The organism is Polynucleobacter sp. MG-Unter2-18 (genome assembly GCF_018687675.1).
In the GTDB taxonomy this organism is placed as follows: domain Bacteria; phylum Pseudomonadota; class Gammaproteobacteria; order Burkholderiales; family Burkholderiaceae; genus Polynucleobacter.
Map to the genome: position 1 here is coordinate 687,227 of NZ_CP061302.1, position 56,296 is coordinate 743,522.

Genomic DNA, 56,296 nt, shown 5'->3' on the forward strand with positions numbered 1-56,296 from the left:
CTCGGCGGTGGCAGTATTACAGGCAACCATAATGGCATCACAACCTTGCGCTGCTAAGTATTGGCACAGCTCCATACTGCGCGTAGCAATCCACTCGCTAGATCTCTCTCCATAAGGAGCATTGATGGAGTCGGCAAGATAGATATAGTTATGTTCAGGAAGTTGGCGTAAAGCCTCATCCAGAATGGATAAGCCTCCAACGCCAGAATCAAAAACTCCGATGAGTGCCAAGTAAGGTCGCTTAACTAGAAGTGGCTGAGTTAATAGTAGACTTAGGCAATCGTGACTGGAATGCCGGCAATCTTTGCTTGCCATTCTTTAGGGCCTGTCTCATGCATAGAGATACCGGCAGAACTGACCGCTACCGTTACTGGCATGTCTTTGACATCAAACTCATAAATCGCTTCCATGCCAAGGTCAGCAAAGCCCACTACCTTGGCCGTCTGAATGGCTTTAGAAACTAAGTAAGCAGCGCCACCAACAGCCATCAAGTAAGCAGACTTGTGCTTTTTGATCGCTTCAATTGCAGTAGGGCCTCGTTCCGCTTTACCAATCATGGAGATTAATCCAGTTTGAGCCAGCATCATCTCAGTGAACTTATCCATGCGGGTAGATGTAGTGGGTCCTGCCGGACCAACTGCTTCGCTTCCCACTGGATCTACTGGGCCAACGTAATAGATCACGCGGTTTTTAAAGCTTACCGGCAATTCTTCACCTTTAGCGAGCATATCGGCAATGCGCTTATGTGCCGCATCGCGACCAGTCAAAATCTTACCGTTGAGGAGCAGTGTTTCGCCTTCTTTCCAGCCGGCCACTTCTTCAGCGGTCAAAGCATCCAAGTTCACTCGCTTCGATTTTTTGGTGTCTGGAGTCCAAGTGACATCTGGCCAATCAGATAAGGATGGTTTTTCTAATATCGCTGGGCCATCACCATGCAAGTGGAAATGTACGTGGCGGGTTGCAGCGCAGTTTGGAATCATTGCTACTGGCAATGAAGCCGCATGCGTTGGGTACTCCATGATTTTGATATCGAGCACAGTGGCTAGACCACCGAGGCCTTGTGCCCCAATACCGAGCTTATTTACCTTATCGTAGATCTCTAGGCGAAGCTCTTCAGCACGAGTCTTTGCACCACGTGCGATTAATTCTTGAATATCTACCGGACCCATTAAAGATTCTTTAGCCATCAACATGGCTTTCTCTGGGGTTCCACCAATACCGATGCCTAAGATGCCGGGAGGGCACCAGCCCGCACCCATCGTCGGGACGGTTTTGACTACCCAATCTACGATCGAATCAGAAGGGTTGAGCATGACCATCTTGGCTTTGTTCTCAGAGCCGCCACCTTTGGCTGCGCAAATGACTTCGACATCATCGCCTGGGACGATTTCGTAATGAATAACCGCCGGAGTGTTGTCACCTGTATTTTTGCGCTTGCCCGCTGGATCAGTCAAAACAGATGCTCGTAGTGGGTTATCTGGGTTCATGTAAGCCCGACGAACCCCTTCGTTCACCATCTCGGTGACGCTCATGGTGGCATCGCCCCACTGCACATTCATACCAATTTTGAGGAAAACGACTGCGATACCGGTGTCCTGGCACATGGGGCGGTGACCTTCTGCGCACATCCGGCTATTGGTCAAAATCTGGGCAATTGCATCCTTCGCCGCTGCACCTTGCTCAAGCTCATAAGCCTTGCCCATAGCGGAGATGAAGTCCTTGGGATGATAGTAAGAGATGAATTGGAATGCATCTGCCACGCTTTGAATGAGGTCGTTTTGTTTGATATTTGTCATGGTTTTGAGCTTAATTATGTAAGGTTTAATCTATTTTAAGGGTTTGCCATAGAGCAAATCTAGCGTGTTTTCACTTATCTTATTAGCTCTTGGGGATGCGTTTCCCTAACTCTGCTCTATTTTTGCAGAAAAAAACGACTGATTATTGATTAGAAGGGCTGTGAAGCATGGAACCATTGATGCAAGAAAACCGCGTATTTAACCCACCAGCAGACTTCATTAAGTCCGCCGCTATTCCTGGAATGGATGCTTACAACAAGCTCTGTGCTGAAGCTAACAATGATTATGACGGTTTCTGGAGTCGCCTTGCTAAAGAGAATCTCTTTTGGAAAAAGCCCTTTACTAAAGTTCTAGATGAATCTAAGGCGCCTTTCTACAAGTGGTTTGAAGATGGCACCACTAATGCTTCCCATAACTGTTTAGATCGCCAGGTTGAAAATGGCCTTGGTAATAAGACCGCGATTATTTTTGAAGCAGATGATGGATCCGTTACCAACGTAACTTATCAAGAGTTGCTTGAGCGTGTTTGCAAAATGGCAAATGCACTTCGCAAAATGGGTATCAAGTCTGGTGATCGCGTCATCATTTATATGGCGATGACTATCGAAGGCGTTGTTGCGATGCAAGCTTGTGCTCGTATCGGCGCAATTCACTCTGTTGTGTTTGGTGGATTTTCTGCTCAAGCACTTCGTGATCGAATTATTGACGTTGGTGCCGTGGCAGTGATTACGGCAGACGGACAGTTCCGTGGCGGCAAATCATTACCTTTAAAGGCCATTTGTGACGAGGCTCTGTCCACTGGCGAATGCCCTAATGTGAAGCATGTAATTGTTAATAAGCGTACTGGCAGTGATGTCACCATGACGGCTGGCCGTGATGTTTGGATGCAAGAAATCGTAGCCAATGAAGCCACTACTTGCGAGCCAGAGTGGGTCAGTGCTGAACACCCACTATTTATTCTTTATACATCGGGTTCAACCGGCAAGCCTAAGGGTGTGCAACACTCTACAGGTGGTTACCTCTTGTGGGCGATTCTCACAATGAAGTGGACCTTTGACATTAAGCCAACTGACGTCTTCTGGTGCACCGCAGATATCGGCTGGGTAACAGGTCACTCCTATATTACCTATGGCCCACTCGCAGTGGGCGCGACGGAGATTGTGTTTGAGGGTGTTCCAACTTATCCCAATGCGGGCCGTTTTTGGGACATGATTCAAAAACATAAGGCCACGATTTTCTACACCGCTCCAACAGCGATTCGCTCATTGATCAAGGCATCTAGTAATGATCAAGCAGTGCATCCAAAGAGCTATAACTTATCTTCCTTGCGTCTCTTGGGTTCAGTCGGTGAGCCGATTAATCCGGAAGCGTGGATCTGGTACTACGAAAATGTGGGAGGCTCACGTTGCCCAATCGCAGATACCTTCTGGCAAACCGAAACTGGTGGTCATATGATTTCACCATTGCCAGGTGCAACTCCAATGATTCCAGGTTCTTGCACATTGCCATTGCCGGGTATTCAGGCGGCGATTGTGGATGAGGCCGGTGCAGATGTTCCCAATGGCCAAGGTGGAATTTTGGTTGTGAAGCGTCCATGGCCTTCAATGATTCGTACGATCTGGGGCGATCCCGATCGCTTCGTGAAGTCTTACTTCCCAGAAGAGTTGGGTGGTACTTTGTATCTGGCAGGTGATGGTGCAATCCGCAATAAAGATACTGGCTATTTCACGATTACAGGTCGTATCGATGACGTCTTGAATGTCTCTGGTCACCGCATGGGTACGATGGAAATCGAATCTTGCTTGGTTGCCAATCCCTTGGTTGCTGAAGCAGCAGTTGTGGGTCGTCCTGATGAATTGACTGGTGAAGCAATTTGCGTATTCGTAGTCCTGAAGGGCGGACGCCCAACAGGTGATGAAGCGAAGAGGATTGCTACTGAGTTGCGGAACTGGGTGGGCAAAGAGATCGGTCCGATCGCTAAACCGAAGGATGTCCGTTTTGGTGATAACTTGCCTAAGACTCGCTCTGGCAAGATTATGCGTCGCTTGCTACGCGTGATTGCAAAAGGCGAGGAAGTAACTCAAGACACCTCAACACTGGAAAATCCAGCGATCTTGGATCAACTCAAAGAGTCTGTTTAAGTAGCTCATTGCGCTTTTAGAGGCAAACCCTTCCGGCAAACGTATAATCAACGGCTGTACGGAAGGGTGGATGAGCGGTTTAAGTCACACGCCTGGAAAGCGTGCGTAGGTTAATAGCCTACCGCGGGTTCGAATCCCGCCTCTTCCGCCACGTTGTCAAGTAAAAAGAGCCCTCGCGGCTCTTTTTCCTTTTGTTACCTCAAATATTCCCTCTTTAAAGCCTTTTACTACAGGTTTGGGTTGTCCGTTCCCGATAATTTTTACTCCACCTTACGATGTAAATATCCCCCCATACCCCCCAGTTCTAGGTATCAATTTGATTAAGATTTTATATTTCAGGAGATTGCCTCTAAAAACTTAACTTTTTGGCTATTGCCGTGATTTTGTCTTGAAGTCAATAAGCTCTCGCCTCTTTTTTTCGTAGTCCAATTCCATTTGCATTTTGCGTTTAGTCTCATCAATTAACTGTTGTTTCTTTATGTCCTCATTTATGCGATCTGAAAAGTTGGAATTGCGATTTTGGGGTGACCTATAGGACTCATCTACTGAGCCAGACGAAAGGCGGCTATTCCCCGTTGTCGAATCACCATAAAGGGAATTAGCGGCTGATGTATTACTAATTCTGGAGCGCTCATCGATAATTGCCTGAGTCTGATCTAATCGATATTTATTCAAAGCAATATTAAATGCACTACTTTCTGCCTTTTGTAGGTGATGAAGTAGGAGATTGCCATCGCCAATCGTAATTTCACGGCCAATTAGGGCGCCATAGACTCGATCTATTGCTAAGTTACTTTTTTGTTGTTCAGCAAGTATTGGAGTAGCACTCAGGCCTGTAAGCAATATTTCTCTACAAGCTATATTTTGATTTAGATATTTAATGAGCGTATTTTTTTGCTCAGCGCTCAACTTGAGCTTAGATTTTACCAAGTCGAAACGATTACTTTGGGCATCACCTAGGACTAAGGTTTGCTTGGCTACATCTTTGCCTAACTGGGACTCGTTTAGATCACTTACACATTTTTTTTGATTTTGGTACGCCTTGTCAATTTTCTCATTTTGACGACTTCTTGATGCCTCCATTTGACTTAGGTTGGAAGGTCGTTCGGTCTGAGTATATGTGACTGGCGGGCTAGGCTTAGCGCAGCCGTACAAAATTAATGGACTCGATGCAATCCCGACTAAAAGCAGAAGGAGGCGGTTCATTACGACCTTTAATTATGATTCTTAAAGAGATTCTAACTCTTTAGACCCCAGGGTATTGGCTCTAATATTCCAGTTATGTCAACTTTTGAGCCCTTCAAAATTCTAGGCAAATTTTTTATTTAAGCTCGTTTTCAACCAGAATCATTAATTCTGATGGCTTTATATTTAGGGCTGTAGCTAATTTAAAGATGGTGGTTATGGTCGGTTGGTTTTGGCCGAGTTCCATAAGGCTGATGTAATTGCGCTGAAGATCTGCGGCAAAGCCGAGACTTTCCTGGGATAAACCAGATTTGAGCCTCAGACCTCTTAAAACTATCCCAAAAGCAATATTTGGAGGATTTTTGCGCTTTCCCAACATATTGGGAATTTCGCCTTAATGTGAGATTATGTCTTCACAATATATGGTGAATATTAACTTTGATAACTAAAGATATTTTTCAAAAGATTTGGCGAGGTGAGGTAGTAGGGCCTTTTGTTGTCATTGGCCTAATTGCCTATTTCTTCATCTCTAGGTACGGCCTCATACAGGCCTACTTAAAGGCTAGCGGCATTATTGGAGTTCTATTGACCCTTGTTTTTACTATTTTTGCATCCAGGCAGATTTCACGATGGCTGAAGTTGACGAGTGCTCTGGGTCAGCTAATTCAAATACCACTCTTTTTTGCTATTGGCTATAGCTATATTGTCGGATCTCATATCCTATTAATTGCCCTTTCTGGCTATCCAGACTATGTGTTGTTTCCATGTAGCTATCCGCCGCAACCCGGTATAGAAGAGCAAGAAGCTAAAACATTCTGGATGTTGAGGCCTATCGATCGCTTTGATTGCGATTCTTAATTTCTAACATGAATAAATTAATTACAGTAATTTTTTGTATTTCTCTTTTATTTGGGTGCGCTAATCGCGATACATCCGCCAATCAATATTCAGCAAGACTCAACACTTTATTGAGCGACTCTATGTCAAAGGGACAAGCTTGCTTTAAAGTTGTGGAGGATACTCAGGAGGCTAAATATGTGAGAGCCAATATTATCTTTAACGATCCTGATGCCCAGAATAAATTTGAGTTGCTAGGTTCTACCAAAAAAGTTAGCGTAGAAGATAAAAAGATGTTGGCGGCATTTTTAGTCAATAGGCAACCTTGTTTTAATGAATCAATTAAATCCTTGAAGGCAATTTACCCCCCATTTGCAAATATACAAGCGGCCTCCCTTCAGAGGTCTGACGCAATTTACGCAAAACTTATGAGTGGATCTATTGCTATTGGTGATGCAAATCAGGCTATACAAGAAAACTTATCTGCTTTTAGAAAGGAGTGGTCTGCTGAGACGACTGCCCTTAATGCTAGGATACAGAATGACCATAATGTTGAGGTTCAGGATAGATATTCGAGGACAATGATTATTCAAAATATGTTGAACAGTTATGGTAGTCCTTATAAGTCACCATCAATGACAAATTGTCAGCAAATAGGAAACTCATTTAATTGCTTGACGCAGTAAGACTCCTTTTCTGATGGTATTTTTTCATCTCCCCTAATTAAAATTTGATATCGGTTGCCTCTGCGAAATGCAAATGGCAATTTTTTGCCTTTCGGCATTAGATGCTTGATATAGCCAAATTTTGTGAGCCTTTTAATGGCACGACTTATGTTTGGTCTCGCAACGCCTATGTTTTTATATAGGGTCTCCTGATTTGGGTAGCAGATACCTTTTGGGCTTGTGTAGCAACAAAGGGCGCCTAAAACTCTCAAGTCATTTCTTGAAAGTCTTTTATCCGATATTGCTCTAGAAGGCAGTAAGCTGAATGCCAATGGGAAGGGTGTGAAATTCCAAGAAAAATTTGAGTCAGGGTACCCAACTGGAAACACCCAGGGGGGAGGGGGAGGAGCACCCTCTGCTTTTCTAGCATCTATTTTTTTTATTTTAGGTCGATTAGGTATATGAAATTCAACACACTTCATTTAGGGCCTTTCGGAATGTTGCATGTTGCATTGGTATAGGCATACAACATGCAACACAATTAGAATTAAAGTTCACCAGCATGCTTTGCATCTTGTGCATGGCGGAAAACAGTCGTCCTATCTACACCTATTTCTTTTGCAATTTCTGAATTATTTGTGCATCCCCGTTTATAGGCCTCAATCACTCTGTCGCGAGTCGAGCTCTCCGAGGGGCTGGTGACCCATTGGTATTCACCAGATTCAAGCTGGGTGAGTTGTGCCACGAAAGGTTTAGCCTCTTTACCAGCCCACTCCCGATTTTTCTCATAATGAACCTCAAATCTAGCCCCCATGGTTGGACAGTAATTTTCTGGCCTCCTGAGATTGATGACCACATCTAGGGAGTCCTCCTTTCTAGATGTTCCTCTTTGTTGCCCGCTTTTTCCAGAGTGGTGAATAAAAATAACCGCACGGCGTTCACGCTTCATTTTTAACGACCACTCAAGTACTGTATTCCAGGATTCTGCTGAGTTTTCATCGGCTGATGAGCGGACTAGACAAGAGAGGTTATCAACGATAATTACATCGGCAAGATCAGTATGTTTTGAAATATCTAATTGGCCTTTCGCGCTGGCAAGATCAGGCATTAGACGCTCCTGTAAATCGGGTGTAATTATTGAAAGATTTGTTAGGGTTGACTGGAGCAATACCGCGTCATTTAATTTTTTGTTGAAACGATCTTGCATTGCTGATGCAGTCATCTCCCCGTCTATATAGAGTACTTTCTTTGGTGAGGGCACCTTCCAGCAGAGAAATTCACCCCCAGTTGCGAGCGCATAGGCGATGCCTATTGCGACATGTGTCTTACCAATACCTCTTGGAGCATGAATCATATTTAGGCTGGATGAATCTAGCCAGGGACTCATTATTTTGTCTTTTTTGGGCAGACTGAGCTTCAGAAATGTATCAAGTCCCACCGCCTTGATCTCAGGTTGACTATACATTCTTGATCTCCCGTAGTTGGGATTTGCTACGAGACTTCTCAAGTATCCAGTTGGTAATATCTTGCTTAAGCCATACCCTCATCGTTGCAGAGAGTCGGGTAGCCTCGGGAAACTTTCCTCCAGCCTCCCAAGCGAGAATCGTACTTTTTCCTAGTCCTGTGAGTAACGATACCTCTGACAGTCTTATAAATTTGATGCCAATTTCATTTTGTTGCTGATTCATTTTCATTCCTTTCTTTTAAGTGCTTGTTAGCATTTAAAAGTAGGTAATGGCCTGATGGAAGGGTGTGTACTATGCGGTCACCCCCTCCAGCTTTTGACCCATCCTTTAAGCGTATCTAATTTCCAGTCATGGTCTGGGTAAGATTCTATTAGGGCATTCATCAGCTTTAAATGCCCACATGATCTGCTATTTTTCTCAGATATTTCTACCCATTTATTTTTTGCCATTATTTTCCAGCTTGTCTCATGTCGCTGATTTGCTTTTTTTGCGCCTTGTCTTCTATTGGCGCTTACTTTGCTCTTATATTGTTCCTCTTTAAGCGCTAGTTCGTTTGCCGATTTCCTGTTGAAATCAAGTTTCTTTTCTTGAATTTTTGCAATGTCGAATAGAAATTCACAACCCCAAGTCAGCTTAGCAATCTCATCAAGCAACTCCTCTCTGGATAGAGGGCTGAGATCGCTATCTAATCTTTTTCTGATCTTATCAATTTGCTTATCTCTAATATTCTCATCCGCTATTGCTGAGAAGATCACATTTTTAATTTTCAGGGATGAGGCGGCTGATTTGACATGGAGAATTAATTCTTTATGCCTATGCTCCAACAAATCTTTTTCAGTTTTTTTATTCATATTTATGCCACTTTTAGTGTCAATATATTTGATATTGCACCTTGATTGCAGTAATCCTCCCAGTCAGCCATTAAGTTGAGCCTTTTAGCCATCAAGTCTCCTCTACGATATGCCGCCTCTGATTGATTAGATATCTGGTGTGCCAAGGCTTTTTCTGCAACCTCTGAGGGGTGATCCGTGGTCTCAGCAACCCAATCCCTAAAAGTAGATCTAAACCCGTGCACAGTAGCATTTAACCCCATCCTCTTAAGAACCGAATACATTGCCATGTTGCTAAGTTTTTTTCCATCTATTGAAAAAAGATAGTTGCTATTGGGATCAAGATATCTTGCGATTTCAATTAGCTCTTTAGCCCTATTGGACAAGGGAACCCTATGTTCTTTACCAGCCTTCATGCGTTCTCCTGGGATAACCCAAATTCCCTCGGCAACTTCATCTCTCGTAGCCCCAATCACCTCTCCCGTTCTAGCGCAATTGAGGATGGTGAATTCAAGCGCAATTGAGGCAACTCCATCTCGATCTCTTAACTTTTGAATGAAGTTTGGCACTTGACTAAAGTGGAGCGCCTTGAAATGCTTGGTTTGCCCAGATTTATTGACTTTTGGAAGGATGGTGTCAAGATGGGATCTCCATTGGGCTGGATTAACGCCTTCCCTCAGTTTTCTCGTGGTAGCAGATGCCAGTATCCACTCTATCCGCCCCCTAAGTCTCGATGCGGTGTGATGTTTAGTTAGCCAAATAGGTTGCAAGACCTTGAGAATATCTTCAGTAGTAATTTGATTAAGAGGTCTATCTCCAATGATTGGGTTTGCATATTCTTCTATCGTATAGCTCCATTGGTCACCATGCTTTGAATTTCTCCATTCATGTGACTTCAATTCAATACAGTTCTTTGCAAAGTCCCGAAACTTAATCTGATCCTCGCTCGCCTTGATAGCGGCGGCTTTAAGCTTTTTTCTGGCTTCAATTGGATTTATTCCTCTGGCGAGATCAAAGCTGGCCTCCATAGCTTTTTTTCTGGCCTCTGCAAGGGTTACCCAGGGAAAGACGCCGAGAGACATGTCTTGCCGCCTTCCGGATCGCATATACCTGTAAATCCAATATTTTTTTGTTGTCTTCTTGATTAATAGGTGGAGTCCGGTACGGCCATCAAAATATCGGCCTGGTTTATCGGTCTTCTGAACAAAGTTAGCGTTGAGTGAGGTTTTCATAGTCATTCCGTTCCATCAGTTGTTACCTCAAAACATCTATGTAAGACGCGAGAGGGTGTTGGTGAGAAATGTATTGCCCGAGAAACTCTTTTGGTAGGGTGAGCGCTATGTAAACACCATACTTTTGCTCTAAAAGTGCAGCTAATATGGTTCTAGAGGATTTTCGGGTTATCCAAGACTTTCTGGGGCTATACATGCCCTCTACTAGACGCCTCTTCCGCCAGTAGTTCGAAACCACCTTCGGGTGGTTTTTTCTTTGCTTTTCTATGATTTTTACCCTAAATCATCACTTCAGTCAGAATATTTTAGATACTCAACCCTCTGTTTTTAATCAAAAAATGGGGTTTTTGGTGTTTTTGTTGCATTGCCGCAAATAAATCTTGCACTGCAATAAAAAACTTTTTAGAATGGTGCATTGCAATACATTTATTAATTTTATAAAAGTTAGGAAAACACCATGTTCCAGAATCAATTAAACGACCAAATGACACAAGCTCAAACTAAAGCTGTTGAAAACGCCAAGTTCTTGGCTCAAGTAGCTGTTGAAAGCGCAAAAGAATTAGCTGAAATCAACCAAGCTGCCGTTAAAGATGCTTTAGTAGTTGCTCAAGATGCAAGCGCTCAGTTGTTGGCAATTAAAGATGCACAACAGTTGGCAAAATTGGCTCAGCCAGAAACTGCACAAGAAGCTGCTAAGTACGCTGCTGCTTACCAAGCTAAAGTAAACAAGGTAGTGCGTAACAGCAACAAAGAAGTTGCTCAAGTAGTTGACGCATCTATTGATGACGCACGTGCTGATATGGTGAAGTTTGTTAAAGAAGCCACTAAGACAGCCCCTGCTGGTTCTGAGGCATTTGTATCTGCATTCAAAACTGCATTCGAAACTTCACTCCAACAGTTTGACCAAGTTCGCGCTTCAGCAACTGATGCTTTCGCAAACTTTGAGAAAAGTGTTGATGCTGCAATGGCTAACTTTCAAGGCCAATACGCAGTAGCTAAGCCAGCTGCAAAAAGCCGTAAAGCTGCTTAATTCGTTTTAAAAGCTTTGCACAAGAAACCGCCTTCGGGCGGTTTTTCTTTTTTCACTTGCCGTAAGATGGATGCTTTAGAGCTAACGAGGAGTACACATGGTCTTTGCAATCCTTTTAATGGATCGTCCTGGCACCGCAGAATTACGTATTCAGGTACGACCAGAGCATCGCGCTTACTTGGGTAAGCTCGCCGACAAGATGGCTTTTGCCGGCCCACTGACCTCAGAAGATGGCAAGACGACAGTAGGCAGTTTGTTAGTCATGGATTTTCCTAGCAAGGCGGACGTTGAAGCTTGGCTAGCAGATGAGCCGTTTACCAAAGCAGGGGTCTATGAAAAGCCGGTCATTCACGTGTTTAACAATAGCTGGCAACAACAGGTTGGGTTTCCACCAGTTAAGTAATCAAGTAGACTTGAGCTATGAATTCAACTACATTGCGCCCTTTAGCTATCCTTGTTTCTATTGTCGCCATTGCCCTAACGGGATGCGGCTCTATTGAGTCAGCAGCCCAAGAGGATTGCACTTCTATTGGCTGGCAAATCGGCAGCAAAGGTTACAACGATTGCTTTAAGGCTCGTGTTTACGAACGCAAGCTTGATTACGCTCCGCCACCCGGCAGCAAACCATCCCCATCAGTTATTTAATTTAGGGTTTACCCTAATTAAATTCACTTGAGCGCCGTCAAGGACTTGAGTGCAGAAATAACCCAAAATCATCCTTGATCTTGGGAATTTCCTATATAGAGCGAGCTCAGTTATTTCTTGCCTATTCGGACCTTCTTAAGCCCGGTTTTAGACATAAAAAATAGCATCATTATTGCGACTAGAAATTAGAGATTAAAACTATGAATCACCCAAAACCCTCGGATGAAGTCAAGGCTGTTGCCGTAGCAACAGCAGATGATTTAAGGGAAACCATTCGTCGCAAGAGCAAACTCAAAGGGCGTCAAGCAGACGATGTGTCCTTGGCAGAAGTTCGCCAGTTAATTGGTGCTGCAGCTGACCGTCGCGATTTGCTGATTGAGAATTTACACAAGCTCAATGATGAATACCGCGCTTTGCATGATCGTCATTTGGTTGCCCTCGCAAAAGAAATGAATTTGCCGATGGCGGAAGTTTATGAGGTTGCCACTTTTTATCACCACTTTGAAGTGGTGCGTGGCAATGATCCCGTTGCAGATATTACTCTGCGTGTTTGTGATGGTATCGCCTGTGAGCTTGCTGGCGCACAAAATCTATTAGCAAAGTTACCAGTAATTTTGGGTAACCCAAAAATTAAGGTGGAGGCCGCTCCCTGTGTGGGCCGTTGTGAACAGGCTCCAATAGCAGTTGTGCATCAGTACCCAGTATTGTTCGCAACTACTGATAAGGTTGCCGCAGCCGTCAAAAATAATTTGACGACTCATCCGATGGCTAAGGACAGTGCGATTTTTGATCCCGCAGCTTTAGCTGAACAGGGCGTATCTCCACAGGGTGACAATCAAGCAGTTTCACCGGACTATGTAGGCTATGAGTCCTATCGCGCGCAGGGTGGTTACTCCCTAGCAAAAGAAATTGTTGAAGGTAAAAAAGATGGCGAGAGCATCGTCAAGATCATGGAAAGCTCGGGACTCCGCGGCCTAGGTGGCGCGGGCTTCCCAGCGGGACGTAAGTGGCGCATTGTGAGAGATCAAGTCGCTCCAAAGTTGATGGCAGTGAACATTGACGAAGGTGAGCCAGGGACATTTAAGGACCGCACCTATTTGGAGCGCGACCCACATCGTTTTTTAGAGGGTTTGTTAATTGCCGCTAATGTAGTCGGTATAGATGCTTGCTATATTTATTTACGCGATGAGTATCATGGTTGCCGTGAATTACTCGAATTGGAGCTAGCAAAGCTCATAGCAAATCCGCCATTTAAATTGCCATTGATTGAGTTGCGACGTGGCGCGGGCGCGTATATCTGCGGCGAAGAATCCGCCATGATTGAAAGTATCGAAGGTAAACGGGGCGAGCCTCGTATGCGTCCTCCGTACATAGCTCAAGTTGGATTGTTTGGTCGTCCAACGTTAGAGCACAACTTTGAAACTCTCTACTGGGTGCGCGATATTGTTCAGCGTGGTCCTGAGTGGTTTAGCTCCTTCGGTCGCCATGATCGCAAAGGCTTGCGCAGCTATAGCGTTAGTGGCCGAGTTAAAAACCCAGGTGTGAAACTGGCTCCAGCCGGTATTACGATTCAGGAGTTGATTGATGAATATTGTGGCGGCATGCAAGATGGCCATAAGTTCTACGGTTATCTACCGGGTGGCGCATCTGGTGGCATCTTGCCAGCAACCATGAATGACATTCCATTGGACTTTGATACCTTGCAGCCTTATGGTTGTTTCATTGGTTCAGCTGCGGTGATGGTGTTTGGCGATCAAGACAAGGCGCGCGATATGGCGCTCAACGTAATGCATTTCTTTGAACATGAGAGCTGCGGTCAATGTACGCCATGTCGTGTAGGCACCAGCAAAGCTGCCAAGTTAATGCAGTCATCAACTTGGGATCAAGATACTTTAGAAGACTTGGCAACTGTGATGGTTGATGCTTCTATCTGCGGTCTAGGTCAAGCTGCACCCAATCCAATTCGCTGTATTGCAAAATATTTCCCAGAAGAAGTTGCTTAATCAGCAATCAAAAAACTAAGGGAAAAACGAGACAAATATGAACGCACCAGTAAATCCTAAAGAACTTGAATTGCAAACCGTTGAGTTCAAACTTGACGGCAAAACCATCGTTTCTTACGAAGGCGAGACTATTCTCAAGGCCGCTAAGCGCCACGGGATCGATATTCCTCATTTGTGTTTTAAAGATGGTTACCGCGCTGATGGTAATTGCCGTGCTTGCGTAGTAGAAATTAATGGTGAGCGTACTTTGGCACCTAGTTGCTGTCGTAGCGCAACTCCAGGCATGGATGTCAAAGCCAATAGCGAGCGTGCACTAAAGAGTCAAAAGCTAGTGCTCGAGATGTTGTTATCAGACATGCCTGATGAAGGATTTAAGTGGGTTGGTGATAGCAAAGAAGAAGAGCAAAAAAAACAACATGGTGAATTGAGTACTTGGGCTGCTCGCTTAGATGTCACGGTTCGACCTGAGCTTAAAGCCTTACGTCGTGAAAAAGTCACTCATGATATATCTCACCCAGCCATGGCAGTGAATCTAGATGCCTGCATTCAATGTAATCGTTGTGTGCGCGCTTGTCGTGAAGAGCAGGTCAATGATGTGATCGGCTATGCAATGCGCGGTTCTCATAGCGAGATCGTATTCGATCTAAATGACCCCATGGGCGATAGCACTTGCGTTGCTTGTGGTGAGTGCGTACAAGCTTGCCCAACAGGCGCATTAATGCCTAAGGGTTTAATTGGCTCGCAAACGGTTGACCGTAAGGTGGATTCAGTTTGTCCATTCTGCGGCGTAGGCTGCCAAATTACTTACAACGTAAAAGATGAAAAGATTGTTAGCGTAGAAGGTCGTGATGGCCCGGCCAATCACAATCGTCTTTGCGTGAAGGGTCGCTTCGGTATGGATTACATCCATAACCCACAGCGCTTAACCAAGCCGCTAATTCGTAAAGCAGGAGTTGCTAAAGATGAAGCTTTATTAGAAGGTAAGCAAGATTGGTCCGACATCTTCCGTGAAGCTACTTGGGAAGAAGCTTTGGAACTTGCTGGTGGTGGCCTCAAAAAGCTAAAAGATCAATACGGTAACAAGGTACTTGCAGGTTTTGGCTCTGCAAAAGGCAGCAATGAAGAAGCTTACTTGTTCCAAAAACTGGTACGCACCGGTTTTGGTAGCAATAACGTTGACCATTGCACGCGCCTTTGCCATGCATCTTCTGTAGCTGCATTGCTCGAGGGTGTTGGTTCGGGTGCCGTTAGTAACCAAGTCAACGATGTTGAGCATTCAAGTCTTATTTTCTTGATCGGTTCAAATCCAACAGCAAATCACCCTGTTGCTGCTACCTGGTTTAAGAATGCGGCTAAACGTGGCGCCAAAATTGTCTTGTGCGATCCACGTGCGACTGAAATCAGTAAGCATGCTTGGCGTACGATGCAGTTCAAGCCAGATACTGATGTGGCAATGCTCAACGCCATGATCTTCACAGTTATTGAAGAGGGCTTAGTTGATGAAGACTTTATTAAGAACCGCTCCAATAATTTTGAAGCTCTTAAAGAAAATATCAAGGGCTATAGCCCAGAAGCGATGGCACCTATCTGCGGTATCCCAGCGGAAACCTTGCGTGAGGTAGCTAGGGAATTTGCTACTACTAAATCTGCCATGATTTTGTGGGGAATGGGTATTAGTCAGCACGTTCATGGCACTGATAATGCCCGTTGCTTAATTGCTTTGGTCAGTATTACTGGTCAAATTGGTAAGCCTGGTTCTGGCTTGCATCCACTACGCGGACAAAATAACGTGCAGGGTGCAAGTGATGCCGGATTAATCCCGATGATGTTCCCGAACTACCAACGCGTAGACAATCCGGAAGCGCATGCCTGGTTCGAAAAATTCTGGGATACCCCATTAGATAAAAAGCCAGGTTATACCGTAGTGGAGATCATGCACAAGATCACTGCGCCCGATAGCGATCCAGACAAGATTCGTGGCATGTATGTGGAGGGCGAGAATCCTGCGATGAGTGATCCCGACTTGAATCATGCCCGCCATGCTTTAGCTTCTTTGGATCTATTGGTCGTACAAGATATTTTTATGACCGAGACTGCGCTCCTAGCCGATGTGGTATTGCCAGCAAGTGCATGGCCTGAGAAAGTCGGTACTGCCAGCAATACCGATCGTATGGTTCAGATGGGCAAGAAAGCGATTAATCCTCCAGGGGACGCCAAGCCTGATTTGTGGATCATTCAACAAATTGCTAAACGCATGGGTCTGAACTGGAACTACCAAGGTGCTGACGACGGTGTTGCAGAAGTGTATGACGAGATGCGTCAAGCAATGCATGCAGCCATTAACGGCATTACTTGGGAGCGTTTAGAAAAAGAGTCTAGCGTGACTTACCCATGCTTATCCGCTGAAGATCCAGGTCGCCCCATTGTGTTTGATGACAAGTTTGATACTAAAGATGGCAGAGTCAAGTTAGTGCCAGCCGATATCATTCCTGCGAATGAGCGTCCAGATGCGGAGTATCCATTTGTATTGATTACAGGTCGTCAGCTAGAGCATTGGCATACCGGTAGCATGACGCGCCGTGCAACTGTCTTAGATGCGATTGAGCCAATGGCTACTGTGTCGATGCACGGTGAAGATATGACCCAGTTAGGTGTATCTGCTGGTGATGTCATTAAGGTTCAGTCTCGTCGTGGCGAAGTCGCTATTCACGTTCGACGAGATGACGGAACTCCCCGTGGCGTGATCTTTATTCCGTTTGCATACTATGAGGCTGCAGCCAACCTCATTACCAACTCAGCCTTAGATCCATTTGGCAAGATTCCTGAGTTTAAGTACTGCGCGGTCAAACTTGCTAAAGGTGGTCAAGCCGCTCCAGTAATGGGCTATGGCACCAATGATCCCCAACGGCAGAAAGTGGAGCCGATTCACTGATAGGGGTCTACTTGAGAAAAGGCCGCCTTCGGGCGGTTTTTTCTTATGAAATAACCTTTTTTTCTATCTTGCTACTTTTGTAGTAAAATGATTCAAAAGGGAGATTTTTGATGGGCGTGCCAGTCAGAATTGATGAAAATCTATATGAAGCAGCGAAATCAGAGGCCAAGTCTGAGCATCGGACTATTGCCGGCCAGCTTGAGTTTTGGGCTACGGTAGGCAGGGCTGCAATTGATAATCCCGACCTCCCAATTTCATTTATTACTGCCTCTTTGGCATCATTAGCAGAGCCTAGGGCAGATGCCACTCCATTCATTCCTCGCTCTAAGAAGGTTTGATGGCGCATTCTGTTATTCAAACGCGCCGATTCGCCAGACAATATAAAAAGCTAAATGACAATACCGCCAAGGATGTGGATGGCGCTGTAGGAATTATTTCAAATAAACCTTCAATTGGCGAAAGAAAGAAGGGTGATTTAGCAGCATTGTTAGTCTATAAGTTCAAAAGCAAGGATCAACTCTATTTGCTTGGTTACTCTATTGATGACGGCTTGAGCTTGATCTATCTCGAGGCGATCGGCTCACATGAAAACTTCTATCGAGACATCAAGAGATAATCAACGCAATATTGCATTGCCCTTTAGAATTGAATCTACATGGCTAGTTCAAAACCCCAAACCCCGCCAACCGACTCCAAAGCAGAATTACCTGTCCTAATTATTGGAGCAGGTTTAGCAGGTCTGACCGTAGCTCTTCATATGGCAGAGACGCAACCGGTCATTGTGATGGCCAAGCGCGGTCTGGGTGAGGCTGCAACCGCTTGGGCTCAAGGTGGCATCGTTGGAGTGGTTGATAAAGTACATGACAGCGTTGATTCTCATGTTGCTGATACTTTAGATGCTGGTGCAGGACTCGTGGTGGAGTCTACTGCTCAATACATCGCCGAAGAAAGCGCTGAAGCCATTCGTTGGCTTGTTGATCAGGGCGTTCCGTTTACCGCCGATGAGACTGGTCCCATGGGTTTGCATCTGACTCGTGAAGGTGGTCACAGTCAGCGTCGGATTGCACACGTTGCGGATGCTACTGGTAAGGCTATTCATGAGGTGTTGTTAGATAAAGCGCGAGCTCATAAAAATATTCAATTACTAGAGCACTGGATTGCTTTAGATCTCATTACCAATCGTCACCTAGATGCGAAGACGCAACGGACTAAGCCGAATCGCTGCTATGGCGTATATGCCCTGGATATTAACAATAATCGCGTCGAAACAATTGAAGCTAAGTCAGTTGTATTGGCTACGGGTGGTGTTGGTAAGGTATACAAATACACCAGTAACCCCGATACCGCCACAGGAGATGGTATTGCTATGGCTTGGCGTGCAGGCTGCCGCGTCGGTAATATGGAATTTATTCAGTTCCATCCAACGTGTCTGTATCACCCTAGTGATAGAACCTTTTTAATTACTGAGGCGATGCGCGGTGAAGGTGGTCTGCTCAAGCTGCCTAATGGCACTCGCTTTATGCCCGAGCATGACGAGCGCCATGAGCTAGCGCCGCGTGATATTGTGGCCAGAGCAATCGACTTTGAGATGAAAAAGCATGGTCTCGATTATGTACACCTCGATGCCACTCATTTAGGTGAAGCTTTTATTCAAGAGCATTTCCCAATGATCTATGCGCGCTGTATGAGTTTGGGATTGGATATCACTAAAGAGTCAATACCTGTTGTACCAGCAGCGCACTATACCTGCGGTGGTGTTGTTACTGATCTCAAAGGCCGCACTGATTTACCTGGTCTATATGCGGTAGGCGAAGCTACTTATACAGGCTTGCATGGCGCCAATCGCTTGGCAAGCAATTCATTATTGGAGTGCATCGTTATTGGTAAATCTGCTGCTGCAGATATCTCTGCTATGAAAACACCAGCAATGCCCAATTTACCTTTATGGGACGAGAGTCAGGTTGAGGATGCGGATGAACAAGTGGTGATTGCCCACAACTGGGATGAGTTACGCTCATTGATGTGGAATTACGTCGGTATTGTAAGAACCAATCGAAGACTAGAGCGTGCATTACATCGCATCAAACTCCTCAGATATGAAGTGCAAGAGTATTACGCAAACTTTAAAGTGACGCGAGATCTGATTGAGCTACGTAACTTACTTGAGTGTGCAGAGTTGATTGTGAGATCAGCGCTCATGCGCCGAGAGAGTAGGGGGCTACATTACAGCCGCGATTACCCAGGCACTTGGGCAGTTTCTTATCCAACTATTTTGACGCCTCAGGCAGAAGGTACCTCAGAAAATCCTGAGACCTAATTAAAGGTCGCCTTTTAAAACGGCCTCTTTAATGTAATTGTGGAGTCGGGTTTGCCAGCCTTTACCACTCGCCCGCAGTTTTTCAAGAACATCAAAGTCCATTCTGAGACTGAGCATCTCTTTAGTATTTTGTATGGGTGGTCTACCAACACCTCTCTTAATCAGGGTGTCGCCAACATAGACGTGGGCATCTCGAAACCACTGCTCATCTGCTTCTGGTGCATCATCTGGATCAACCCAATCTTCCTTCATATTTTTTAATTTCACGTTCATTTGCTTTCCTCATACTGATGATTCTTTTGATGTTGCCCCTATAAGTCCAAACAACAAATACTGGTTGTTTGTCTAAATAGCCAAAAGTTCTAATCCTTGCTTCACCATAATCTTTTCTGACATCGATTTGATCCAAGTGAGATTTATCAAATACTTCGTTTGCCTTAGCCATATCAAGACCGCGCGTAAATAAGGTTATCTGTCGCTTTGCATCGTCAAATTCAATCACGAAGTCATCCTATTAATGTATATACAAAAATAATTAATGTCAATACATAAATTAAGGCCCTAAAAACTGAAATGCCTCTAAATGTATGTGCTCAGTCTAGAAAAGAAAAACCCCGCCGAATATCAGAGGGGTTTTGTAATGGTGTCAGCAGTAGGCTGACATTGCCTAGTAGATTGCTTACGAGATTCTCATAGAGAAATCCACTGCCCTAATATCTTTAGTCAGCTTGCCAAGGGAGATGCGATCAACACCTGTAGCAGCAATGGCACGCATCTGATCTAGGTCGATACCACCAGAGGCCTCCAATAAGGCGCGACCATTAGTAAAGGCGACCGCTTCTTTCATTTGCTCGGTGGTGAAGTTATCAATCAAGATGCTTTTTGCACCAGCATCCAAAGCCTCTTTTAATTCAGTAAAGTTCTCCACTTCAACCTGAATATCCACCCCAGAATTTAAAGCCTGTGCAGCTTTCACTGCAGCAGCAACACCTCCTGCAGCAGCAATATGATTCTCTTTAATTAAGATGCCATGCCAAAGTGCAAGACGTTGGTTTTGACCACCGCCAATACGTACTGCATATTTCTGCGCCTGACGTAAGCCTGGAATGGTTTTGCGTGTATCGAGTACAGCACAACCCTTTGGATTTGGGCTGACGCCTGCGATGGCATCAACGTGTTGACGAGCAATGCTAGCTGTCCACGATAGTGTTTGTAAGAAGTTAATACAGGGACGCTCAGCAGAGAGTAGGGCACGAGAGTTTGCTTCAATATCGCAAACTTTGGTATCGGACTTCATCAAGTCACCCTCTAGGTAGCACCAAGTCACCTTTGCTGCAGGATCTAACTTCTTGAGGGTGCCTTCAAACCAATCTACCCCACACAGAACAGCTTCTTGACGAACAATCAGTTGTGCATGTACGGGTTTGCTGGGAACTAGTTGCGCAGTCCAATCGCACTTGCCAATATCCTCCATTAGCGCATCAGCGATATTGCGTTGGCGTGCCTGCTCCAAGGTTTCGTTGTAATCAAACATAGGTGTGCAGTCAAAAATTTGAATTAAGCGACGCCAATATTTTTCACAAAGCCATGTTGAGCCTTGGCCAGAAGATCGGGATGATTTTGTGTGAAATCTAACATTCGCTCGATACAGCCCAATGCTTTCACTCGAATATCTTCTTTGATAAAAATTTCACCAGAGGCGTTCTCAAGGCAATTCAGAATACCTTGCAAGCCATTCATGGCCATCCAAGGGCAATGAGCGCAACTCTTGCAGGTAGCACTATCACCAGCAGTAGGGGCCTCGATTAACACTTTATTGGGGGCCAATTGGCGCATACGATGCAAGATACCATTATCAGTAGCCACAATATATTCAGTAGCAGAGCCTTCAACCACGGCTTTAATCATGGCAGATGTGGAGCCAACGACATCTGCTAAATCTACAACTGCTTGTGGAGACTCAGGGTGAACCAGAACCATGGCATTGGGATGTGCTGCCATTAACATTTCTAATTCAACGGCTTTAAATTCATCATGAACAATGCACGCACCATTCCATAACAGCATATCAGCGCCAGTCTGCTCTTGAATGTAGCGACCTAAGTGACGATCAGGTGCCCACAAGATTTTTTTGCCCTCAACTTTGAGTTGATGAACAATAGCTAAAGCGCAAGAGCTAGTTACCATCCAATCGGCTTGGGCTTTAACGGCAGCACTCGTATTGGCATAGACAACCACTGTGCGATCTGGATGCAGGGCTCTAAACGCAGCAAAGTCAGCAGCATCACAGCCCAAGTCTAGAGAGCAACTTGCTTCTAGGTCTGGCATGAAGACGCGCTTTTCTGGACTCAAAATTTTGGCAGATTCACCCATAAAGCGCACGCCAGCCACAATCAAGTTTTTGGCTGAGTGATTCTTACCAAAGCGGGCCATCTCTAGAGAGTCGGCTACGTAACCACCAGTCTCCATCGCTAAATCCTGAATATCACCATCGACGTAGTAATGGGCAACTAAAGCAGTATCTTTCTCAATCAGCAGTTGCTTAATGCGAGCAATAACAGCGGCATTCTCAGTGCCATGAAGTTGGGGAGGTGTTTTGGCCCAAGCTTGAGCGGTGCAGGTAGCTCCGGCAGCATTCTGCTGAGGGTAATCATAGGCTATAGGGGTGCTAACAGTGGAAGTCATGAGTAATTTTATCTCTATTGCGCTAGCTGGTGACAGCCGACCTCAATTACTTAAAACGGTAGCTTTGCTTCCGGCTTTACAGCCAACAGCACCGCTTTGAATTCCGCCTGTATACGCTTGATAGCCTCTTCACTATCAGCCTCGAAGCGCATCACCACAACTGGTGTTGTATTGGATGGTCGGGCCAGACCAAAGCCATCGGCGTATTCCACTCGCACGCCATCAATCGTATTGATTGATTCTGAGCTTGGGAACTTCGCATTGGCTTTAATAGTTTCAAGAAGTGCGAATGGTTCGCCTTCAGCGCAAGCGAGTTGCAATTCTGGTGTGCAGATGGCATTGGGTAAGTTATTGAGGGTATCACTTGGATTCTTCTCTTTGCTCAGAATTTCTAGTAAGCGAGCACCTGTATAAAGCCCATCATCAAATCCAAACCAACGATCCTTAAAGAAGATGTGACCGCTCATCTCACCAGCTAGTGGAGCACCAGTTTCTTTGAGCTTAGCTTTGACCAAAGAGTGGCCAGTTTTCCACATGATGGGTTCGCCACCATACTCTTTAACGTAGGAGGCTAAATTGCGAGTGCACTTCACATCGTAAATAATTTGACCGCCAGGATTGCGGGAGAGCACATCTTTAGCAAAGAGCATCATTTGACGATCGGGAAAAATCACCTGACCATCTTTAGTGACCACACCCAAACGATCGGCATCACCATCAAAGGCGAGACCCAATTCATTATCGGTAGTCTGGAGATTCTTGATGAGGTCTTGCAGATTCTCAATATGAGCGGGGTCTGGATGGTGATTGGGAAAATGCCCATCAACTTCGCAGAACAACTCTTGAACTTCGCAACCTAAAGCTCTGAAAAGCTTGCCAGCAAAAGCGCCACCAACACCATTGCCACAATCCACTGCAATCTTCATGGGGCGAGCCAGCTTCACATCGCCGACGATATAGTTGAGATACATCGGGAAAATATCAAAGCTACTTCGATTCCCTTGACCTGTGACAAATTTCTTAGCGTCAATGCGTTTACGTAAGTCCTTAATCTTTTCACCATAAATCGCCGCTGTACCCAAGACCATTTTGAAACCGTTGTAATTCGGGGGATTATGGCTTCCGGTAATCATGATCCCGGATTTCGGTGTTTTGCCATTGATGGTGTGATTAGCCGCAAAGTACACCATTGGAGTTGCCACCATACCTAAATCGATCACATTAATACCAGTAGAGAGTAGGCCTTCTGTTAACGCTTCAATCAAACTAGGGCCAGATAGGCGGCCATCGCGACCAATGACGATCTCTGTCTCACCAAGCTCACGCATTTCAGTACCAAAGGCTTGACCAATCAGTTTGGCGATAGAAGGATCTAAAGTCTCATCAATAATGCCGCGGATGTCATAAGCTTTAAAAATAGATGGAGACAATTGCATTGCAGATCTTTCAGTAAAGAGGCCCAGGCCTAGGCCTTGCTTGGGCAATAACTAGTTATTTGAATTTAATAAATTAACACGAGCGGCAGTAATAGCATCAATATCTGCACTAGCAGCAATATCAGTCTGATGACTTGCGAGCGCCTTCTCAATTGGCTTTGCTAATACTTTGCCGTACTCAACGCCCGGCTGGTCAAAGCTATTGATATTCCACAAGGCGCCTAATGTCGCAGTGCGATTTTCATACAAAGCAAGTAAGGCGCCAAGATAAAACGCATTGAGCTTGGGTAGTAACAAGAGGTTGCTAGGACGCTTACCTGGATAAATATCATTTGGATTTGCAGCAGTCTTACCATTGGCTAGCGCTTGCGCTTGCGCCAAGCAATTGGATAGCAAAATGCGATGGTGCGCAATAGCCTCGGGTCGATCACTCATCGGTTCACGCACGGCAATGAAATCAATCGGAATGATTTCTGTACCCTGATGAAAGAGTTGAAAATAGGAATGCTGCGCATTACTACCAGCGCTACCAAAGACTACTGGAGAAGAATGCTTCACTGGCTTGCCATCACGATCTACGCTCTTACCATTGCTTTCCATATCGAGCTGTTGTAACCACTTCGGAAACCAATCCAAAGCATCCGCATAGGGGATGGCGGCATAAGCCTTAATGTCATACTTCTCTTGCTGGTGTAGCAAAGCGAGTGCCATGATGACTGGCAGGTTTTCTTCGAGGGGTACATTCTTAAAATGCAAGTCCATGGCTTCGGCGCCAGCTAAAAACTGTTTGAATGTTTCAAAGCCATATTGCAGAGCAATCGGCATACCTACGGCTGACCATACAGAGTAGCGACCACCAACCCAATCCCAGAAGGGAAAGATATTGTCTTCGTTTACACCAAAGTCTTTGGCGGCAGGGATATTAGCAGTGACTGCATATAAAGAATCAGTAATTTGGCTGGTAGAACAACCGCTGTCTTTAAGCCAGGCAACAACGGCTTTAGCATTCATGGAAGTTTCAAGTGTAGTGAATGACTTTGAGACCACAATCACGCGAGTGCTATGAGCTTGGGCACGCGCCAAGATGCGCGCTAACTCAGCGGTATCAATATTGGCCAAGAAATGCATCCGCATGCCACGGCTTTCAATACCAGGAACATGAGCTAAAGCTTCAATCGCTAAGCGAGGACCAAAGTCTGATCCACCAATACCAATATGAATGACATCAGTAACGCCAGCCCATTTATTGCAGAGCGCATCAATCCGATGCCAAACTTCAGAAACGGCAGGCATCACATCTTTGCCATCGATCATGACTGGCGTTTTGCTTAAGTTGCGGAGCGCAGAGTGAAGGGCGGGGCGATCTTCACTATTGTTGATGTGCTTGCCCGCAAACATATCTGCAATAAATTGCTCTAGATGACTTTGACGAGCAGAAGCAAAGAGCTTTTTCCAGTCAGCTGCATCAATTCCTTGATAGGCGGTATCGAGCACCACATTAAGGGCAGAGTGGGTGCTTTGGTTAGCTAATTGGGCTTGCTCAGACATGACTGGATTTTATCAATAAGGACATCAAAATCCCCTTAAAACGCTGAAAATGTTACGATTTGATCAATATTAGTGCTTTAGCTTAGCTAAAAGTCATTACAAAATTGAGGTATATCTGAAATCAGGTCAGGAATAGCGGATGGAGCAGGTTGATTGCGTCGTAGTAGGCGCTGGAGTTGTTGGTTTAGCAGTTGCTCGCGAGATGGCTTTGCAAGGCCGAGAAACGATTTTGCTCGAGCGTGAAGATTCTTTTGGAACCATCAGTAGTGCGCGCAATAGTGAGGTGATTCATGCAGGTATTTATTACCCCAAGGATTCCCTAAAGGCTAAGCTTTGTGTAGAAGGCAACCCCCTCTTGTATGAATACTGCCGTAGCCATCAAGTGAGTACGCAAGCCTACGGTAAGTTAATCGTTGCTGCAGATGCGAGTCAGCTAGATGATCTTCAGGCTATTTTGTATAAAGCCCAAAACAATCAAGTCCCTGATATCAAGATGATTTCAGGGGCGCAAGCTAAAGCCTTGGAGCCGGAACTGCAGTGCGAGGCTGCAGTGCTCTCAAGTTCAACGGGTGTAGTCGATAGTCATGGATTGATGCTGTCATTGTTGGGTGGGTTTGAGGATGCAGGCGGTATGGTCGCTTATCAATCTCCCTTGCTCAGCGCAAAGCCCATTAGTAATGCTGCTGAAGGCGGGTTTGAGCTTACGATTGGTGGCGCAGATGGCATGACTATTCAGACCAAGTTACTAATTAATTGCGCAGGACTTAGCGCCCCAGCGCTTGCCCAAAAAATTGAAGGACTCTCAAAAGAGCGAATACCCAAAGCCTACTTCGCAAAAGGCAATTACTTCTCCTTATCTGGTAAATCCCCATTCAGTCATTTGATATATCCAATACCTGAACCGGGTGGACTAGGCGTTCATCTGACTCTCGATATGGGGGGTCAGGCAAAGTTTGGTCCAGACGTGGAATGGCTTGATATCGATGAAGAAAGCCAGATTAATTACACAGTTGATCAAGGGCGGGGAGATAACTTTTATGCAGCCGTCAGAAAATATTGGCCAGGCCTAAAAGATGGCTCTTTACAAGCCGATTACTCTGGCGTCAGAGCCAAAATTGTCCCGCCAAACGCCCCAGCAGGAGATTTTTACTTTGAAGGACCACAACAGCATCAACTGAATGGCTTATTTAACCTCTATGGCTTTGAGTCCCCAGGACTCACCTCTTGTTTAGCCATTGCCCAGCATTTAGAGGCGCAAATCAAAAGTTCTCTATAATCTAGGACTCAAATCGCAAAGGAAGAGTGGCAGAGCGGTTGAATGCACCAGTCTTGAAAACTGGCGAGGATGAAAGTCCTCCGTGAGTTCGAATCTCACCTCTTCCGCCAAATAAAAAACCCCAGCAATTACTCGCCGGGGTTTTGTCTTTCTAGTAACTAGAAAAGCGTTATTGCATTACTTCTTAGCAGCTGGTGCACTTACAACTGCAGCAATCGCTTCTGTGTAAACCACTTTAACTTGGTCATTTACAGCGATATCTTTCATCAAGTCAGGATTCTGAACTTTCACTTTGAAGATATTTCCCTGGGGACCTTTTAAAGAAACGATGTTCTTAGTCGTATCAATTGCTTCAACATTAGCGGTAGCAGTGATAGTGTTGGTAGTGATTACACCTGGCTTGTCGCCTTGTGGAGCAGTTGCGGTAGTAGTAGTAACTTGCTCGCCAGTAACACCTGGGTTTTTAACTTTAACCAATTCAACAGCAACAGCGAGTTCATAAACCACGTCAAAACGATCACCTACTTTAATCTCAGCAAAGTTCTTTACTTCAGGACCAGCAACGATAGTGGATACACCATCTTGATTTTTGAGGGTAACGGTACGGGTTGCAGCATCAATGTTGATAACTTCTCCGTCATAAAGGAGGGCAGTTTCTTGAGCAGCTACAGCAGCAACAGGAGCTTTTGGTTGATTGAGTACGAAGTAGGCGCCGATAGCGATAGCAGCAAGAACAACAACAATGAGTATTTTTTTCATAACAGTATTAATCCTTAATAAATTGAATCACATTACCTATAGGCGGCAATGGGGTAATTGATAAATGTAGTTGACTTAACAATTATGGAGATTGTATTACTCATGTTATTAATCAGAATGAATTTCTGGGTCAAATTCGGCTAAAAAAGGCTTAATTCCTCACTATTTATTGATCTATCGCAATTCCCCGTTTTTTAAGGGGCTCATACTCAGATAGTGCAATCTATAGGAATACATATGTTTTGGAGCTTATTTTCAGGAATTATCCTAATGTGCCTGGCTTTTACAGTCAGTGCAGCAACGCCACAAGACTTGCTGAGATCCTATGAGTCTCAATCGGGCAAGGCATCATCGGCTCGTGGAGAGCAGTTTTTCAATGCCAAGCACGGTAAGGAATGGAGTTGTGCTTCCTGCCATGAAAATCCCCCGAACCACGACACTAAACATATAGTTACTGGAAAGGTAATCAAGCCACTAGCGCCTAGCGCTAATCCCGCCCGTTTTACTGATGAGGCCAGAGCTGAGAAATGGTTTAAACGTAATTGCAATGATGTACTTGGCAGGGACTGCAGCGCGCAAGAAAAAGCAGATGTCCTCTCTTGGCTTATGACCGTTAAATGAATCCCATCAAAATGAAAAAAACTATATTCATTGCCACTACTTTTCTATTGGCGTCTCCATTTACATTCGCAGGAAAAATGACCATGCCTACAGATGCTCCAGCTTCTTATGAAGCCGAGTGCGCAAGTTGTCATATGGCCTATCCGCCAGCACTCTTAAGTCAACAGAGTTGGAAGAATGTCATGTCTGGTCTATCAAAGCACTTCGGTACTGATGCTAGTGTGGATCCTAAGACCCAGACTGAGCTGACTAACTGGCTAGTGAAGAATGCGACCACTAGACAAAAGTACAGCGAGACCGCTCCAGAAAACCGTATTACCAAAACATCTTGGTTTATTCGTAAGCATGATGAGGTGAGACCTGAGGTTTGGAAGCGAGCAAGTATTAAGAGCCCAGCTAATTGTGGCGCTTGTCATAGCGATGCTGCTAATGGCATCTTTAGCGAGAAAAATATCAAGATCCCTGCGAAATGAACAATTCCCTAAATGACGCAGTTGGTGCTACGGGCAGGGTCAGGCAAGCCATTATGGTTTGGGATATACCGGTCAGAGTGTTTCATTGGCTGTTAGTCATTTGTTTTGCCGGTGCTTGGCTCAGCTCAGAGAGTGAGCGCTGGGCCCTGATTCACTATGCGTTCGGCTATACCGCATGTCTTTTGGTTCTGATCCGATTGGTATGGGGCTTGATTGGTACTCGTTACGCCAGATTTAGTCAATTTCTCAAAAGTCCCAAAGCTGTCATTGGACACTTTATGTCCATGTTACGCGGCCATCTCCATCACGATGTGGGTCACAATCCAGCGGGTGGTTTGGTGATGTTTGCGCTGATGTTACTAATACTATTCATTGGCTTCACGGGTTATCTATCGGTTAAAGAGTTTTTAGGTGATATTGCATCAGAGGCTCATGAGGTAGTGGCAAACGTGGTGCTTGGCATAGTCATCATCCATATCATTGCGGCAATTGGCATGAGCTTGATCGAAAGACAGAATCTAGTGAGATCCATGGTGAATGGTAAAAAACAGGGTATGCCAGAGCAGGGGATTCGTTATCCGCAATACCTGATTGGCAGCCTGATTTTTCTCAGTGCGCTTTACTTTTTCTATTTAACGTTGAGCGGTAGCTTGCCTAGCCTGACGCAGTAATAAGCTGCCTGATTCCAGAGGTAGTTCGCAAGATCTATCCCTCGTTGTACGATAGATGCCATGAAGCTTCTGATAGCCCTTTATTTCTTTATGCTCGGCACCATTCAGTTGGGCTTATTGATTGGAATGTTGCGTTATTTTCTAGAGAAACGCGGTGTTAAACCCAGTACATACTGGATATCTTCGCTCGGAACTAGTGTTTTAGCCCTTTTCATATTTGGCTTTGGCGTGGCCACAAATAGCGCTGGGACAAAAAATCCAGAGTTTAATTTCACAATTGCGAATAGCCTTTTTTATATCGCAGGAGTACTGCAATTTCTTTTTTGCAGATCTCTCAATGGCCCAATTAGTCCACGCCTTAAATATTTTTTTATAGGCTCGGTCATTCTGTTTGTGCCCATTTTTGAATACATGCGTCAACATGGCACATTTGAAATGCGCACTTCCTTCATTGTCGCTATCATCAGCATCTTTTTTACATGGCAAATTATTGAGCTCAATATAAAGAAAAAAACTGATCCATCTAAGCAACTTTTATATATCCAATTTGCTACAGGTGCTGAACTATTTTTGGCGCTAGGGCGCTTAACGATTTTGTTAGCCTCGGGCCTTGTTATTAGAGAAGTTGAGCAACTCCCGCAAGCGTTGATATTTTTAACCATCTTTCAGATTGTGATGAATACCTTATCTTATATTGCGATTGGCGCGTACTGGTCTGAGAAGATAACCCAAGCAAATACTAAATCTGAGGTTGAAAACCTAGAGATTAAAAAATTACTGAGAGAGCGTGAGGGTCTGATTGCCTCCTTGCTAAAGGCTAATAAAACTGCGGCAACAGGAGCGTTATCAGCCTCTATAGCCCATGAGCTTAACCAGCCTTTAGGAGCATCGCAGCTTAATATTCAGTTTCTGCAGAAGAAGTTAGCAGAGGGACATTTAACTACTGAGCAAAACCAAGAAATACTGAACGCGTTGCTAGAAGATAACCAGCGGGCCACCACTATCATTCAATCTCTGCGCTCCATATTTTCAGATGGAAAGATTGGGGTAGAGAGGATTGATATTGTGGAGTTGATTGAATCAGTTCTCAAAATTGCTAAACCTGAAATTCAGGCAAAGAATCTTCAAGTGGCTCTTCGGCTAGAGTCAAAGTCTTTTATCAATGCCAATCGCGGTGAAATTCAGCAAGTACTGTTGAACCTGATTAATAATGCAATTCAAGCTCTTGGTGAATCCACTCGGTCTCCTCGAATGCTTCAGATTAAGAGCCATGATGTATCCGAGGGTATTCAACTCCTGGTGTCTGACAATGGGGGTGGCGTTGCAATTGATGCCCAAGTGCACTTATTTGAATTACTCTCTGGAAGTCATAAGCGCTCTGGCATGGGCTTAGGTTTATGGCTTTGCCAACACATTGTGTCTCGTCATGGCGGTTATCTCCGATATCAAGATGCTCCTGGCGGAGGTGCTCAATTTATCGTTTTCTTACCCTCTATTCAGCATTAGGTATTAGCTCCATGGCTAATTGCCTATAGGTGAAGCAGTCTTTACATTCATAAGATGTCTTTTTTTTGCCAATATATGTATTACTTCAAGGCTTTCATGAAAACCAAAATCTCCCTGCTTGTCCTATCTATTGCCTTTATGTGCGGTAATTCCGCCATTGCCGCAGGCGGCGGTGGCGTGGTCGCCGACCCTGGCGCAATGCAGGGCAAACACTTTGACCCAAAGGGTAAGGCGCCATCTACATTTACGGTTGAGCTACAAAATGGCTTGCGTAAAACCTTGCCGTTTGAAGATAAGCGTGACTTTGAAGAATCCAAGAGGGGGTTTATTGCGGCGCCTACTTATAAAACCATCATGGCAGATGCCGGTAACGTTGCTTGGGATATGGGTAGTTATGACTTCCTGTTGCAAGGCAAGGACTTTGATAGCGTTCACCCATCATTACAGCGTCAAGCGATTCTCAATATGGGCTACGGTCTCTATGGAGTGGTCCCCGGAAAGATTTATCAAGTGCGCGGCTTTGACTTATCGAATATCAGCTTTGTCAAAACAAATACCGGTTGGATTGTCTTTGATCCCTTAACTTCAAAAGAAACTGCTAGAGCAGCTTTAGAGTTGGTTAATGAGAAGTTAGGTAAACGCCCAGTGGTTGCAGTGGTCTATTCCCATTCTCATGCTGACCATTTTGGTGGTGTGCGTGGCGTAGTGGATGAAGCGGATGTGAAGAGTGGCAAAGTGAAGATTATTGCTCCAGCTGGTTTCATGGATCACGCGGTAGCAGAAAACGTCTATGCGGGTAATGCCATGACGCGTCGTTTGTATTTCCAGTACGGCGTTTTATTGCCACGTAGCCCATTTGGTCACGTTGACCAGTCGATTGGTAAAAATACTGCGGCCGGTAACCTAGGTCTAATTGAGCCAACCATTCTCATTAATGAGCCATTTGAAAAAATGACGGTAGATGGCGTGGAGATGGAGTTCCAGAACACACCGGGCACAGAAGCGCCAGCGGAGATGAATACCTATTTCCCGCAGATGAAAGCATTCTGGGCCGCTGAAAATATTACGGGCACCATTCACAACATCTATACCTTGCGTGGCGCATTAGTACGTGATGCTTTGGCATGGTCTAAAAATATTAACAATGCCTTGTACCGTTATGGCAATGAAGCACAAGTGATGTTTGCTTCACATTCTTGGCCACGTTGGGGTAATGATCGTGTGCAAGAAGTGATGCGCACACAGCGTGATAGCTATGCACATCTGAATAATGAGGTTCTGCACTTAGCAAATAACGGTGTGACCATCAATGAAGTGCATAACGTCTATAAGCAACCTGATAGCCTAAAGTCTCAATGGGCTGCTCACAGTTACCATGGCTCAGAGGAGCACAATAGCCGCGCCGTCATTAATCGTTACTTGGGCTACTGGGATGCCAATCCTGCTACCTTGATCCCTTTATCGCCTAAAGATTCTGCGCCACTCTATGTAGAGATGATGGGTGGTTCAGGCAAGATCATGGCTAAGGGCAAGCAACTCTATAAACAGGGTAAGTACCGTGAAGCAATGGAGATCGTCAATAAATTAGTTTATGCAGAACCAAACAACACGGCAGCTAAAGATTTATTGGCAGATATTTTTGAGCAAATTGGCTATCAAAAAGAAAGCCCAAGCGTACGCAATAGTTTCTTAGGCGCTGCCTATGAGCTGCGTCATGGCATGCCTTCTGGAGCATCGCCAAAGACCAATGGTCCTGACATGATTAAGGCAATGACTACAGAGCTTTGGTTAAATGCCTTAGCCATCAGCATGGACAGTAAAAAAGCTGCTGGCATGAAGTTCACCATTAACCTTAGCACTCCTGATAACGGTGAAAAGTTTGTCGTGGAGATGAGTAATTCTACGCTGAGCAATATCAAGGGTTATCAAGATAAAAATCCAAACCTGACTATCACTGTAAATCGTAGCGACTTGGAAAAAGTCATGGGCGGACAAACTACTTTTGAAAAACTACAAGCTGAAGGCAAGGCCAAGTTTGAAGGTGATCGCAAAGCATTTGAGCAACTGCGAAGCACGCTGACTACATTTACTCCAGATTTTGAATTGATGCCTGGTACAAAAGCTAAAAAAGCGCCTCCTGCTAAACCAAGCAAAGATCCGTTTGAAGCTCCTCCAATCGCCAACTCAGATGGTGCGTAAGAAAAATAAAACAGTAGTTAGGTATTAGAAAGATGGGCTCCTGAGAGCCCATTTCTTTTTCTAGGAAGCGATAAATGACTCAGGCTAGGAAAGCGCCGCCATCCTCTAGCACCTTGAGCTCATCGCCAGCAATACCCAATTCCCTGAGTACCTCAGCCGTATGTTCGCCGAGTAAAGGCGGGTGACGAGAAACTTGTTGCGGCGTACCCATCATCTTGACTGCAAAGCCAATATTAGGAACCTTACCTTCAATCGGGTGATCAATTTCCATGCGCATCTGGCGATGCTGCCCATGCTCACTATCAAATGCCTGTGGGTAAGTATTGATCGGCCCAGCCGGAATGCCTGCTGCCAAGAGCAGATCCACCCATTCTTCACTAGTTTTGTTGATAAAAGTTTTCTCTAACTCAGCAGCTAGTATCAAGCGATTAGCTAAACGCAGTGGATTGGTTCTAAACAGTGGATCTTCAAATAATTCTGGGCGATCAATTTTGTCGCAGAGAAGTTTCCAGAGTTTTTGATTGGTGGCGCCCATAACAAAGTAACCATCGGATGCTTTCATAGCTTGATAGGGTGCGCTCATATGATTAGCTGTACCCAACTTGTAAGGCTCAACACCAGTGCCCCAATATTGCGCTGTATCCCAGATCGAAAAGGCTAAAGCAGAATCAAATAGGGAGGCATCAATAAATTGACCTTCACCCGATTTAGTCTTGCCAATATAGGCTGACAAAATTCCATAGACGGCAAAAAGGGCACAACCAATATCTGCCACCGGAACACCTGCCTTTACAGGAGGACCATCTGGATAACCGGTAACACTCATAACGCCAGACATAGCTTGTGCCATCAGGTCAAAGCCGGGGCGATCTGCCCATGGACCTGTTTGTCCGAATCCCGAGATGCTGGCATAGACCAATCCAGGATTGATGTCTTTCAGGGAGGGGTAATCGATGCCCAGTTTTTTCATGACGCCGGGGCGATAGTTCTCGACCAAAATATCGGCAGTCTTCACTAGCTCAAAAAATACTTTTTTTCCGGCTTCTGTTTTGAGGTTGAGGGTCACGCTACGTTTATTGCGATTCATATTCAAAAAGCCCATGCTATCTGAACCTTTCATCTTGAATCCCATGGCCCCGCGAGTTTGATCTCCAGTACCGGGCGGCTCAATTTTGATGACATCAGCACCTAAGTCAGCTAACAACATGCAGCAGTAGGGGCCGGCCATTACTTGACTTACGTCAAGAACTCGAACGCCAGCCAGGGGCAAAGGCTTGCTGATAGGTGTTTTCATCATTGTCTCAATAGTTTTTATATGTTTATATTGCAAAGTTCATTTACAGCATTGAATATAAAACAAAAAATGGAGACCGTATGACCAATCAAGCCCCCAAACAGATTTTGCGCAGATTCGCTTTCTTGGCGCTGGGTATCTGCAGCGCTTTTTCATTAACTGCTAATGCTCAGCAAGCCTTCCCAACAAAACCGATTCGCTTAATTGTTGGCTTTGCTCCTGGTGGCGGCACAGATATTGTGGCTCGTGCTATTGCTCCTAAGATGGGTGAGATCTTAGGCCAAAGCATCATCATTGAAAATAAATCGGGTGCAGCTGGAACTATTGGCGCAGACCTAGTTGCCAAATCGAATCCGGATGGCTACACCTTGCTGATGGGGCATTCCAACTCGAATGCGATTTCACCATTTGTGCTTAAGAATGTACCTTACAACCCAGCGACTGACTTCACGCCAATCACTTATTTAGGTTATGTCCCAAACGTGTTGGTAGTTAAATCTTCCCTGCCAGTAAACTCGGTAGCGCAATTGATTTCCTTGGCGAAGCAAAATCCAGGCCAGATGACTTATGGCTCTTCTGGTATCGGTAGTACTCAGCATTTAGCTGGCGCCTTGTTCTCGAAGATTGCTGGCGTAGAAATGAATCACGTTCCTTACAAAGGTAGCGGTCAGGCGATTGTGGATTTATTGGGTGGTCAAATCACAATGAACTTTGATACTTTGCCGCCAAACTTGCAACAGATTCGTCAAGGTAATTTAAAAGCTTTAGCTATCTCCACACCGAAGCGCTTGGCATTGCTACCTAACGTCCCTACATTTAATGAGGTAGGTATTGTTGGCTTTGATGTGACCAACTGGTATTCCGTGATGGGACCTAAAGGTATGGATCCTGCAGTTGTGAATAGAATTGATCAGGCCGTAAAAGCAGCTACTAATGATCCAGAGATTAAGAAAACATTGGATGCTCAAGGCTTGCAACCAGAAGGTCCAGCAACACCGGCAGCTTTTAATTTGTTCCTGGCAGCTGAGTTGGCGAAGTATCAGCGCTTGGTCAAGAGCTTAAATATCAAGGCTGAATAATTCAACTAAGCTATCTAATTGGGCTATAGTATTCATTAACCCTCTCTCTGATATGAGGGAGGGTTTTTCATTTCATGACAACAGCCATAGACTCCACTCCAGATCGTATTGCCGAAGTTCGCTTAGAGCTTTGCAATAATATTGCGCACATTACTTTTGACCATGTTGCTGCTCGTAATGCAATGACAGTAGGAATGTATCAAAGTCTCAAATCGATTTGCGAGGATTTGACTCACAATTCATCGGCGAGGGTTGCTATTCTGAGGGGTGCTGGCGGTAAGTCCTTTGTCTCGGGCAGTGATATCGCCCAGTTCTCTGGTTTTAACTCTGGTGAAGATGGCATTCGTTACGAGGAGGGTATAGATGCTTATCTCGCACCTTTGGCCATGTTGCCCATTCCAACGATTGCAGTCATTGATGGCATGGCGGTTGGCGGAGGTCTTGCAATTGCTAGTTGCTGCGATTTTAGAATTTCCACACCCGATGCGCGCTTTGGAGTGCCTATTGCCAAAACACTGGGTAATTGTTTATCTGCTGCTAATGTTGCTTGGCTCGTTGCGCATCTGGGTATCAACATCGTCAAGCGCATGTTATTACTAGCGGAACTCGTGACGGCACCTGAGTTACTCAAACAGGGTTACCTCTTAGCGACCCATCCTGCTCAAGCGCTGGAGAGTGAGTCTAATCAGTTGGCTGAGCGCTTAATGGGTTTAGCGCCTATCACGCAAAAATCTAGCAAACAAACTCTTGCAAGAATCATTAAAAACAATTTACCCGATTGCAATGATCTAATCCGAGAGTGCTATGGCAGCGATGACTTTAAGAATGGAGTTGCATCGTTTCTAGATGGCAAGCCACCAAGCTGGCTAGGAAAATAATTCCAGAGCTAGTAGTCTACAAAAATAGCTCTTGTAAGTTATTAAGATAGCGTAAACCTTGCTCAGTCGCTTTTAGTTTATTAGGGTCTGCATCTAATAAACCTTTTTTACTTGCCTCATCCAATCCTTTTGACACTACATTGAGTGGCAAGCCAGTGCGCTCTCCGAATGTAACGGTATCTACGCCATCAGTCAGGCGCAAGGTATTGAGCATGAATTCAAAAGGAAGATCTTTAGCCGAAATCTCTCTCGCTTCGATCAAGGCATCGCCCTTAGTCTCCATCGCTTGCATATAGGTTTCTGGATGACGTTCTCGCACCTGACGCGTAATTTTGTCAGGGAATGAAATCTTCCCATGCGCACCTGCGCCAATCCCAATGTAATCTCCAAAGCGCCAGTAATTGAGATTATGTTTGCACTCCTGATCTTTTTTGGCGTACGCCGATACTTCATAACGTCGATAGCCTTCTGCCTCTAGAAGTTTCAAGTTCTGCTCAAAGATCGCATCAATTTCATCTTCGCTAGGAAGTTTTGGTGGAAAGTTCGCAAAGTAGGTATTGGGTTCTAGCGTCAGGTTATAGAAGGATAGATGGGGAGTCTTAAACGAGAGGGCGGTTTCAATATCGGATCTTGCGGCCTCTAAACTTTGATTGGGTAAGCCGAACATGAGATCCAGATTGACGGATTTAAAGTGTTGTAGAGCAATCGCAATTGCGCGCTTGGCTTCTTCACCATTGTGTATGCGCCCTAAGGCTTTGAGTTGTGCATCTTGAAAACTCTGAATCCCTAAAGAGACGCGATTGATTCCTGCTTTTGCAAAGCCAGCAAACTTCTCGGTCTCGACAGATCCAGGATTAGCCTCCATAGTGATTTCACAATCGGGTTCTAGGTTCACACGTGCCCGAACGGCTGAAAGGAGTTCATTCATACCATTGGCAGATAACAGGCTGGGAGTACCGCCACCAATAAAGGTGCTGTGCACTTGACGACCCCAGATGCGAGGTAGTTCTGTCTCTAGGTCGGCAATGAGCGCCTTGATGTAACGCGCTTCATCAAACCCTTGATTGCCATCTTTAATTTGATGCGAGTTGAAGTCACAATAGGGACATTTCTTTTCACACCACGGAAAGTGAATGTACAAAGACAGCGGGGGTAAGGCAGTAAGCTTTGGCTGCGTAGCCAAAACAGAATTAAGCGTATTGAGCACGGATTTGGAGTTGGGTAATGAGTTCATGCAAGGCTTGGCCTCGATGGCTGATCTGGTTTTTCTCAACAGGCTCTAATTGAGCGACGGTTTTGCCCAGCTCGGGTATTAAAAAGTGCGGGTCATAACCAAAACCACGATCACCCTGAGGCTCATCAACGATCTGACCATACCATCGGGCCTGAACAATCAGCGGCTCTGGGTCATTGGCGCTATTGACCATCACCAGAGCACAAACATAGTGCGCTCCACGATCAGATTTGCCCTGCAATGCTACAATCAGTTTTTGATTATTGGCCGCATTATCACCATCAAGTCCTGCATAACGGGCTGAGTAAACTCCAGGCGCCCCATCTAAGGCATGCGCGCAAATTCCGGAGTCGTCCGCGAGTGCAGGTAAGCCACTCGCAGCGCTAGCATGACGTGCCTTAGCAAGGGCATTTTCAATAAACGTATGGTGCGGCTCTTCTGCTGCCGGAATGCCTAACTCGCCTTGAGGGATGACTTGAAAGTGAAACGGCGCCAAGAGTTCCTGAAATTCACGGACTTTGCCAGCATTGTTAGAGGCGAGAACGAGCTTTTGCACCATCTACCTTTGATCTTTTATTTAAAGGCTTCTTTTTGTAACTGAGTTAAATCACGAATACCTTCTTCTGCCAGATCTAACAAAGCATTTAATTCAGTGCGGGAGAAAGCAGGGCCTTCTGCAGTGCCTTGTACTTCAATCATGCCGCCTTTGCCTGTCATAACCACATTCATATCCGTATCGCAAGATGAGTCTTCTGGGTAATCCAAATCCAGTACAGGTACACCTTGGTAGATGCCAACAGAAATCGCTGCAACGCTGTCGATGATGGGGTCAGTTTTCAATGCACCACTTTCAAGCAGGGTGTTAATCGCATCACGTGCCGCAACATACGCGCCGGTAATCGATGCAGTTCGTGTTCCACCATCAGCTTGCAAAACATCACAATCTAAATGAATTGTTCTTTCACCCAAGACTTTCAAATCAAAGACGCTACGCATCGCGCGGCCGATCAAACGTTGGATCTCTTGTGTGCGACCGGATTGTTTGCCCCGAGCGGCCTCACGGTCACTACGGGTATGAGTAGAGCGCGGCAGCATGCCGTACTCGGCAGTAACCCAACCTTCACCAGAACCTTTTTTATGGGGAGGTACCTTTTCAAGGACGCTGGCTGTACAGAGCACTTTGGTGTCACCAAAGGCAATCAGGACTGAGCCTTCGGCATGCTTGGTAAAAGCGCGGTTGATACTCACAGGGCGTAACTGAGCTGGGGCGCGGCCACTAGGGCGGGTGATGTTGGGCTGAGTCATGGGGCATGGTCCTAAAGATCTACAATACTCACATGATATCGAGCATGACTGGTTATGGCAGCGCTTCTCGCCAAGTCTCCCTAGGAGCTGGCGTTGTAGCTGATCTGCAAGTGGAATGTCGGGCTGTGAATAGCCGCTTTCTGGATTTGGGCTTTCGTCTTCCGGATGAGTGCCGCGGGGCTGAGCCTGCCTTACGAGAGCTGGCTACGCAAAGCCTTTCTCGAGGTAAGGTCGAGTTTCGGGCAGCATGGCGCGTTAATTCGGGTGCTGCTGGGGCGGCGAAGGCTAACCCCCATGCTTTAGGTGCCCTGAATAAGGATCGCTTAGATGCTCTCTACACCCTGCAAGAGCATGCCCAGACAGCCTTTCCGAATGCAGAGGCTTTACGCATCGCCGATATTTTGCGTTGGCCTGGGATTGTTTCTGAGCCAAGAGGTGAAGAAGAGGGCTGGATTGCTGCTACCGTAGAAGCTGGTCGCGCTGCCCTAGCTGCCCTAATGGATAGTCGCCATGCTGAAGGCAAGGCCTTGACCACAGTGCTAAGCGATATTACTAGCAAGATGCGTGAGATTGTGAAAGTGATCGAGCCAAAGGTCCCACTTTACGCAGCTCAGTATCAAGAAAAACTCACTGAGCGCCTATCTGAGGCCTTAGCTGCTCAAGAGCAAGGAAAGGGTAGTGGCGGATCTGGTACCGAGTTGATGGAGCGTATCCGTCAAGAGGTTGTGCTCTATGCCGTACGTATCGATGTGGCAGAGGAGTTTGCACGCTTAAAGACCCATCTTCAAGTAGTTGACACTGCCTTAGCAGGTAAGGGCCCAGTGGGTAAACGTTTGGATTTCTTAATGCAGGAATTAAACCGTGAAGCCAACACCTTGAGCTCCAAATCGGTTTCAGAAGAATGCACCCAAGCTGCTCTAGAGCTCAAGCTCCTGATTGAGCAAATGCGTGAACAAGTGCAAAATTTAGAGTAACGATTACTTAATTCAATCATTTACCTCAATCACCATGGCCAGCCCTAAATCAAAAGCAAATTTATCTCCTGCCTACCAAGGCAGTATGTTGATGATCGTTGCTCCATCAGGCGCCGGAAAATCTTCTTTAGTCAATGCCTTATTGCAAGAAGATACTGCGCTCAAGCTGTCGCTTTCAACCACAACGCGCGCGCCAAGACCGGGCGAGGTAGATGGCAAGGACTATCGCTTTATTAAAAGAGCAGAATTTATTGCAGAGCGGGATCAGGGTAATTTTTTAGAGCATGCTGAAGTGCATGGTAATTTTTACGGCACATCCAAAGCCTGGATTGAGACTCAGATGAAAACCGGGCGCGATGTGATGTTAGAAATCGACTGGCAGGGGGCACAGCAGATTCGTCAAATCATCCCTGAAGTGCAATGGATCTTTATCTTCCCGCCTTCATTTGAGGCTCTTGAGGAGCGTTTGCGCAAGCGAGGCCAGGACGATGAGGCCACTATTGAGAGAAGATTGGCTGCAGCGCATTTAGAGCTCCAGCATGCTCACGAAGCAGATTTTATTGTGATCAATGATGATTTTGAGCGTGCTCTGATTGATTTAAGACAGGTGGTCGCAGCCAGTCGCTTGCGCTCAGGGCCGATTATGGCTCGCAACCCTGCACTTTTAAAGCGTCTTGGAGTCTAATCAGTTATCCTATGGGTATTAAAGCTAAATTGAAGTGAGTCCAGCATGGCCCGTATTACTGTAGAAGATTGTCTAAAAACTATCCCCAATCGTTTTGAGCTGGTATTGGCTGCGACTTATCGCGCACGTCAATTAGTTCAAGGTCACTCCCCACGTGTTGAGTCCAGAGATAAAGCAACCGTAGTTGCGTTGCGCGAAGTTGCTGCTGGACTAACCGACCGTGACATGTTGACCAAAGTACCTTTGTAATTCCGGAGTTCCGTTGTGGAGCTCCCCTTAGGCGACCCAAACACATCGGAACTCAAAGGCCAGATCTCGCCTAGAGAGATCGCTAACAGCGATAAGTCTTCCATCATTGCAACTCTGTTGGCTCAGTCGAGTCGACACCTATTTGGCCCAACCTCTGCGCCTGCATTACCCTTAAAGCACCAAGTTGTTTCAATTGATGGACTGATTTCTAAATTGGGCTATCTCAAGCCTGATGAAGTTACCCTCATTAAGCAAGCCTTTCATTTTGCTGATGCGGCCCACCTTGGGCAATACCGCCATAGTGGCGAACCTTACATTACTCATCCGGTAGCAGTTGCTGAGCTTTGCGCTACTTGGCGCTTAGACGCGTCTTCCATCATGGCAGCTTTAATGCATGATGTGATTGAGGATACGGGTTGTACTCAAGCAGACCTAGTGGGTAAGTTTGGTAGCAAAGTAGCTGAACTCGTAGAGGGTTTAACTAAGCTCGATAAGTTGGAATTTCAAAGTCATGCAGAAGCGCAAGCCGAAAGCTTTCGCAAGATGTTTATGGCAATGGCGCGCGATGTCCGGGTGATTTTGGTGAAGCTTGCTGACCGCACTCACAATATGCGCACACTCGATGCCGTCCCAATGGAAAAGCGTCGCCGGGTAGCCGCTGAAACGATTGAGATTTATGCCCCGATTGCACACCGTCTTGGTCTAAATATTATTTATCGCGACCTGCAGGACTTGAGTTTCCGTTACTCTATGCCCATGCGCTTTAGGGTGATTGAAGGCGCTGTAAAGCGGGCGCGTGGAAATCGTAAAGAGATGGTAGAGAAGATTTTGCAGAATGCTCGGATGGCATTTGCAAAAGCCAATCTCGAGGTAGATCTGCAGGGCCGAGAAAAAACCCTTTTTAGCATCTACAACAAAATGCGTAACAAACATTTGAGCTTTTCTCAGGTACTCGACGTATATGCATTTAGAGTGACAGTCCATTCAATTGACGAGTGCTATCGTGCGCTCGGTCTTTTGCACGCACTCTATAAGCCGATGCCTGGAAAGTTTAAGGATTACATTGCTATTCCTAAACTCAATGGGTATCAGTCTTTGCATACAACGCTACTAGGGCCATCAGGGGTGCCGGTAGAGTTTCAGATACGTACTGGTGATATGCATGCAGTTGCGGAAGCTGGGGTTGCTGCGCATTGGGCCTATAAAGATGGTGGCCCTGATATGAGTGAAGTGCAAAACCGTGCACATCAATGGCTTCAATCCTTAATTGATATTCAAGATAGCAGTGGCGATTCTCAAGAATTCTTGGAGCACGTCAAAATCGATCTGTTCCCAGATGCGGTTTATGTCTTTACTCCGAAAGGGCAGATTAGGGCCTTGCCACGTGGCGCTACTGCTCTTGATTTTGCTTACTCCATCCATAGTGATGTAGGTAATACCTGCGTAGCAGTCAAGATTAACGGCATGCAGTTACCTTTACGTAGCGAGTTAAAGAACAGCGACATTGTGGAGGTGGTGACCTCTGCCAACTCTCAGCCTAATCCAGGATGGCTAGCATTTGTGAGAACGGGTAAGGCCCGCGCCTCGATTCGTCATTCACTCAAGACCAAGCACTATGCCGAGTCTTTACAGTTAGGCGAACGTCTTTTGGCTAGCGCATTACGTCAGCAGGGAGTGGACGCTGGACTTCTCTCACCAGAGCTTTGGGAAAAGTTACTGCACTGGACTGGCGATAAAACGCGAGAAGAAGCTTGCGTCAATATTGCTTTGGGCCGCAGATCCTCTCAAGAGTTGGCAATTCGCTTAAATATTTTGATAGATGATGAAGGCGGCTCTGATCAAATGCGCTTGGGCGCGGCAGATTGGGTATCACCTCAACAAGAGATAGCTTCCCACCACCATCAGCGTCAGGCTATCTTAGTTGATGGTCGTGAGGGAAATTCGATTCACTTTCAAACCTGTTGTCACCCCATTCCAGGAGACAGCATTATTGGCTATCTTGGTAAAGGCGAGGGTTTGCAGGTACATACCAATGACTGCCAAATAGCCCTCAGAATGCTTTCTAAGGACAGTGATAAGTGGGTAGAGGTCGAGTGGGGTAAGGAGGTTAATCGGGAGTTTGAGGTTGACCTTGCAATTGATACACGCCAGGGCAAAGGCGTATTAGCCAGAGTGGCAAGCAGTGTGACTGCTGCAGATTCCAACATCATGAATGTATCGATGGATGATCGCTACAAAGAAGATGCCGTCACTATTCGTTTCACTATTCAAGTTTCAGACCGCCTGCATCTCTCTAAAGTCATGCGTAGTTTGCGTGCAAATCATGATGTGATGCGCGTGACCCGCGTTCGGGTGAGCTAGACCCTTTAAATTCATTATCGATACTGAATGTCCAAGATTTCAATCTCAGTTGGGCCAGTTGGTGTCTGAATTTTGACGCAATCACCTAGGCGCGACTTGATTAAGGCTTTGGCTATGGGTGATATCCAACTGACGTGACCTAGATCTAAATTCACCTCATCGACACCGACAATCGTAATGCTTGTCTTTTTGCCAGCATCGATGCCTTCCAAGTTTTCATAAGTCACGGTAGCTCCAAAAAAGACCTGATCAGCATCTGCTTCACCCGATTTTCGGGCCTGGTTATCGACTACTACAGCAAATTCAAGGCGCTGATTGAGGAAGCGAATCCGGCGATCTATCTCCCGAAGTCGTTTTTTTCCATAAATGTAGTCGCCATTCTCGGAGCGGTCGCCATTGGAGGCAGCCCAGTGAACAACCCTGACAACCTCTGGCCGATCAAGGTTTAGGAGCTGTAAAAGCTCACTTTTGATACGTTCGTGACCAGCAGGTGTGATGTAGTTCTTCTCTTCCATGGCATAATTATGGCTGTTGCGGCTGTAGCTCAGCTGGATAGAGTACTTGGCTACGAACCAAGGGGTCGTGGGTTCAATTCCTGCCAGCCGCACCAAGCCTTACAGGGCCTAGTTGAAAAACTGGGCCCTTTTTCTTTTTTAAGCATTTCAGAGTGGTTTCATATAGATCCCTTATAGTTTGCCTATGAGCATTTTGGACCCTAATTCTTTAAATTCACTCACTCCGGTGGCAGTTTGGTCGCAAGTGGATGTAGCTCATGCTGAGGTCAGATTGAGTGGTGCAGTCAATGTGTATTCCTTGGCTGGAGTGTGGAGTGATGTTCGGAAAAAACAAAATCAGTGGTTAGAGCAGGGTAGTACAAAGGTGCACTCACTGATTTTTGACGCATCGAAAGTCAGATCTCTGGATGGATCGGCGTTTGCATTTTTGATTGATGTGCAAGAGGCGCAGAACAAAGCGGGGGGACAGTTTGATATTCAAGGTTTAGATCCTAAATATCAGCCGCTTTTACGTGAATTCGATCCGATTAATAACTTATTCCCAGTACCTGCCGAAAAACAAAAAAGAAGTTTTGTCGTCAGTACTGGTATGGCTGCGCAGAATTTGATTGATGATGCGCGCAGCTTAATAACATTTACTGGCCATCTATCGGCAGATTTAGTATGGTCAATACGAAATATCAGGCAAGTTCGCTGGGGTGACTTTGTGAATGCTGCTGTAGAGGCGGGCATCTCTGCATTGCCTATCGTTGGTCTAGTTGCTTTTTTGATTGGTGTCATTCTGTCCTTTCAAGCTGCGATTGGTATGCAGCAATTTGGCGCTGTTTCATTCGTTGGACCACTCGCTGCGCTAGGTATTGTGAGAGAGATGGGCCCGCTGATTACTGCGATCCTACTCGCCGGCCGCTCATCAGCAGCATTTGCAGCTGAGATTGGTACGATGACCGTGAACAGTGAAGTTGATGCATTGGTTACTGGCGGCTTAAGCCCGATCCGCTTTCTAGTGGTACCAAGAGTGCTGGCAGGAATATTGGTAGCGCCAATATTGACCCTGTTTGCCGATATCGTCAGTATTTTTGCTTCCATGCTGACGATGCAAATTTATGGCATTCCCTTTATTAATTTCTACAACGGCATGTTAACTGCTGTCGGTGTTGAGGATGTTTTATCTGGTCTTGTAAAGGCTACTCTCTTCGGTGTGGTTGTCTCTTCAATGGGTTGTTTGCGGGGCATGCAAACTGGTACCGGTGCGGCGGCAGTAGGCATCTCTGCAACTCGAGCAGTGGTCAGCAGTATTGTCATGATTGTGTTGGTAGACGGCGTCTTTGCTTACATTTCTTACAGGACAGGTTTCTGATGGATGCACTAGGCAAAGCACTTGATGTGCAAAACCTCACTGTGGGATATGGCTCAAAAGTGCTGTTACAGAACCTGAATTTCTCCGTCGAGAGCGGCGAGATCTTTGTAATTTTGGGTGGATCAGGTTGTGGTAAATCGAGCCTCTTAAAGAATTTATTCGGCTTATATCAACCGCTTGCTGGGGATGTGTTGGTAGAGGGTCAAAATATCACTCGCGCTCAAGGTGCTGAGCGCCAAAAAATTATGACGAGCTTTGGGGTTATGTATCAACAAGGTGCTTTATTTGGCTCCATGAATTTGCTAGATAACGTGACACTCTTTATGGAAGAGTACACCGAGCTAACTAGAGATCAGATGAATTTATTGGCCAGATGTAAGCTTGATTTGGTAGGCTTACTTCCATATGAAGCGTATATGCCTAGCGAGATTAGCGGTGGAATGCAAAAGCGGGCTGCGATCGCACGTGCGATGGCTTTAGATCCTAAAATACTCTTCTTAGATGAGCCTTCAGCAGGCCTTGATCCGATTACGTCAGCTGATCTGGATAGCACGATATTAGACCTCTCAAAAAACTTAGGATTTACTTTTGTGATCGTCTCTCACGAGCTAGCAAGTATTTATTCTATTGCCGACAAAGTCATTATGTTGGATAAGGATGCCAAAGGCATTATTGCCGAGGGTGATCCAAAAGTATTAAGGGATAGCAGCAAAGACCCTCGAGTACATCAATTTTTTAATCGCATCATGAGCAAGGACGCAGCATGAGTAATAACTCCAATCCTAATTATTTCCGTTTAGGAATTTTTGTTCTCGCGGCAATCGGTGCATTGCTTACTATCATCTTGATCTTTGGCTCAGGTCAGTTTTTTAAAAAATCATTCATGGTTGAAACCTATGTCAAGCAATCGGTGACCGGTTTGGATGCTGGAGCTGCGGTACGCTTTCGGGGTGTCAAGATTGGACAGGTGACATTAATTGCTTTATCGGGTGACTTGTATGAGAAACAAGTTCCGATGATTCAGAAGCAAGAGTATGTTGTTGTGAGAATGCAGATTTATGGCGACTCTTTAGAGAAGAGCCACCTAGAATCATTCATTAAAGATAACTTGCGTGCGCGCATTCGGTCGATGGGTATCACTGGCGTCAATTATGTGGAGCTGGATTTTTATCCTAAGTCGGATCAGAATTTCACTCTGAAATACTCATGGCAGCCAGAATATCCAGTAGTGCCATCAATGCCCAATCAGGCAGATGAAATCATTTCAGGCATTCAAAAGATGATTAGCTCTCTTAACGGTCTGGATGTTGAGGGAACGCAGAAGAAGTTTGATGCTTTATTGGGTAATCTAAATCAATTGATGGCTGGCGACGGTAAAAATAACTCGGGCCTAATCAATTCGGTTCAAGATCTCAATGTCTTATTGGATCGAATTGCTAAAGTCACGGACAAAGATCAGCTCAATATTCTGATGCGTGAATTAGTTGCCACCATGGTTTCTTTACGTCAGACCATCACCAGTGTTCAGGGTGACACTACTGCGACCTTGGAGAACCTTCGTCAGGCCAGTGAGCAGTTAAATGAATTTACTCGGGTCGCAAGTCAATCGCCGTCTACTCTGATTTGGGGTGAGCCACCTGCACGTATTACGCCTCCAATGAATGGAGTTCAAAAATGAAAATTCAGATGACCAATAACTTAAGTTTCATTCAGTTTGCCTCCTTGGTATTCATAGCGGCTGCATTAAGTGCATGCTCATTACCCAAAAGACCAGCATTAGAGACTAGTACTTGGATGGTTGCACCGGAGCGTACTGGTACCCCTTATAAGCCCCGTAGTGATTTGTGGCTCAAGATGGGTTCAGTATCAACAACGCCACCTTTTGATGGCAGGTCTTTGGTTTATCGCTTAGGTGATCAGCGCTATGAAAAGGATTTTTATAATACGTACTCTGCGTTACCAAATGAGATGGTCGGTAATGCGACACGCCAATGGTTGAACAATGCTCAGATCTTCTCTATGACCGTAGGTCAGGGCAATAGCTTCTTTCCGTATTACAGCTTGCAGACATCTATAGAAGAGTTTTATGGTGATTACCGAGTTCGTCCAGAAGCTGTTGTAACGGTAGAATTTTTCCTTACCGCAACTGACCCTCAAAAGCGTAATCCAGTAATTGGTAAAAATCGCTATACCAAGAGAGTTGTACTTAAAGACAACACTCCTCAGGCATTGGTGAAAGGCCAGCAGGAAGCTTTGGCGCAAATTTTGAAAGAGTATGAGGTGGCGCTTTATAAGTACGCTGGCAATCTGCCTCCACCTTTAGGGCAGTAAGCATTCTAGAATGACAGTACAGATAACAATATTGGAGAAGACATGGATTTAGGGCTCAAAGGTAAAGTTGCTTTAGTGATGGCATCTAGCCGAGGTTTAGGGCAGGCGATGGCTGTTTCCTTGGCACGTGAGGGTGTCAAGGTAGCGGTGACTGGTCGCAGTCCCGAGGGATTAAAAAAGTCAGTTGAAATGATTGAAGCCGCCGGTGGAACAGCTTTAGCTCTGAGCTGGGATCTTTCTGATTCATCCTTGATTGATAGCTTGGTTAGTAAGGTAGAAAAAGAGCTAGGTCCGATTGATATCTTGATAAACAATACTGGCGGACCTCCTCCGACATTGGCGGTAGGGCAAGATCCTGCTTTGTGGCAAAAGAGTTTTAATGACATGGTTCTTTCACTCATCAGCATCACTGATCGAGTTCTACCAGGAATGCGTCAACGTCAATGGGGTCGTATTATTACGAGCACCACTTCAGGTGCCATTGCTCCCATTAAGAATCTTGCAATCTCCAACACCTTGCGTGCGGCATTACTGGCTTGGTCTAAAACCTTGGCAGCAGAAGTAGCGTCCGATGGAATTACCGTGAATGTGATCATGCCGGGTCGTGTGGCAACAGATCGTTTGCGTCAGCTTGATGAAGCACGTGCCCAACGTGAAAATGTGAGCTATGAATCCGTGGTTAAAGCTAGTCAAAACCAGATCCCGATGGGTCGTTATGGTGATCCGCAAGAGTATGGAGATACTGCGGCGTTTCTGGCCAGTCAAAATGCTTCCTACATTACCGGTTCAGTGATTCGTGTGGATGGCGGCCAGATTCAGGCAATCTAAATCAGTGCTAACAACTTTTTTACGGGCTATTCAGAGAGATCTTCGATCTAGCGAGTTGGTAGCTCTATTGGTCGCATTGACGCTCTCTGTAGCTGCTTTATCCAGCGTGAGTTTTTTAGCCGACCGCATGCAGCGCGCTTTTCAGTTCGATGCACGCCAGCTTCTTGCTGCCGATTTGCTGCTCGTTTCTGATCAGCCTCTGCCTGAGCGCTTTATTCAGGAAGCTCGGGGGCGACAGCTGAGTACAGCGCAAACGATTGTCTTTCCGAGTATGGTTACGGTAGGGGCGCAAAGTAAGCTAGCTTCCCTTAAGGCTGTGAGCTCTACCTATCCCTTGCGCGGCACCTTGCAAACATCACCTTCTTCGGCGAGTGCAACACCACCAGTGGGTTCAGTTTGGGTGGATCCCGCAATGCTCAGTACGCTAAAGGCAAAAGTTGGCGATCAGATGCTGTTGGGTGATAAGACCTTCCTCATTAGCGGTATTTTGGAGCGCGAGCTCGATCGAGGTGCCGGCTTTATGAACTTCGCACCACGCGTCATGATGTCACTGGACGATTTACCCGCCACCGGCCTCATTGGTCTGGGTAGTCGCGTGACTTATCGACTACTTCTATCCGGTAATGATTCAGCTATTACTGATTATGAGCAGTGGGCAACACGATCGATTGCATCCGAAAGTCTCAGGGGATTGCGTATTGAGACTTTGGAAAATGCCCAGCCTGTCATGCGCAAAACTCTCGAGCGGGCAGAGCGCTTTTTAGCCTTAGTTGCCTTGCTGACAGCAATGGTAGCTGCAGTAGCGATTGCTTTGTCGGCGCGTCGTTATGTCTTAAAGCAGGCCGATGTTTGTGCTGTCATGAAATGCCTTGGTGCAAGCCAAAAGACGATTCTATTAAACCAAATCAAGATACTGGGTGCTCTGTGTATATCGGCCGCTGTGATGGGTGCCGCGATTGCTTATGGCGTTCAAGAGCTGCTGATTGGAATCTTGGGTAATTTGATATTTGCTAATTTACCCGCGCTTTCACTTTGGCCCTTGGTCTGGAGTATTTTGTTTTCTTCCTGCCTACTCATCGGTTTTGCTGGGCCGCCCTTATTTAGTTTGGTCATGATTTCACCGGTGCGACTGATTCGCAAAGAGTTGGGTTCAGTGAACATCAAAGTGCTGTGGGTCGCACTCTTTGGTTTAAGCACTTGCCTAGTCTTGATTGCGCTGGCAGCTCAAGATTGGAAGCTGGCCTCTTGGGTTGCCGCAAGCTTTGGTTTGGCCGTTGTGCTTTTTGCTGTAATTTCTTGGTCGTGCCTAGGTTTACTGAAGCTCCTTTTTTCAAGGTTGAGCAATCATCACTTCGCACTTCGCTTTGCACTAACGGCACAAGCACGGCGCTCTGGTTTTGCAGTGATGCAAATCACGGCGCTAGGGATTGCTTTGATGGCTTTATTACTTATGCTGTTGCTCCGACAGGATTTATTGGCTACCTGGCAGGGCAATATTCCAGTCGATGCACCCAATCGCTTCATGATCAATGTTCAGGATGATCAAAAGTCTAGTATCACTCGATCACTACTAGATGCGAGTGTAGCAAAGCCGAGCTTTAGCCCTATGGTTCGTGCGCGCTTGGTCGAAGTCAATGGAAAAACTATTGGCCCCAATGACTACATTGATGAAAATGCACGTCGCTTAGTTGATCGAGAATTTAATCTCTCATATACCGAGCTGTTGCCTGAGGGCAATCGGATTACTTCTGGAAAGTGGCTTGAAGGGAGCGCCCCGCAAGTTTCTTTGGAAGCGGGAATAGCAAAGACTTTGAAGTTAAAGCTGGGCGATCAAATGACCTTTGAGATTGCCGGTGAAAAAGTCACTGCACCCATTACCTCGTTGCGTAAGTTGGATTGGAGTTCGATGAAAGTGAACTTCTTTGTCATCATGCCACCTGCAATGCTCGCAGAGATGCCCCAGTCCTGGATTACCTCGTATTACCAAAGCACTGCAATTGAAGGTCTGGATTTTCAGCTTGCACAGACCTATCCCAATCTCACCATCGTGGATGTGGGGACATCGCTAAAACAAATTCAGGATGTGCTGGATCGACTATCTTCTGTATTGGGCCTCTTGTTTGCCTTCACAATTGCGGCAGCGATTTTAGTCTTAGTGGCTGCGATAGCGGCAACACAAGATGAGCGCTTCAGAAGTGCAGCCTTATTAAAAGCGGTAGGTGCGTCGCGCTATCTTTTAGGGAAGATAGCATTAGCTGAACTTCTGATTATTGGAACACTCGCGGGAACTTTAGCTGGACTCGCTGCCGCAATTGCGGCATGGGCACTAGGTCGATTTGTATTGGAGATTGAGTTCAATGCATTTGCGCAGTCTATGGCGATGGGTATCAGCTTTGGGGTAACTGCTTGTCTACTTGCGGGATATCGCTTTCAGAGAAGAATTCAAACTGCTACTGCAATGGAATGTTTGCGTGAGGTCTGATTCGACTGAGAGTCTAGATGTACTTAATTTAGCTTAACTAAGTTCTTCGGTAATTCTACTAAGCGCGTTCTACTGAAACGGTCTGGCAGGCTTTGACGTAGCAAAGGATTAACGCGATCCAAGTAAATGCTCAGTGGCCACAGAAATAAAGCGACCGCAAATAGCATTTCAATAATTTGCCATCTCTGGAGTTCGAACAGCCACTGCAAAATCACGCAAGGTAGTAGCCATAGCGACCCAAAAAAATAACGCCAAATCGCTTGCTTGCCAGTCAGATTGTGTCCGCCTGGACCAATCATGCGTACTCGCCAGGTTTGCATCGCTAGCGTCTGTCCCGACTTAGTCCAATACCAAATAAAGTAAATGCCTAGGACAGCGTAGAGATACAGAAAAGTAAGCCAACTAGGTAGGGATACGCCAAACAGAATGCCTAATCCCAAATTGGGAAGTAGGAAGGTAAGAGCGATGACGCCTAATAAAACCAATTGCTCATACAGAATGCAAGAGACCCGTCGCCAAAACTGTGGGGCAGGGAGTAGGTCTAATTCAGCGGGACTGATCACGGCTTAGGGATTGCTTGAGCCACTATCGGGGCTGTTGTTCGTTGCAGGAGGCTCTGAGATAGGAGCGCTACTTGCTGCAGGAGGTGGTGCTAAGTTCGATTGTTGTTTAATCGGATGCTGTTGCAAGGTAGGCGCATTCATAGCCGTCGGTTTTTTCTTATTGATCTCTGCTTGGGCCAGCTTCTTCTTTTGCTCATCGCTCAGCTTTTGATAAGCACTCCAAGCTTCAGCTTTTTTCTCAGCGGGGAACTTAAGACTGCTTAAATAGTTTTCTCGAGCTAGGCGGCGGTCTTTTTGAGAAAGGTTAGACCAGCCCATCATGCGGGATTGGAGTCGCTGTTGGTCAGTCTCACTCATCTTAGGATACAGATTAGCAACTTGCATCCATTTCTTACGACTGTCTGGGAGCATGTAATCCCAATCATCTTCCAATGGAGCTAGGATTTTTTGTTGCCCAGGTTTAAGACTTTCCCAAGTGCCATCGGGTTTTTTCTCTGGGATGGCACTAGTTTTTCCAGGAGCGGTTACCGATGTTTGGGCAAATAGGTCGGAACTTGGCACCGATCCTAGGACGCCAATTACCAACATCATGCTGATGCTGAGTGAGGCGCTCAAAGACCGTCGATTCTTAAGCATGCGCTAACTGAGCTTCCTATGTCACTTAGGATGGAGATTTAGCTGAACTAAGACTATCTTGATCAGACTCTGATAGGGGGCCGTTTTTGAGGAAACCCAAAAAACCACTGTCAGCATAAGCATCAGGCGGGACATCATCAGTTAAGAGGGCAACATCAAGTTCAGCAATATCGTTGATACGGGAATCTTGCTGCCATTGGGCGATGCCAATAAGACCAAACACCAATACGACTAGTGGGGCAACCCAGCCGACGTTATCCCAGAATGAGCGTGAGCCAGAAGACCAGTTTCCGCTAGAAGTTGCCAAAATATGCTGCTCAATGCGCACTTTTTCTGGTTTTTTCACAGAAAGTGCCTTGAGGCGTGCCGCATACAGACGATCTTTGATTCCCGCTGGCAAGGATTGAGTTCCTTGGCGGAGCAGGGCGGCAGCGGTAAGACCAAATTGATCTGCTTCTGTTGTGCTGAGAGTGTCTTCGTTGCGGTTCACAGAGTAATTCCTTTTAATTTCAATGCTTTAGCTAGAGCCTGAGTGGCTCTTGAGCAGTGGGTTTTGACGCTTCCCTCGCTACAACTCATCGCAAGGGCAGTTTCAGTAATACTCAGCTCATCCCAATAACGCATCAGGAAGGCTTCTCGTTGACGGGCAGGCAATTTTGATATTTCTGACTCTAAAGCCTGTAATAGCTGACTACGTTCAAGCTTAAATGCACCATCTTGGTGAATTTCACTATTGTCTGGAGCTGAAAGAGACTCCAGGGGGTCAAAATCATCGCTTTCATCGGATTTCTTACCCATATTCGAGAACAGGGTGACCCAGGTATTACGAACCTTTTGTCGTCTGAACCAGTCATGAATGCGGTTTTGTAGAATTCTCGTGAAAACCAAGGGTAATTCTGCTGCAGGGCGGTCACCATATTTTTCGGCTAGCTTAATCATGGCGTCTTGAACAATGTCTAAGGCCGCATCGTCATCTCGCACAGCATAGACCGCTTGCTTGAAAGCGCGCTGCTCAACACTGCTCAGAAAGTCAGAAAGTTCTTGGGGTGAAGCCATTCAGTAGATTAGACCTGAATCAGAGAGAATTCGTCCATTTTAGGAGATTGCTATAGAATATAGGGCTTACTACCTAGAATCTCATTCAAGAAGTGGTTTTTTCCGGTAGCAGCGCCGTTCGAACTCGGGCCACAAGCAAGAGACAGAACAGACCAATCAATTTTTTGCCGAAAATTGCAAAGGACGAAAGATAATGAATACAAGCAGCGCCGAATTTTTAGCTTCTAAAGCTAATCAAGACACAACAAATACAAATCCCGCAGCAACTCCACCAGAAATGATTGGTGCCGAGATGTTGGTAAAGGCTTTGCACAAAGAGGGTGTTGAATACGTTTGGGGTTACCCAGGCGGTTCCGTTCTCTTTATCTACGATGAAATTTTCAAGCAGGACAAGTTTGAACATATTCTTGTTCGCCATGAGCAAGCAGCAGTTCATGCGGCCGATGGTTATGCACGTGCAACCGGTAAGGTTGGAGTTGCTCTAGTCACTTCAGGCCCTGGAGTAACCAATGCGGTTACCGGAATTGCCACTGCTTACACTGATTCGATTCCGATGGTGGTCATCAGCGGCAACGTACCAACTTATGCGATTGGTGAAGATGCTTTCCAAGAGGCTGATACCGTGGGCATTACTCGCCCAGTGGTGAAGCACAACTTCTTGGTAAAAGATGTGAAAGACCTCCCTCTAGTAATTAAGAAGGCTTTCCATATTGCGCAGACAGGTCGTCCAGGCCCAGTATTGATTGATATCCCCAAGGATGTATCTGCAGCTAAAGGACCATTCGTCTACCCAGAAACATTGGAGATGCGTTCATACAACCCAGTAGTTAAGGGCCATAGTGGACAAATTCGTAAGGCGGTTTCTTTACTCCAAGAAGCTGAGCGCCCATTCATCTACACCGGTGGTGGTGTGATCTTGGCTGATGCCGCTCCAGAATTAAAAGAGTTTGCTGACTTGTTGGGTTATCCCGTTACCAATACCTTAATGGGTCTTGGTGGTTTTCCAGGTACTAGCCCCCAGTTTGTGGGCATGCTTGGTATGCACGGTACGTATGAAGCCAATATGGCGATGCAACACAGCGATGTGTTGATTGCCGTTGGAGCGCGTTTTGACGATCGTGTGATTGGCAATACGGCTCACTTCGCAAGTCACCCACGCAAGATTATTCATATTGACATCGATCCATCCGTGATTTCGAAGCGGGTGAAAGTGGATGTACCTATTGTTGGTAATCTCAAGGAAGTATTGCAAGAGATGACCGCTCAGCTCAAAGCTGCCGGCCCTCGTAAGAACGACGCCAAATTAGCGGCATGGTGGGCGCAGATTAATGAGTGGCGTAAAAAAGATTGTTTGAAGTACGACGAGGCATCGCAAATCGTCAAACCGCAGTATGTAGTTCAGAAATTGTGGGAGCTTACTGGAGGCGATGCATTCATTACTTCTGACGTTGGCCAGCATCAAATGTGGGCTGCACAGTTCTACAAGTTTGATAAGCCGCGTCGTTGGATTAATTCCGGCGGTCTTGGCACTATGGGTGTTGGCTTGCCCTACGCCATGGGTATCAAGAAAGCATTCCCGGATACAGATGTATTTGCCATTACTGGTGAAGGCTCTATCCAGATGTGTATTCAAGAGTTATCCACTTGTAAGCAGTACAACACGCCAGTGAAGATTGTGTCATTGAACAACCGTTACCTCGGGATGGTCCGTCAATGGCAGGAGCTGACTTATAACAAGCGTTATTCCAGTTCATATATGGATTCATTGCCAGACTTCGTGAAGCTGGCAGAAGCTTTTGGGCATGTAGGAATGCGCATCGAGAAGAAGTCTGATGTTGAAGGCGCTCTCAAAGAAGCAATCCGTTTAAAAGATCGCACAGTATTTATGGATTTCCAGACAGATCCAGAGGAAAACGTTTGGCCGATGGTTCAGGCAGGCAAGGGTATTACTGAAATGCTTTTGGGTAGCGAGGATCTCTAATGCGACATATTATTTCTGTATTAATAGAGAACGAGCCAGGGGCACTATCTCGTGTGGTTGGTTTATTTTCTGCGCGTGGTTACAACATTGAGGCCTTGAGCGTTGCACCAACAGAAGATCCATCTTTGTCGCGCATGACTATTGTCACTCTTGGCTCTGAGGATGTCATTGAACAAATCACTAAACACTTAAATCGCTTAGTTGAAGTGGTTAAGGTTTTTGATTTGACTGAAGGTTCTCATATTGAGCGTGAGCTCATGATGATCAAAGTGCGCGCAGTGGGTAAAGAGCGTGAAGAGCTGAAACGTACAACGGATATTTTCCGTGGTCGCATCATCGATGTGACTGATAAGAGTTACACCATTGAATTAACTGGTGATGGCGCCAAATTGGATGCCTTCATTGATTCCATTGATCGTGCATCCATTCTGGAAACAGTCCGCTCGGGTGGTTCTGGTATTGGGCGCGGTGAACGCATTCTGAAGGTTTAATTTTTACTAATTACTGCATTAACTACATTTTCAAAACAAGGAAAGAGCATGAAAGTTTTTTACGATAAAGACGCCGATTTGTCCCTCATTAAAGGCAAAAAGGTAACCATCATTGGTTACGGTTCGCAGGGTCACGCACACGCATTAAACCTCAAAGATTCAGGTTGCAATGTGACTGTTGGTTTGCGTAAGAATGGCGCTTCTTGGAGCAAGGCTGCAAATGCTGGCTTGACCGTGAAAGAAGTTGGCGAAGCAGTTAAAGATGCTGACGTAGTAATGATGCTTTTACCTGATGAGCAAATTGCTGATGTGTACAGCAAAGAAGTCCATGGCAATATTAAGCAGGGCGCTGCACTGGCATTCGCTCACGGCTTTAACGTTCACTACGGTCAAGTTCAGCCACGTGCTGACTTAGACGTGATCATGATTGCTCCTAAAGCACCAGGCCACACTGTGCGTGGTACTTACGCTCAAGGCGGCGGTGTTCCTCATTTGATCGCTGTGTATCAAGATAAATCAGGTTCAGCTCGTGATGTTGCTTTGTCATATGCAACTGCTAACGGTGGCGGTCGTGCTGGCATTATCGAAACCAACTTCCGTGAAGAAACTGAAACTGACTTGTTCGGTGAGCAGGCTGTTCTATGCGGTGGCGCAGTAGAGTTGATTAAAGCTGGTTTCGAAACTTTGGTTGAAGCTGGTTACGCTCCTGAGATGGCTTACTTCGAGTGCTTGCATGAGCTTAAGTTGATTGTTGACTTGATTTACGAAGGTGGTATCGCCAACATGAACTATTCCATCTCTAACAATGCTGAGTATGGTGAGTACGTCACTGGCCCACGCGTTGTGACAGAAGATACTAAAAACGCAATGCGTCAGTGCTTGAAAGATATTCAGACTGGTGAGTACGCGAAGAGCTTCATCTTGGAAAACAAAGCAGGTGCACCTACTTTGATTTCACGTCGTCGCTTGAATGCTGAACATGACATCGAGGTGGTTGGTGCTAAGTTGCGCGCCATGATGCCTTGGATCGCCAAGAATAAGTTGGTTGATCAGACTAAGAACTAAGTAAACAGCAGCAAGAAACTAATAGTAGTAACTAAAAAGGCTCAGAACAAAGATGATGTATCCGCACCCCATTATTGCGAAAGAAGGTTGGCCGTATTTGGCATTAGTGGGGGCTGTTACTTTGCTAGTCCACTATCTTGGTGGCATTGCATGGTCATGGCCTTTGTGGATTATCTTTATCTTTGTTCTGCAGTTCTTCCGAGATCCGCAGCGTATTGCTGCCCTAGGTCGTGATCTCGTGTTGTCTCCCGCTGATGGTCGTATCGTCGTGGTAGAAAAGGCGAACGATCCTTATGCGGGCCGTCAAGCTTTAAAGATTAGTGTTTTTATGAACGTGTTTAATGTTCACTCCAATCGCAGTGCGGTGAATGGTTCTGTCAAAGAGATTCAGTATTTTCCTGGCAAGTTTGTTAATGCGGATTTGGATAAAGCATCCACTGAGAACGAGCGTAATGCCGTTGTGATTGACGCCAATGGTCAAATCGTGACTCTGGTTCAGGTTGCCGGCCTCATTGCCCGCCGTATTCTTTGCTATATCCATGTTGGCGACAGACTCAAAGCGGGAGAGCGTTATGGCTTTATCCGCTTTGGCTCACGTGTCGATGTATATTTGCCTTTAACAGCCGAACCTTTAGTTAGTGTTGGTGATAAAGTTTTTGCTACAAATACTGCATTAGCT

The 56,296-nt window shown here is 45.8% G+C and carries 58 protein-coding genes and 3 tRNA genes (2 of these 61 cut by a window edge); 36 read left to right on the plus strand and 25 right to left on the minus strand.

The genetic code is table 11. The features are described from left to right. Both murI and C2759_RS03645 read right to left on the minus strand, forming a co-directional pair. On the minus strand, positions 1-231 hold the 5' end (the start) of the coding sequence (murI, locus tag C2759_RS03640) for a glutamate racemase (RefSeq protein WP_215356317.1). The gene continues 576 nt to the left of window position 1, outside the view; only the first 231 of its 807 coding nucleotides appear in the window; it begins with the start codon at positions 229-231; its stop codon lies off the left edge, out of view. Between the two features lie 41 nt (positions 232-272). Next, positions 273-1,796 (minus strand): fumarate hydratase, encoded by a 1,524-nt coding sequence (locus C2759_RS03645; RefSeq protein WP_215356318.1) that lies wholly within the window; start codon positions 1,794-1,796, stop codon positions 273-275. 167 nt (positions 1,797-1,963) lie between these two features. Between C2759_RS03645 and acs the strand changes: the two genes are divergently transcribed. Together acs and C2759_RS03655 are read left to right on the plus strand one after the other, a co-directional pair. Further along, positions 1,964-3,937 (plus strand): acetate--CoA ligase, encoded by a 1,974-nt coding sequence (acs, locus tag C2759_RS03650; protein ID WP_215356319.1) that lies wholly within the window; start codon positions 1,964-1,966, stop codon positions 3,935-3,937. A 60-nt stretch (positions 3,938-3,997) separates the two neighbouring features. After that, positions 3,998-4,088, plus strand: a tRNA-Ser gene (locus tag C2759_RS03655). 218 nt (positions 4,089-4,306) lie between these two features. Here C2759_RS03655 and C2759_RS03660 read toward each other — a convergent pair. Together C2759_RS03660 and C2759_RS03665 are read right to left on the minus strand one after the other, a co-directional pair. Continuing rightward, complete coding sequence (locus C2759_RS03660; RefSeq protein WP_215356320.1) at positions 4,307-5,143, minus strand: hypothetical protein; 837 nt, start codon at positions 5,141-5,143, stop codon at positions 4,307-4,309. A gap of 115 nt (positions 5,144-5,258) precedes the next feature. Next, positions 5,259-5,501 carry a helix-turn-helix domain-containing protein gene (locus tag C2759_RS03665; protein WP_215356321.1) on the minus strand — a complete coding sequence of 81 codons (243 nt, stop codon included), beginning with the start codon at positions 5,499-5,501 and terminating at the stop codon, positions 5,259-5,261. A 59-nt stretch (positions 5,502-5,560) separates the two neighbouring features. Between C2759_RS03665 and C2759_RS03670 the strand changes: the two genes are divergently transcribed. Then, complete coding sequence (locus C2759_RS03670; RefSeq protein WP_215356322.1) at positions 5,561-5,980, plus strand: hypothetical protein; 420 nt, start codon at positions 5,561-5,563, stop codon at positions 5,978-5,980. A gap of 8 nt (positions 5,981-5,988) precedes the next feature. Then, positions 5,989-6,645 (plus strand): hypothetical protein, encoded by a 657-nt coding sequence (locus C2759_RS03675; protein WP_215356323.1) that lies wholly within the window; start codon positions 5,989-5,991, stop codon positions 6,643-6,645. Here the strand turns inward: C2759_RS03675 and C2759_RS10640 are convergent. The 5 genes from C2759_RS10640 to C2759_RS03700 all read right to left on the minus strand — a co-directional run bounded on the left by C2759_RS10640 (position 6,606) and on the right by C2759_RS03700 (position 10,152). Beyond that, on the minus strand, positions 6,606-7,106 hold the full coding sequence (locus C2759_RS10640) for a helix-turn-helix domain-containing protein (RefSeq protein ID WP_215356324.1): 501 nt from the start codon (positions 7,104-7,106) through the stop codon (positions 6,606-6,608). The genes C2759_RS03675 and C2759_RS10640 overlap by 40 nt on opposite strands. A gap of 65 nt (positions 7,107-7,171) precedes the next feature. Continuing rightward, positions 7,172-8,089 (minus strand): AAA family ATPase, encoded by a 918-nt coding sequence (locus C2759_RS03685; RefSeq protein ID WP_215356325.1) that lies wholly within the window; start codon positions 8,087-8,089, stop codon positions 7,172-7,174. Next, entirely contained in the window at positions 8,082-8,312 is a 231-nt protein-coding gene (locus C2759_RS03690; protein ID WP_215356326.1) for an AlpA family transcriptional regulator, read from the minus strand. Before C2759_RS03690 ends, C2759_RS03685 begins: the two co-directional genes overlap by 8 nt. A 77-nt stretch (positions 8,313-8,389) precedes the next feature. Beyond that, entirely contained in the window at positions 8,390-8,941 is a 552-nt protein-coding gene (locus tag C2759_RS03695) for a hypothetical protein (protein ID WP_215356327.1), read from the minus strand. Between the two features lie 2 nt (positions 8,942-8,943). After that, the gene (locus C2759_RS03700) at positions 8,944-10,152 is read right to left on the minus strand and encodes an integrase arm-type DNA-binding domain-containing protein (protein WP_215356328.1); all 1,209 of its coding nucleotides are present in this window, start codon (positions 10,150-10,152) and stop codon (positions 8,944-8,946) included. 457 nt (positions 10,153-10,609) lie between these two features. On the opposite strand from C2759_RS03700, the gene C2759_RS03705 reads away from it, so the two are divergent. The 8 genes from C2759_RS03705 to nadB all read left to right on the plus strand — a co-directional run bounded on the left by C2759_RS03705 (position 10,610) and on the right by nadB (position 19,079). Beyond that, positions 10,610-11,182: a phasin family protein gene (locus tag C2759_RS03705; protein WP_215356329.1), complete on the plus strand. Its 573-nt coding sequence runs from the start codon at positions 10,610-10,612 to the stop codon at positions 11,180-11,182. A gap of 97 nt (positions 11,183-11,279) precedes the next feature. After that, the gene (locus tag C2759_RS03710; protein ID WP_215356330.1) at positions 11,280-11,585 is read left to right on the plus strand and encodes a YciI family protein; all 306 of its coding nucleotides are present in this window, start codon (positions 11,280-11,282) and stop codon (positions 11,583-11,585) included. Between the two features lie 17 nt (positions 11,586-11,602). Then, positions 11,603-11,827 carry a hypothetical protein gene (locus C2759_RS03715; protein ID WP_215356331.1) on the plus strand — a complete coding sequence of 75 codons (225 nt, stop codon included), beginning with the start codon at positions 11,603-11,605 and terminating at the stop codon, positions 11,825-11,827. Between the two features lie 200 nt (positions 11,828-12,027). Beyond that, positions 12,028-13,830 carry an NADH-ubiquinone oxidoreductase-F iron-sulfur binding region domain-containing protein gene (locus C2759_RS03720; protein WP_215356332.1) on the plus strand — a complete coding sequence of 601 codons (1,803 nt, stop codon included), beginning with the start codon at positions 12,028-12,030 and terminating at the stop codon, positions 13,828-13,830. Between the two features lie 37 nt (positions 13,831-13,867). Then, entirely contained in the window at positions 13,868-16,762 is a 2,895-nt protein-coding gene (gene fdhF, locus C2759_RS03725) for a formate dehydrogenase subunit alpha (protein ID WP_215356333.1), read from the plus strand. Positions 16,763-16,872: 110 nt separating this feature from the next. Beyond that, positions 16,873-17,100 carry a ParD-like family protein gene (locus C2759_RS03730; protein ID WP_215356334.1) on the plus strand — a complete coding sequence of 76 codons (228 nt, stop codon included), beginning with the start codon at positions 16,873-16,875 and terminating at the stop codon, positions 17,098-17,100. After that, positions 17,100-17,378: a type II toxin-antitoxin system RelE/ParE family toxin gene (locus tag C2759_RS03735; RefSeq protein WP_215356335.1), complete on the plus strand. Its 279-nt coding sequence runs from the start codon at positions 17,100-17,102 to the stop codon at positions 17,376-17,378. The genes C2759_RS03730 and C2759_RS03735 overlap by 1 nt, the downstream gene beginning before the upstream one ends. 39 nt (positions 17,379-17,417) lie before the next feature. Next, positions 17,418-19,079 carry an L-aspartate oxidase gene (nadB, locus tag C2759_RS03740; protein WP_215356336.1) on the plus strand — a complete coding sequence of 554 codons (1,662 nt, stop codon included), beginning with the start codon at positions 17,418-17,420 and terminating at the stop codon, positions 19,077-19,079. Here nadB and C2759_RS03745 read toward each other — a convergent pair whose 3' ends face one another. The 6 genes from C2759_RS03745 to pgi all read right to left on the minus strand — a co-directional run bounded on the left by C2759_RS03745 (position 19,080) and on the right by pgi (position 24,748). Continuing rightward, on the minus strand, positions 19,080-19,352 hold the full coding sequence (locus tag C2759_RS03745) for a BrnA antitoxin family protein (RefSeq protein ID WP_215356337.1): 273 nt from the start codon (positions 19,350-19,352) through the stop codon (positions 19,080-19,082). Beyond that, entirely contained in the window at positions 19,312-19,581 is a 270-nt protein-coding gene (locus tag C2759_RS03750; protein ID WP_215356338.1) for a BrnT family toxin, read from the minus strand. The genes C2759_RS03745 and C2759_RS03750 overlap by 41 nt, the downstream gene beginning before the upstream one ends. Positions 19,582-19,758: 177 nt before the next feature. Further along, positions 19,759-20,613 (minus strand): carboxylating nicotinate-nucleotide diphosphorylase, encoded by an 855-nt coding sequence (nadC, locus tag C2759_RS03755; RefSeq protein ID WP_215356339.1) that lies wholly within the window; start codon positions 20,611-20,613, stop codon positions 19,759-19,761. 23 nt (positions 20,614-20,636) lie between these two features. After that, positions 20,637-21,764, minus strand: coding sequence for a quinolinate synthase NadA (gene nadA, locus C2759_RS03760; RefSeq protein ID WP_215356340.1), 1,128 nt, complete (start codon positions 21,762-21,764; stop codon positions 20,637-20,639). Positions 21,765-21,814: 50 nt separating this feature from the next. Then, a complete protein-coding gene (locus C2759_RS03765) occupies positions 21,815-23,200 on the minus strand; it encodes a phosphomannomutase/phosphoglucomutase (RefSeq protein ID WP_215356341.1) in 1,386 nt (461 codons plus the stop codon). 51 nt (positions 23,201-23,251) lie between these two features. Then, positions 23,252-24,748, minus strand: coding sequence for a glucose-6-phosphate isomerase (gene pgi / locus C2759_RS03770; protein ID WP_215356342.1), 1,497 nt, complete (start codon positions 24,746-24,748; stop codon positions 23,252-23,254). A 139-nt stretch (positions 24,749-24,887) separates the two neighbouring features. Here pgi and C2759_RS03775 point away from each other — a divergent pair, with 139 nt between their 5' ends. After that, positions 24,888-26,024: an NAD(P)/FAD-dependent oxidoreductase gene (locus C2759_RS03775; RefSeq protein WP_215356343.1), complete on the plus strand. Its 1,137-nt coding sequence runs from the start codon at positions 24,888-24,890 to the stop codon at positions 26,022-26,024. Positions 26,025-26,044: 20 nt separating this feature from the next. Next, positions 26,045-26,134, plus strand: a tRNA-Ser gene (locus tag C2759_RS03780). A 67-nt stretch (positions 26,135-26,201) separates the two neighbouring features. Here the strand turns inward: C2759_RS03780 and C2759_RS03785 are convergent. Then, positions 26,202-26,783 carry a hypothetical protein gene (locus C2759_RS03785; protein WP_215356344.1) on the minus strand — a complete coding sequence of 194 codons (582 nt, stop codon included), beginning with the start codon at positions 26,781-26,783 and terminating at the stop codon, positions 26,202-26,204. Positions 26,784-27,020: 237 nt separating this feature from the next. On the opposite strand from C2759_RS03785, the gene C2759_RS03790 reads away from it, so the two are divergent. The 5 genes from C2759_RS03790 (at position 27,021) to C2759_RS03810 (ending at position 32,253) form a co-directional block, all read left to right on the plus strand. Next, positions 27,021-27,404, plus strand: a complete 384-nt coding sequence (locus C2759_RS03790) for a DUF1924 domain-containing protein (RefSeq protein WP_215356345.1) — start codon at positions 27,021-27,023, stop codon at positions 27,402-27,404. Continuing rightward, on the plus strand, positions 27,401-27,877 hold the full coding sequence (locus C2759_RS03795) for a diheme cytochrome c (RefSeq protein WP_251367018.1): 477 nt from the start codon (positions 27,401-27,403) through the stop codon (positions 27,875-27,877). Before C2759_RS03790 ends, C2759_RS03795 begins: the two co-directional genes overlap by 4 nt. Then, positions 27,874-28,548 (plus strand): cytochrome b/b6 domain-containing protein, encoded by a 675-nt coding sequence (locus C2759_RS03800; protein WP_215356346.1) that lies wholly within the window; start codon positions 27,874-27,876, stop codon positions 28,546-28,548. Before C2759_RS03795 ends, C2759_RS03800 begins: the two co-directional genes overlap by 4 nt. A gap of 60 nt (positions 28,549-28,608) precedes the next feature. Further along, positions 28,609-30,054, plus strand: a complete 1,446-nt coding sequence (locus C2759_RS03805) for a sensor histidine kinase (protein WP_215356347.1) — start codon at positions 28,609-28,611, stop codon at positions 30,052-30,054. Positions 30,055-30,150: 96 nt separating this feature from the next. Further along, positions 30,151-32,253 (plus strand): alkyl/aryl-sulfatase, encoded by a 2,103-nt coding sequence (locus C2759_RS03810; RefSeq protein ID WP_215356348.1) that lies wholly within the window; start codon positions 30,151-30,153, stop codon positions 32,251-32,253. Between the two features lie 79 nt (positions 32,254-32,332). On the opposite strand, the gene C2759_RS03815 is transcribed toward C2759_RS03810, so the two are convergent. Beyond that, on the minus strand, positions 32,333-33,547 hold the full coding sequence (locus C2759_RS03815; protein WP_371816919.1) for a CaiB/BaiF CoA transferase family protein: 1,215 nt from the start codon (positions 33,545-33,547) through the stop codon (positions 32,333-32,335). Positions 33,548-33,627: 80 nt separating this feature from the next. Here C2759_RS03815 and C2759_RS03820 point away from each other — a divergent pair, with 80 nt between their 5' ends. Both C2759_RS03820 and C2759_RS03825 read left to right on the plus strand, forming a co-directional pair. Next, entirely contained in the window at positions 33,628-34,626 is a 999-nt protein-coding gene (locus C2759_RS03820; protein ID WP_215356350.1) for a tripartite tricarboxylate transporter substrate binding protein, read from the plus strand. A 74-nt stretch (positions 34,627-34,700) separates the two neighbouring features. Beyond that, positions 34,701-35,504 carry an enoyl-CoA hydratase/isomerase family protein gene (locus tag C2759_RS03825; protein ID WP_215356351.1) on the plus strand — a complete coding sequence of 268 codons (804 nt, stop codon included), beginning with the start codon at positions 34,701-34,703 and terminating at the stop codon, positions 35,502-35,504. A 16-nt stretch (positions 35,505-35,520) separates the two neighbouring features. On the opposite strand, the gene hemW is transcribed toward C2759_RS03825, so the two are convergent. From hemW to rph, 3 genes are read right to left on the minus strand one after another with little or no spacing between them, the layout of a single operon-like run. Then, complete coding sequence (gene hemW / locus C2759_RS03830) at positions 35,521-36,738, minus strand: radical SAM family heme chaperone HemW (RefSeq protein ID WP_215356352.1); 1,218 nt, start codon at positions 36,736-36,738, stop codon at positions 35,521-35,523. Continuing rightward, a complete protein-coding gene (gene rdgB, locus C2759_RS03835) occupies positions 36,695-37,294 on the minus strand; it encodes an RdgB/HAM1 family non-canonical purine NTP pyrophosphatase (RefSeq protein WP_215356630.1) in 600 nt (199 codons plus the stop codon). The genes hemW and rdgB overlap by 44 nt, the downstream gene beginning before the upstream one ends. Before the next feature lie 17 nt (positions 37,295-37,311). Further along, positions 37,312-38,043, minus strand: coding sequence for a ribonuclease PH (gene rph / locus C2759_RS03840; RefSeq protein WP_215356353.1), 732 nt, complete (start codon positions 38,041-38,043; stop codon positions 37,312-37,314). 32 nt (positions 38,044-38,075) lie between these two features. Between rph and C2759_RS03845 the strand changes: the two genes are divergently transcribed. From C2759_RS03845 to C2759_RS03860, 4 genes are all read left to right on the plus strand, one after another. Then, positions 38,076-39,017 carry a YicC/YloC family endoribonuclease gene (locus tag C2759_RS03845; protein ID WP_215356354.1) on the plus strand — a complete coding sequence of 314 codons (942 nt, stop codon included), beginning with the start codon at positions 38,076-38,078 and terminating at the stop codon, positions 39,015-39,017. 34 nt (positions 39,018-39,051) lie between these two features. Then, positions 39,052-39,702, plus strand: coding sequence for a guanylate kinase (gene gmk / locus C2759_RS03850; protein ID WP_215356355.1), 651 nt, complete (start codon positions 39,052-39,054; stop codon positions 39,700-39,702). A gap of 45 nt (positions 39,703-39,747) precedes the next feature. Continuing rightward, entirely contained in the window at positions 39,748-39,951 is a 204-nt protein-coding gene (gene rpoZ / locus C2759_RS03855; RefSeq protein ID WP_215356356.1) for a DNA-directed RNA polymerase subunit omega, read from the plus strand. Positions 39,952-40,014: 63 nt separating this feature from the next. Continuing rightward, entirely contained in the window at positions 40,015-42,312 is a 2,298-nt protein-coding gene (locus tag C2759_RS03860; protein ID WP_251367047.1) for a bifunctional (p)ppGpp synthetase/guanosine-3',5'-bis(diphosphate) 3'-pyrophosphohydrolase, read from the plus strand. A 14-nt stretch (positions 42,313-42,326) separates the two neighbouring features. On the opposite strand, the gene greB is transcribed toward C2759_RS03860, so the two are convergent. After that, positions 42,327-42,827 (minus strand): transcription elongation factor GreB, encoded by a 501-nt coding sequence (gene greB / locus C2759_RS03865; RefSeq protein WP_215356358.1) that lies wholly within the window; start codon positions 42,825-42,827, stop codon positions 42,327-42,329. Positions 42,828-42,845: 18 nt separating this feature from the next. Here greB and C2759_RS03870 point away from each other — a divergent pair. The 7 genes from C2759_RS03870 (at position 42,846) to C2759_RS03900 (ending at position 49,825) form a co-directional block, all read left to right on the plus strand. Next, positions 42,846-42,922, plus strand: a tRNA-Arg gene (locus C2759_RS03870). An 89-nt stretch (positions 42,923-43,011) separates the two neighbouring features. Beyond that, complete coding sequence (locus C2759_RS03875; RefSeq protein ID WP_215356359.1) at positions 43,012-44,184, plus strand: ABC transporter permease; 1,173 nt, start codon at positions 43,012-43,014, stop codon at positions 44,182-44,184. After that, positions 44,184-44,951, plus strand: coding sequence for an ABC transporter ATP-binding protein (locus C2759_RS03880; RefSeq protein WP_215356360.1), 768 nt, complete (start codon positions 44,184-44,186; stop codon positions 44,949-44,951). Before C2759_RS03875 ends, C2759_RS03880 begins: the two co-directional genes overlap by 1 nt. Beyond that, positions 44,948-45,862, plus strand: a complete 915-nt coding sequence (locus C2759_RS03885; protein ID WP_215356361.1) for an MlaD family protein — start codon at positions 44,948-44,950, stop codon at positions 45,860-45,862. The genes C2759_RS03880 and C2759_RS03885 overlap by 4 nt, the downstream gene beginning before the upstream one ends. After that, the gene (locus tag C2759_RS03890; RefSeq protein ID WP_251367020.1) at positions 45,859-46,515 is read left to right on the plus strand and encodes a membrane integrity-associated transporter subunit PqiC; all 657 of its coding nucleotides are present in this window, start codon (positions 45,859-45,861) and stop codon (positions 46,513-46,515) included. The genes C2759_RS03885 and C2759_RS03890 overlap by 4 nt, the downstream gene beginning before the upstream one ends. A gap of 42 nt (positions 46,516-46,557) precedes the next feature. Further along, positions 46,558-47,343, plus strand: coding sequence for an SDR family oxidoreductase (locus tag C2759_RS03895; protein WP_215356362.1), 786 nt, complete (start codon positions 46,558-46,560; stop codon positions 47,341-47,343). A 4-nt stretch (positions 47,344-47,347) separates the two neighbouring features. Continuing rightward, the gene (locus tag C2759_RS03900; RefSeq protein ID WP_251367021.1) at positions 47,348-49,825 is read left to right on the plus strand and encodes an ABC transporter permease; all 2,478 of its coding nucleotides are present in this window, start codon (positions 47,348-47,350) and stop codon (positions 49,823-49,825) included. Positions 49,826-49,848: 23 nt separating this feature from the next. Here C2759_RS03900 and C2759_RS03905 read toward each other — a convergent pair whose 3' ends face one another. From C2759_RS03905 to C2759_RS03920, 4 genes are read right to left on the minus strand one after another with little or no spacing between them, the layout of a single operon-like run. Continuing rightward, the gene (locus C2759_RS03905; RefSeq protein ID WP_251367022.1) at positions 49,849-50,388 is read right to left on the minus strand and encodes an RDD family protein; all 540 of its coding nucleotides are present in this window, start codon (positions 50,386-50,388) and stop codon (positions 49,849-49,851) included. 3 nt (positions 50,389-50,391) lie between these two features. Then, on the minus strand, positions 50,392-51,003 hold the full coding sequence (locus tag C2759_RS03910; RefSeq protein WP_251367023.1) for a DUF3106 domain-containing protein: 612 nt from the start codon (positions 51,001-51,003) through the stop codon (positions 50,392-50,394). Between the two features lie 46 nt (positions 51,004-51,049). Then, positions 51,050-51,514 (minus strand): DUF3619 family protein, encoded by a 465-nt coding sequence (locus C2759_RS03915; protein ID WP_215356365.1) that lies wholly within the window; start codon positions 51,512-51,514, stop codon positions 51,050-51,052. Continuing rightward, positions 51,511-52,080: an RNA polymerase sigma factor gene (locus C2759_RS03920; protein WP_215356366.1), complete on the minus strand. Its 570-nt coding sequence runs from the start codon at positions 52,078-52,080 to the stop codon at positions 51,511-51,513. Before C2759_RS03920 ends, C2759_RS03915 begins: the two co-directional genes overlap by 4 nt. Positions 52,081-52,273: 193 nt before the next feature. On the opposite strand from C2759_RS03920, the gene C2759_RS03925 reads away from it, so the two are divergent. The 4 genes in view from C2759_RS03925 to C2759_RS03940 are tightly spaced (at most 52 nt apart) and all read left to right on the plus strand, a layout consistent with a single transcriptional unit that may run on beyond the window. Continuing rightward, entirely contained in the window at positions 52,274-54,061 is a 1,788-nt protein-coding gene (locus C2759_RS03925) for an acetolactate synthase 3 catalytic subunit (protein WP_215356367.1), read from the plus strand. After that, the gene (ilvN, locus tag C2759_RS03930; protein WP_215356368.1) at positions 54,061-54,552 is read left to right on the plus strand and encodes an acetolactate synthase small subunit; all 492 of its coding nucleotides are present in this window, start codon (positions 54,061-54,063) and stop codon (positions 54,550-54,552) included. Before C2759_RS03925 ends, ilvN begins: the two co-directional genes overlap by 1 nt. A gap of 48 nt (positions 54,553-54,600) precedes the next feature. Next, positions 54,601-55,617, plus strand: coding sequence for a ketol-acid reductoisomerase (gene ilvC, locus C2759_RS03935; protein ID WP_215356369.1), 1,017 nt, complete (start codon positions 54,601-54,603; stop codon positions 55,615-55,617). A 52-nt stretch (positions 55,618-55,669) separates the two neighbouring features. Then, positions 55,670-56,296, plus strand: the 5' portion of a protein-coding gene (locus C2759_RS03940; RefSeq protein WP_215356370.1) for a phosphatidylserine decarboxylase. It continues 21 nt past the right edge of the window; the window shows 627 of its 648 coding nt (coding positions 1-627); it begins with the start codon at positions 55,670-55,672; the stop codon falls past the right edge of the window.

What these genes read in the sequence shown, in the direction of transcription:
- C2759_RS03645 (WP_215356318.1), bottom strand. Translation starts at nt 1,796, where the DNA reads ATGACAAATATCAAACAAAACGACCTCATTCAAAGCGTGGCAGATGCA.
- acs (WP_215356319.1), top strand. Translation starts at nt 1,964, where the DNA reads ATGGAACCATTGATGCAAGAAAACCGCGTATTTAACCCACCAGCAGAC.
- C2759_RS03660 (WP_215356320.1), bottom strand. Translation starts at nt 5,143, where the DNA reads ATGAACCGCCTCCTTCTGCTTTTAGTCGGGATTGCATCGAGTCCATTA.
- C2759_RS03665 (WP_215356321.1), bottom strand. Translation starts at nt 5,501, where the DNA reads ATGTTGGGAAAGCGCAAAAATCCTCCAAATATTGCTTTTGGGATAGTT.
- C2759_RS03675 (WP_215356323.1), top strand. Translation starts at nt 5,989, where the DNA reads ATGAATAAATTAATTACAGTAATTTTTTGTATTTCTCTTTTATTTGGG.
- C2759_RS10640 (WP_215356324.1), bottom strand. Translation starts at nt 7,106, where the DNA reads ATGAAGTGTGTTGAATTTCATATACCTAATCGACCTAAAATAAAAAAA.
- C2759_RS03685 (WP_215356325.1), bottom strand. Translation starts at nt 8,089, where the DNA reads ATGTATAGTCAACCTGAGATCAAGGCGGTGGGACTTGATACATTTCTG.
- C2759_RS03690 (WP_215356326.1), bottom strand. Translation starts at nt 8,312, where the DNA reads ATGAATCAGCAACAAAATGAAATTGGCATCAAATTTATAAGACTGTCA.
- C2759_RS03695 (WP_215356327.1), bottom strand. Translation starts at nt 8,941, where the DNA reads ATGAATAAAAAAACTGAAAAAGATTTGTTGGAGCATAGGCATAAAGAA.
- C2759_RS03700 (WP_215356328.1), bottom strand. Translation starts at nt 10,152, where the DNA reads ATGAAAACCTCACTCAACGCTAACTTTGTTCAGAAGACCGATAAACCA.
- C2759_RS03705 (WP_215356329.1), top strand. Translation starts at nt 10,610, where the DNA reads ATGTTCCAGAATCAATTAAACGACCAAATGACACAAGCTCAAACTAAA.
- C2759_RS03710 (WP_215356330.1), top strand. Translation starts at nt 11,280, where the DNA reads ATGGTCTTTGCAATCCTTTTAATGGATCGTCCTGGCACCGCAGAATTA.
- C2759_RS03715 (WP_215356331.1), top strand. Translation starts at nt 11,603, where the DNA reads ATGAATTCAACTACATTGCGCCCTTTAGCTATCCTTGTTTCTATTGTC.
- C2759_RS03720 (WP_215356332.1), top strand. Translation starts at nt 12,028, where the DNA reads ATGAATCACCCAAAACCCTCGGATGAAGTCAAGGCTGTTGCCGTAGCA.
- fdhF (WP_215356333.1), top strand. Translation starts at nt 13,868, where the DNA reads ATGAACGCACCAGTAAATCCTAAAGAACTTGAATTGCAAACCGTTGAG.
- C2759_RS03730 (WP_215356334.1), top strand. Translation starts at nt 16,873, where the DNA reads ATGGGCGTGCCAGTCAGAATTGATGAAAATCTATATGAAGCAGCGAAA.
- C2759_RS03735 (WP_215356335.1), top strand. Translation starts at nt 17,100, where the DNA reads ATGGCGCATTCTGTTATTCAAACGCGCCGATTCGCCAGACAATATAAA.
- nadB (WP_215356336.1), top strand. Translation starts at nt 17,418, where the DNA reads ATGGCTAGTTCAAAACCCCAAACCCCGCCAACCGACTCCAAAGCAGAA.
- C2759_RS03745 (WP_215356337.1), bottom strand. Translation starts at nt 19,352, where the DNA reads ATGAACGTGAAATTAAAAAATATGAAGGAAGATTGGGTTGATCCAGAT.
- nadC (WP_215356339.1), bottom strand. Translation starts at nt 20,613, where the DNA reads ATGTTTGATTACAACGAAACCTTGGAGCAGGCACGCCAACGCAATATC.
- nadA (WP_215356340.1), bottom strand. Translation starts at nt 21,764, where the DNA reads ATGACTTCCACTGTTAGCACCCCTATAGCCTATGATTACCCTCAGCAG.
- C2759_RS03765 (WP_215356341.1), bottom strand. Translation starts at nt 23,200, where the DNA reads ATGCAATTGTCTCCATCTATTTTTAAAGCTTATGACATCCGCGGCATT.
- pgi (WP_215356342.1), bottom strand. Translation starts at nt 24,748, where the DNA reads ATGTCTGAGCAAGCCCAATTAGCTAACCAAAGCACCCACTCTGCCCTT.
- C2759_RS03775 (WP_215356343.1), top strand. Translation starts at nt 24,888, where the DNA reads ATGGAGCAGGTTGATTGCGTCGTAGTAGGCGCTGGAGTTGTTGGTTTA.
- C2759_RS03785 (WP_215356344.1), bottom strand. Translation starts at nt 26,783, where the DNA reads ATGAAAAAAATACTCATTGTTGTTGTTCTTGCTGCTATCGCTATCGGC.
- C2759_RS03790 (WP_215356345.1), top strand. Translation starts at nt 27,021, where the DNA reads ATGTTTTGGAGCTTATTTTCAGGAATTATCCTAATGTGCCTGGCTTTT.
- C2759_RS03795 (WP_251367018.1), top strand. Translation starts at nt 27,401, where the DNA reads ATGAATCCCATCAAAATGAAAAAAACTATATTCATTGCCACTACTTTT.
- C2759_RS03800 (WP_215356346.1), top strand. Translation starts at nt 27,874, where the DNA reads ATGAACAATTCCCTAAATGACGCAGTTGGTGCTACGGGCAGGGTCAGG.
- C2759_RS03805 (WP_215356347.1), top strand. Translation starts at nt 28,609, where the DNA reads ATGAAGCTTCTGATAGCCCTTTATTTCTTTATGCTCGGCACCATTCAG.
- C2759_RS03810 (WP_215356348.1), top strand. Translation starts at nt 30,151, where the DNA reads ATGAAAACCAAAATCTCCCTGCTTGTCCTATCTATTGCCTTTATGTGC.
- C2759_RS03815 (WP_371816919.1), bottom strand. Translation starts at nt 33,547, where the DNA reads ATGAAAACACCTATCAGCAAGCCTTTGCCCCTGGCTGGCGTTCGAGTT.
- C2759_RS03820 (WP_215356350.1), top strand. Translation starts at nt 33,628, where the DNA reads ATGACCAATCAAGCCCCCAAACAGATTTTGCGCAGATTCGCTTTCTTG.
- C2759_RS03825 (WP_215356351.1), top strand. Translation starts at nt 34,701, where the DNA reads ATGACAACAGCCATAGACTCCACTCCAGATCGTATTGCCGAAGTTCGC.
- hemW (WP_215356352.1), bottom strand. Translation starts at nt 36,738, where the DNA reads ATGAACTCATTACCCAACTCCAAATCCGTGCTCAATACGCTTAATTCT.
- rph (WP_215356353.1), bottom strand. Translation starts at nt 38,043, where the DNA reads ATGACTCAGCCCAACATCACCCGCCCTAGTGGCCGCGCCCCAGCTCAG.
- C2759_RS03845 (WP_215356354.1), top strand. Translation starts at nt 38,076, where the DNA reads ATGATATCGAGCATGACTGGTTATGGCAGCGCTTCTCGCCAAGTCTCC.
- gmk (WP_215356355.1), top strand. Translation starts at nt 39,052, where the DNA reads ATGGCCAGCCCTAAATCAAAAGCAAATTTATCTCCTGCCTACCAAGGC.
- rpoZ (WP_215356356.1), top strand. Translation starts at nt 39,748, where the DNA reads ATGGCCCGTATTACTGTAGAAGATTGTCTAAAAACTATCCCCAATCGT.
- greB (WP_215356358.1), bottom strand. Translation starts at nt 42,827, where the DNA reads ATGGAAGAGAAGAACTACATCACACCTGCTGGTCACGAACGTATCAAA.
- C2759_RS03875 (WP_215356359.1), top strand. Translation starts at nt 43,012, where the DNA reads ATGAGCATTTTGGACCCTAATTCTTTAAATTCACTCACTCCGGTGGCA.
- C2759_RS03880 (WP_215356360.1), top strand. Translation starts at nt 44,184, where the DNA reads ATGGATGCACTAGGCAAAGCACTTGATGTGCAAAACCTCACTGTGGGA.
- C2759_RS03885 (WP_215356361.1), top strand. Translation starts at nt 44,948, where the DNA reads ATGAGTAATAACTCCAATCCTAATTATTTCCGTTTAGGAATTTTTGTT.
- C2759_RS03890 (WP_251367020.1), top strand. Translation starts at nt 45,859, where the DNA reads ATGAAAATTCAGATGACCAATAACTTAAGTTTCATTCAGTTTGCCTCC.
- C2759_RS03895 (WP_215356362.1), top strand. Translation starts at nt 46,558, where the DNA reads ATGGATTTAGGGCTCAAAGGTAAAGTTGCTTTAGTGATGGCATCTAGC.
- C2759_RS03920 (WP_215356366.1), bottom strand. Translation starts at nt 52,080, where the DNA reads ATGGCTTCACCCCAAGAACTTTCTGACTTTCTGAGCAGTGTTGAGCAG.
- C2759_RS03925 (WP_215356367.1), top strand. Translation starts at nt 52,274, where the DNA reads ATGAATACAAGCAGCGCCGAATTTTTAGCTTCTAAAGCTAATCAAGAC.
- ilvN (WP_215356368.1), top strand. Translation starts at nt 54,061, where the DNA reads ATGCGACATATTATTTCTGTATTAATAGAGAACGAGCCAGGGGCACTA.
- ilvC (WP_215356369.1), top strand. Translation starts at nt 54,601, where the DNA reads ATGAAAGTTTTTTACGATAAAGACGCCGATTTGTCCCTCATTAAAGGC.